Below are 47,590 nucleotides of genomic sequence, written 5' to 3'. Positions count from 1 at the left end.
CCTTTCGGATCCAGGTAAGTCATCCGGCCCAGGAACCTCCTTCCGAGTTCCTCCCGGCTGAGCCGGGGATACAAACAGAGCGCCTCGTGGCGCACTAGGTCCGCTCGACCGCCCAGCGTTTGGGGATGGGGGTGAATCCCCTGGTCCCGGGCTTGCGGGCGGTGATCTCCATGTCGATGCCGAGGGTGGCGGCGTGCTCGATGAGGTGCTGGCGGTAGCCGCCGTCGACCCAGACCTTGCGGATGCCCGGGTGTTCGGCGGCGACCTGGTCGAGCAGCGCGGTGCCGGCGACGGAGTCCTGCACGCTTGCCGCGGTGACCAGCACGGCGAGGAGGAGTCCGAGCGTGTCGGTGACGATGCTCCGCTTCCTGCCGACGATCTTCTTGCCGGCGTCGATACCCTGGCCGGCGGCGGGAACGCTGGTGGAGGTTTTCACGCTCTGGGCGTCGATCACACAGGCCGTGGGCTCTGCGTCCCGGTCTTCTTTTTCTCGTAGCAGTTGCCGCAATAGGCCGTTGAGCTGGGCGAACACGCCCTCGTCGGCCCATTTGGCGAAGTAGCCGTAGACCGTGTTCCAGTGCGGGAAGTCGTGCGGAAGGTAGCGCCACTGGACCCCGGTCCGGTCGACGTACAAGATCGCGTCCATGATGTCGCGCAGGTCATGTTCGGGCGGCCAGCCGAAGTGCAGAGCCGTGCGTCGGCGCTCGAGCCGCCAAGCGGACAGGACCGGCTCGATCAACTCCCAGCGGGCATCGGACAGGTCACTCGGATACGGACGTCGCTTCGGCATGCTTCCGGCGTACCGCCACGAGCCGAATGCGCCCAGGCGCACGGCAGCGGCAGTGGAAGCACATGACTACGAAGGCTGGGCACCCCTGGGATGAAACAGGATTACGTCGCCTTCCCTCCCATCCGCAACCCCACAAGCCCCGCAGAAACCGACGATTTCCACGGCCTCACCCGCACCACCGTCCGACACCTCAAGACTGGCTGATACGCGGGCATTGCGAGTGAAAACGACCTCTGAGGAGCTGTTGGTGAACTGGAAGCTGGTAGACGGCGATTGGGACCTGGTGGCGAACAAGAGCGGGGCGACCCGGCTCGGTCGGCTAAGTGGTCCAAGACCGGCAACTGAGCCGCTCACGGGGTGGGCTCGCGGTTGTAGAGCTTCTTGGCCCACAGGTAGCCGCCCAGGGTGATCAGGGCGCACCAGCCGATGGCGAGAAACGCGTTGTTGCCGATCGGGGTGCCCATCAGCAGCCCGCGCAGGGTCTCGATGAAGGGGGTGAACGGCTGGTAGTCGGCGAACCATTTGAGCCCGGCGGGCATCGAGTCGGTGGGGGCGAATCCGCTGCCCATCATCGGCAGGATCATCAGTGGCGTCAGCATGTTGCTCGCGGCCGCGACACTCTTGGCCTTGATGGCCAGGGCGACCGACAGCCAGGTGAGCGCGAGGATGATCATGGCGAGCACGCCGATCGCGCCGAGCCATTCGCCGAAGTCCGCGGTGGGCTCGAAGCCCACCAGCAGCGCGACGCCGAGGACGGCGGCGATGCTCAGCAGGGTCTGGATCAGGCTGCCCAGCACATGACCGGTGAGCACCGAGACCCGGGCGATGGCCATGGTGCGGAACCGGGCGACGATGCCCTCGGTCATGTCGATGGCCACCGAGATCGCGGTGCCCTGGGCCGCGGTGGCCGCCGTCATCAGGATGATGCCGGGGACTACGTAGTTCACGTAGGCATCCCGGCCGACCGACGGCCCGCCGAGGCCGCTGCCGAGGATGCCGCCGAGGACGTAGACGAACAGCAGCAGGAAGATCACCGGGACCCCGGCGGCGGTGAGGGTGAGCGTCGGGTAGCGCAGCATGTGCCGCAACTGGCGGCGAAGCATGGTCGCCGAATCGGTGAAGGCGTGGGTGGCGGTGCTCATCGGGCGGGCTCCTGTTCCGCGACGCGGTTGTCCGTCAGCGCGAAGAAGACGTCGTTGAGATCGGGGGCGTGGACCTGGAGTTCGTCCACGGCGATCGAGTGGCGGTCGAGCCAGTCGAGGAGTGCGCGCAACGACCGGACGTCGCCCTGGCTGGCGACCTGCAGAGTGAGTGCCTCATCGTCGCGGGACACCACGTCCAGGGCCCGGGCCGCATAGTCGTGGCCGCGTGCGTCGGCGAAACGCAGGGTGACGTGGCCGCCGCCGACCTGCCGCTTGAGCTCCTCCGGCGTGCCCTGGGCGACGATCTTCCCCTGGTGCAGCACCGCGATCCGGTCGGCAAGCTGGTCGGCCTCGTCGAGGTACTGGGTGGTGAGGAAGATCGTGACGCCCTCGTCGGTCACCAGCCTGCGGATGATCTCCCACATGGTCTGCCTGCTGCGCGGGTCCAGCCCGGTGGTCGGCTCGTCGAGGAAGATCACCCGGGGTCGGCCGACCAGCGTCATCGCGAGGTCCAGGCGGCGGCGCATCCCGCCGGAGTGCGTCACCGCGGGCTTGCGGGCCGCGTCCACCAGGTCGAAACGCTCCAGCAGGTCGATGGCGCACCGCCATCGTTCCCGGCGGGGCAGGTGGTTCAGGCAGGCCATCAACAGCAGGTTCTCCTCGCCGGTGAGGAAGCCGTCGACCGCGGAGAACTGGCCGGTGACGCCGATCGCGGCACGGACCGCCTCCGGATCCCGCACCACGTCGTGGCCGGCGACCCGCATCTCCCCCGGCGTCGGCGCGGATGAGCGTGGACAGGATCTGCACCATCGTGGTCTTGCCGGCGCCGTTCGGGCCGAGCAGCGCGAAGACCGATCCTGCGGGGATGTCGAGGTCGATGCCGCTCAGCACCACGTGGTCGCCGTACGCCTTGCGTACGGCGGTCGCCGTGAGCGCGAGGTGAACGAGGTCGGTAGGCATGGGATTCGCTTCCGTCGATGAGCTCCGGACCTTCACGTCTCTATGAAAATTACGTTGCATGAACCAAATCAGCAATCACGTTAACGTGAAGCAACGGGGTATTCCCAGGTAGATGAGGTAAATCGTTGCATGAGGCATGAGGGCTAATGCAACGCATTGCGTTGCATTAAGCTGGCTCCGACGGCAACAGCGGAGGACACTCGATGCCTGGTGACAGACTCACCCTCCAGGACCGGCGGCAGATCGCCGCGGGACTGCGCGAGGGACTGACCTACGCCGCCATCGGCCGCCGCATCGGGCGGCCGACCTCGACCGTCACCCGCGAGGTGGTGCGCAACGGTGGGCCGCGCGGCTACCACGCCGAGGCGGCCCACCAAGCCGCCGCACGGCACGCGCGTCAGGACAGGACCACTGCGCCGACAACCTCACCGGGAAGAGTCGACCTCGGTGGGCGCGATCCACGGCTCGTGGACGAAGTGAGCGCGCAGAGCGTGGAACTGATGGTTCAGGCCGGGCTCCCGCAGATGATGGCCAAGGTGCTCGCCGCGCTCTTCACCACCGACAGCGGCAGCCTCACCTCGGCGGAACTCGTGCGACGCCTGCACGTCAGCCCCGCCTCCATCTCCAAGGCCATCGGCTACCTGGAAAACCAGGCACTCGTCACACGCGAACGCGACCCCCACAGTCGCGCCGAACGCTACGCCATCGAAGACGACGTGGTGTTCCAATCGATCATGGCCAGCGCGCGCAACCAAACCCAGATCGCCGAGGCTTGCACGACCGGAGCCCGGAAACTCGGCGCCACCACCCCCGCCGGCGCTCGACTTCACAACACGAGCCAGTTCCTCCTCCACGTCATGGATGACCTGGTCCGCTCGGCCGAGTACTGGCACAAGATCTACTCCACCCGCCCTCGAGAGACATCCGAAACCGACTGAGCGGGTCATGCCGCCCTGCGCATGCGCGACGACGAACGCCTCTCGCTGCGCGAGATCGCCTCCCGCCTCGTCATCCGAACCGGCAAGAAGGGCGGCCAGCACCCAGCCCCGGCCACCGTCATGCGCATGCTGCGCGAACACGACGAGCCCCGCGCGGCGAGAACCTCGACATCGCGATGGCCGCCCGGGAGATCAACCCGACGATCCGGTGGTCGTGCGGCTGTACGACGACGACTTCGCCGCCACGGTCTCCGCCACGATGCGCGCCTCGTATCCCGGCGCGCTCACCCGCAGCCGCAGCGTCTCCGCCCTCGCGGCGCCGGCGTTCGCCGCCGCGATGATGGGACGCCACGTGCTGGGCGTCATGCCGGTCGAGCGCGGTTCGCTGCTCTTCACGGCCGTCGACGTGGCCGGCCACCCCGAGCTGGAGGGCCGCTCGGTCCACGAAGCGTTCCGGGGGAACGAGTGGCGGGTGCTCGCGGTAGGGGCGGGGGCCGTGCCCCGGCGCCAGCCGGGGACACCCTGGCAGGGTTCCGCCTCGACCGGATGCCCGGGTTCGACTGGCGGCCGGTGCACGGCAGGCTACTGCGTGCCGGGGACCGGGTCGTCATGGCGACGAGCCGCCAGGGGTTGGACGTGCTGATGTCCGGGGTACAGCCGCACCCTCCGGGGCGCCGGGGGGGGCGGGGGAGTGACCTGGTTCCGAGCCGGGAGCCGTGAAGCCGTAGGGGACGCGTCAAGAGCACGCTGCGGGGCGTAAGAGGGACGTTAACGAGAGCCGTTCCTTGGCTGAAACGCGGTTTTCTCGTCTCGTCCGAGAATCCGTTCTTCCTTCTTCCTGCATCCGGGAGCTCACGATGGCCGACGTGGCCTTCGTCGTCATCACGGTCGCGATCTTCGCGCTGGTGGCCTTCATCGCCAAGGGGGTGGCCAAGCTGTGAGTGCCGAAAACATCATCGGTCTGCTGGTGGCCGCCGGTCTCCTCGGCTATCTCGTCCTCGCCCTCGTCAAGCCGGAGAGGTTCTGAGGCACGACCATGAGTCCCGTTCTTGCTGGGGTTCTCCAGCTCCTCGCGCTGATCGTCGCGCTCGGCCTCTCGTACCGCCCGCTGGGTGACTACATGGCGCGGGTCTACTCCTCGGAGAAGCACTACAAGGCCGAGAAGTGGATCTACAAGTCCATCGGCGCCAACCCGGACACGGAGATGCGCTGGCCTGCTTACCTGCGCGGTGTCCTCGCGTTCTCCGCTGTGAGCGTTCTCTTCCTCTACCTGCTTCAGCGGGTGCAGGGTTCGCTGCCCGGCTCGCTCGGCTTCGTCTCGATCGACCCGGACCAGGCCTTCAACACGGCCGCGTCCTTCGTCGCCAACACCAACTGGCAGTCGTACTACGGCGAGCAGGCCATGGGCCACGTCGTGCAGACCGGCGGCCTCGCGGTGCAGAACTTCGTGTCGGCGGCGGTGGGCATCGCCGTGGCGGTCGCCCTCGTACGGGGCTTCGCCCGGTCCCGCACCGGTGAGCTGGGCAACTTCTGGTCCGACCTGGTCCGTGGTGTCGTCCGCATCCTGCTGCCGATCTCGGTGATCGGTGCGCTGGTGCTCGTCGCCTGCGGCGCGATCCAGAACTTCGCCGGCATCCACGAGGTCGGCCAGTTCATGGGGGGCAGCCAGCAGTGGAACGGCGGGGCGGTGGCCTCGCAGGAGGTCATCAAGGAGCTGGGCACGAACGGCGGCGGTTACTTCAACGCCAACTCGGCCCACCCTTTCGAGAACCCCAACGGGCTCTCCAACCTCTTCGAGATCTACCTGATCCTCGTCATCCCCTTCGCGCTCACCCGCACCTTCGGCCGCATGGTCGGTTCGCTCAAGCAGGGTTACGCGATCCTCGGCACGATAGCCACCATCTGGCTCGTCTTCACCGGCCTGATGATGTGGACCGAATTCGCCCACAACGGCCCGGCGTTCGACCTGGCCGGCGGAGCGATGGAGGGCAAGGAGACCCGGTTCGGGATCGGCGGATCGTCGATCTTCGCGGTCGCCACCACGCTCACCTCCACCGGTGCGGTGAACTCCTTCCACTCCTCGTACACGGGCTTCGGCGGCGGCATCACGATGCTGGGCATGCAGCTCGGCGAGATCGCGCCCGGCGGTGTCGGGTCCGGTCTCTACGGCATGCTGATCATGGCGATCATCGCGGTGTTCATCGCCGGTCTGATGGTCGGCCGCACCCCCGAGTACCTGGGCAAGAAGATCGGGACGCGCGAGATCAAGTTCGCGGCCTGCTACATCCTCGTCACCCCGGCGCTGGTGCTCTGTTTCACCGCCGTCGCGATGGCCCTGGACACCCCGTCGAACTCGATGACGAACTCGGGCGCACACGGCTTCTCCGAGATCCTCTACGCCTACACCTCGGGCGCCAACAACAACGGTTCGGCCTTCGCCGGTCTGAACGCGGACACGCAGTGGTTCAACTCGACGATCGGCATCGCGATGCTGCTCGGCCGGTTCCTGCCCATGGTGTTCGTGCTCGCGCTGGCCGGTTCGCTGGCCGAGCAGACGCCCGTACCGGAGACGGCGGGCACCCTGCGGACCGAGAAGCCGCTGTTCACCGGCCTCCTCGTCGGCACGATCCTCATCATCACCGGTCTCACCTACTTCCCGGCCCTCGCGCTGGGACCGCTCGCCGAAGGGCTCGCGGCATGACCAACGACGTGAAGAACATCGACGTGAAGAAGCAAGAGGACAACGTGTCCACCACGACTCCGACCCCGACGAAGGCGCCCCACGGCGACCTGGCCGCCGGACGCGTCGGCGCGGGACTGTTCGATCCCAAGCAGCTGATCAAGTCCTTCCCCGACGCGATCAAGAAGCTCGACCCGCGGGTCATGGTCAAGTCCCCGGTCATGTTCGTGGTGCTGATCGGCTCGGTCGTGACCACCATCCTCGCCGTGAAGACCCCGGGCGACTGGTTCGGCTGGGCGATCACCGCCTGGCTGTGGCTGACGACGATCTTCGCCAACCTTGCGGAGGCGGTCGCCGAAGGCCGGGGCAAGGCCCAGGCCGACACCCTGCGCAAGGCCAAGACCGACACCGTCGCCCGCCGGATCATCGGGACGAACGAGGAGCGGGTCCCCGGAACGGACCTCCGTATCGGTGACCTGGTGGTGTGCGAGGCCGGCGACGTCATCCCCGGCGACGGTGACGTCGTCGAGGGCGTGGCTTCTGTCGACGAGTCCGCGATCACCGGCGAGTCGGCCCCGGTCATCCGTGAGTCCGGCGGCGACCGGTGTGCGGTGACCGGCGGTACGAAGGTCCTCTCCGACCGGATCGTCGTGAAGATCACGACGAAGCCCGGCGAGACGTTCATCGACCGGATGATCAGCCTGGTCGAGGGCGCCGCCCGCCAGAAGACCCCCAACGAGATCGCCCTCAACATCCTCCTGGCGTCCCTCACGATCGTCTTCCTGCTCGCCGTCGTCACGCTGAAGCCCTTCGCGATCTACGCGGGCGCCGACAAGCAGACCTCCCTGATCGTCCTGACGGCCCTGCTCGTCTGCCTGATCCCGACGACGATCGGTGCCCTGCTGTCCGCGATCGGCATCGCGGGCATGGACCGGCTCGTGCAGCGCAACGTCCTGGCCATGTCGGGCCGCGCGGTCGAGGCCGCAGGCGACGTGTCGACCCTGCTGCTCGACAAGACCGGCACCATCACGCTCGGCAACCGCCAGGCCGCCGAGTTCGTCCCCGTCAAGGACACCACCGAGGCCGAACTGGCCGACGCCGCCCAGCTCTCCTCCCTCGCCGACGAGACCCCCGAAGGCCGCTCGATCGTGGTCCTCGCCAAGCAGAAGTACGGCCTGCGCGAGCGCCACCAGGGCGAGCTCTCCCACGCCACGTGGATCGAGTTCACCGCCCAGACCCGGATGTCGGGTGTCGATGTCGACGGCAGGCAGACCCGCAAGGGCGCGACCGGATCGGTCGTCGCCTGGGTGCGCGAACAGGGCGGCACGGTCGCCGACGACGCCGAGACCCTGACCGACCGGATCGCGCAGGCCGGCGGTACGCCGCTGCTCGTCGCCGTGAAGGACGACAAGGGCGCCCGCGTCCTGGGCGTCGTCCACCTCAAGGACGTCGTCAAGGAGGGCATGCGGGAGCGGTTCGACGAGCTGCGCCGCATGGGCATCAAGACGGTCATGATCACGGGCGACAACCCGCTGACCGCGAAGGCCATCGCCGAGGAGGCGGGGGTCGACGACTTCCTCGCCGAGGCCACCCCCGAGGACAAGATGGCCCTCATCAAGCGGGAGCAGGCGGGCGGCAAACTCGTCGCGATGACCGGTGACGGCACCAACGACGCCCCCGCGCTGGCCCAGGCGGACGTCGGCGTGGCGATGAACACGGGTACGTCGGCCGCGAAGGAGGCCGGCAACATGGTCGACCTCGACTCGAACCCGACGAAGCTCATCGAGATCGTCGAGATCGGCAAGCAACTCCTGATCACCCGGGGAGCGTTGACGACCTTCTCGATCGCCAACGACGTGGCGAAGTACTTCGCGATCATCCCCGCGATGTTCGCCGTCGCCTACCCGGGCCTGGACAAGCTCAACATCATGGGCCTGGCCTCGCCCGAGTCCGCGATCCTCTCGGCCGTCATCTTCAACGCGCTGATCATCATCGCCCTGGTGCCGCTCGCCCTCAAGGGCGTCCGCTACCGGCCGTCCAGCGCGGACTCGATGCTCCGGCGGAACCTCGGGATCTACGGACTCGGCGGCCTGATCGCCCCGTTCATCGGCATCAAGATCATCGACCTGCTCATCTCCCTCATCCCCGGAATCGGCTGACCACGATGAACAACTCAGCAGCGAACACCGGCCGCGTGCTCTGGGCGGGCCTGCGTGCCCTCCTCGTCCTGACCGTGATCACGGGTGTCCTCTACCCGCTGGCCGTCACCGGGATCGCCCAAGTGGCCTTCCCCGGCAAGGCGAACGGCTCCGAGGTGAAGGTGGACGGCAAGGTCGTCGGCTCCGAGCTCATCGGCCAGACCTACAACCTGCCCCTCAAGGAGGGTGAGGAGACCGCGGCCCCGGACCTGAAGTGGTTCCAGCCGCGCCCGTCGAACGGCCTGGGCTCCAACAGCGTCAACACCCAGTACTCGATCATCCTCTCCGGCGCCACCAACCGTTCCGGTGACAACGAGGACCTGATCACCTGGGTCAAGGACGCGAAGGCGGCCGTGATCAAGGACAACTCGGTGAACGGCTACACGGTGCAGCCGTCGGACGTGCCCGCCGACGCGGTCACCTCCTCCGGCTCCGGCCTGGACCCGCACATTTCCCCGGAGTACGCGAAGCTCCAGGTCCACCGGATCGCCGAGAAGAACAACCTCGACGTCAAGCAGGTAAAGAAGCTCGTCGCCGACCACACCGACGACCGCATCCTCGGCTTCATCGGCGAGCCCCGCGTCAACGTCCTCCAGCTCAACATCGCGCTCAAGGAATTGACCAAGGGCTGATGGCCTTATCGAAGCGGCATGGGAGCCGGCGGACCCGGGAGTGCCCCGGGTCCGCCGGCTCCCGCAGCACGACGAACGACACGAACCGCACGTACAAGAGGAAGGCAGCACGCCGATGACGCGGGTGCTGGTGGTCGAGGACGACGCGCAGCTCGCACGAGCGCTGGTGATCAACTTGCAGGCGCGCCGATACGTGGTGGATGCGGCACCGGACGGTGCCACGGCACTGTCCCTCGCCGCTTCCGAACCACCGGACGTGTTGATCGTCGACCTGGGACTGCCGGACATGGACGGCGTCGACGTCATCAAGGCGTTGCGGCGCTGGAGCCGTTCCCCCGTGCTCGTCCTCTCGGCGCGTAGCGGTTCCGAGGACAAGATCCGCGCCCTCGACGCCGGCGCGGACGACTACATGACCAAGCCCTTCAGCATGGACGAGCTCCTGGCCCGGCTGCGTGCCGCCACCCGGCGTACGGCCGAGGCGCCGGCGGAGTCACCGGCCACGGGCGGCGGCCGGGTCGTCACCGACGAGTTCACCGTCGACCTGGTGGCGAAGAAGGTGAAGCGTGTGGACCGGGACGTAAGGCTCACCCCGACCGAATGGCATCTGCTGGAAATACTGATCTGCAACCCGGGGCGTCTCATCAGCCAGCGCCGACTGCTCCAGGAGGTATGGGGCCCGAGTTACAGCACCAAGACGAACTACTTGCGGGTCTACATGGCCCAGCTGCGACGCAAACTGGAAGTGGACCCGTCGCACCCTCGCTATCTGATCACCGAACCCGGTATGGGCTACCGGTTCGAACCGTAGGAGAGACGCAGTACATGGGACGCGGAAAGCTGCGCATCTACCTGGGAGCGGCGCCGGGCGTCGGCAAGACGTACTCCATGCTCTCCGAGGGGCACCGGCGCGTCGAACGCGGTACGGACTGCGTCGTCGCCTTCGTGGAGCACCACAACCGGCCCCGGACCGAGGTCATGCTGCACGGCCTGGAGATGATTCCGCGCCGGACGATCGAGTACCGCGGCACCTCCTTCACGGAAATGGACGTGGACGCCGTCCTGGCCCGGCGGCCCGCCGTCGCGCTCGTCGACGAACTGCCGCACACGAACGTGCCGGGCTCGCGGAACGCCAAGCGCTGGCAGGACGTCGAGGAGCTGCTCGCGGCTGGTATCGACGTCGTGTCGACGGTCAACATCCAGCACCTGGAGTCCCTCGGGGACGTCGTCGAGGCCATCACGGGTATCCGGCAGAAGGAGACCGTCCCGGACGAGATCGTCCGGCGCGCCGACCAGATCGAGCTGGTCGACATGTCGCCCCAGGCGCTGCGCCGCCGCATGGCGCACGGCAACATCTACAAGTCGGACAAGGTCGACGCGGCCCTCTCCAACTACTTCCGCCCCGGCAACCTGACCGCCCTGCGTGAGCTGGCCCTGCTGTGGACGGCCGATCGGGTCGACGAGTACCTCCAGGAGTACCGGACCGAGCACCGCGTCTCCAAGATCTGGGGCTCCCGCGAGCGGATCGTCGTCGGCCTCACCGGCGGCCCGGAGGGACGGACCCTGATACGCCGCGCGGTGCGGCTGGCCGAGAAGGGCGCGGGTGGCGAGGTCCTCGCCGTCTACATTTCGCGCAGCGACGGTCTGACCTCAGCCTCCCCGAAGGAGCTGGCGGTCCAGCGGACCCTCGTCGAGGACCTCGGCGGCACCTTCCACCACGTCGTCGGCGACGACGTCTCCGCGGGGCTGCTCGAATTCGCGCGCGGGGTGAACGCCACCCAGATCGTGCTCGGGGTGAGCCGCCGCCGCTCCTGGCAGTACCTCTTCGGCCCCGGTGTCAGCGGGACGGTCGCCCGCGAATCCGGGCCCGACCTCGACGTCCACATCGTCACCCACGACGAGGCGGCGAAGGGCCGCCGGCTGCCCGGTCCCGGGGGCGCCCGGCTCGGCCGGTCCCGGACCATCTGGGGCTGGCTCGTGGGCCTGGCCGGCCCGGCCCTGCTCACTCTGCTCCTCAGTACCGCCGCCCCCGACGTGGGCCTGGCCAACGACGTCCTGCTCTACCTCACGCTCACCGTCGCCGCGGCGCTCCTGGGCGGACTCAAGCCGGCGCTGGCCTCCGCCGCCTTCGGCTCGCTGCTCCTGAACTGGTTCTTCACCCCGCCGATCCACCAGCTCACCATCGCCGACCCGCGCAACATCGTCGCCTTGGCGATCTTCGTGGGGGTGGCGATCTCGGTGGCCTCGGTCGTGGACCTGGCCGCGCGCCGGACGCACCAGGCCGCCCGCCTGCGGGCCGAGTCGGAGACCCTGTCCTTCCTCGCCGGGAGCGTGCTGCGGGGCGAGACGACGCTCGAAGCGCTCCTCGAACGGGTCCGGGAGACCTTTTCCATGGAGTCGGTCGCCCTCCTGGAACGCCCCGACGAGACGGAGCCGTGGTCCTGCGTCGCCGTCGTCGGCCACCGGCCGGCCGATCGCCCGGAGGACGCGGACGTGGACATGCCGGTGGGTGACCACTTGGCCCTCGCGCTGTCGGGCCGGGTGCTGCCGGCGGAGGACCGGCGCGTGCTCGGCGCCTTCGCGGCCCAGGCCGCGGTGGTTCTCGACCGGCAGCGGCTCGTGGGCGAGGCGGAGGAGGCCCGGAAGATGGCGGAGGGCAACAAGATCCGTACGTCGCTCCTCGCGGCCGTCAGCCATGACCTGCGTACGCCGCTCGCCGGCATCAAGGCATCGGTCACGTCGCTGCGCTCCGACGATGTCGAGTGGTCGGACGACGACCGGGCCGAACTCCTCGAAGGCATCGAGGACGGCGCCGACCGCCTCGACCACCTCGTCGGCAACCTGCTGGATGTCTCCCGCCTGGAGACCGGGACCGTCACCGCCGTCATCCGGGAGACCGACCTCGACGAGGTCGTCCCGATGGCCCTGCTCGGAGTCCCCGAGGACAGCGTGGAACTCGACATCCCCGAGACGCTCCCGATGGTGGCAGTCGACCGCGGCCTGCTGGAACGGGCGGTCGCCAACGTCGTCGAGAACGCCGTCAAGTACAGCCCGCCCGGGCAACCCGTCCTCGTCTCGGCGAGCGCCCTGGCCGACCGAGTTGAACTACGAGTCGTCGACCGCGGCCCCGGCGTCCCCGACGAAGCCAAGGACCGCATTTTCGGCGCTTTCCAGCGGTACGGCGACGCCCCGCGGGGTGAGGGTGTCGGTCTCGGCCTGGCGGTGGCACGGGGCTTCGTGGAGGCGATGGGCGGCACGGTGACGGCGGAGGACACCCCCGGTGGTGGGCTGACCATGACGGTCACACTGCGGATGGCCGCCGGGGCCCCGCCGTCCGTTTCGGACCTGGCGGCCGGCGCGACCACCTGATGCCGGTGGACCTGCGGGGGCCGAGGACGCGGACGGGGCGGCGTAAGCCGACGTGGTGTCGGGGGTACGCCGCCCTCGGGTGGGACGCGTTGCGAGTGGTGGCCCGCGTGTTCACGGCTCCTACTTGGGGTTGCGGTTGAACACCGCCTTGGACCAGAAGTAGCCGAGGGTGGCGAGGCCGAGACACCAGGCGACGGCGAGCCAGCCGTTGTAGCCGATCTCGGTGCCCAGGAGCAGGCCGCGGAGGGTTTCGATGGCGGGGGTGAAGGGCTGGTACTGGGCGATGGGCTGGAACCAGCCGGGCATCTGGTCGACGGGGACGAAGGTGCTGGAGATCAGCGGGAGGAAGATCAGCGGCATCGCGTTGTTGCTGGCGGCCTCGGCGTTCGGGCTGACCATGCCCATGCCGACGGCGATCCAGGTGAGCGCCAGGGCGAAGAGGGTGAGGAGTCCGAAGGCGGCGAGCCATTCCAGGGCGGTGGCGTCGGTGGAGCGGAAGCCGATGGCGGCGCCGACGGCGCCGACGAGGACGACGCTGATGACGGACTGCAGGACGCTACCGATGACGTGACCGGTGATGACGGAGCCGCGGTGGATGGCCATGGTGCGGAAGCGGGCGATGATGCCCTCGGTCATGTCGGTGGAGACGGAGACCGCGGTGCCGATCGTGGTGGAGCCGATCGTCATCAGCAGCAGACCGGGGACCAGGTAGGCGATGTAGTCGGAGCGGTCGCCGCCTCCGATGCCCGCGCTCATCGTGTCGCCGAAGATGTAGACGAACAGCAGGAGCAGCATGATCGGCGTGAGCAGCAGGTTCAGGGTGAGGGAGGGGTAGCGCCGGGCGTGCAGGAGGTTGCGGCGCAGCATCGTGGACGTGTCGCGGGCGGCGAGTGACAGAGAGCTCATCGGACGGACTCCTTCGACTGGGCGGGGACGTTGGTGGCGGTGAGGGCGAAGAACACGTCGTCGAGGTCGGGGGTGTGGACAGTGAGCTCGTCGGCCTCGATGCCGGCGGAGTCGAGTCGGTCGAGGACGGCGCGCAGTTCGCGCTGGCTGCCGTCGCTGGGGAGCTGCAGCGCGAGGGCCTCGTCGTCGCTGGTGGCGTCGTGGAGGGTGGTGGCGGCGGTGCGATAGGCGTTCGGGTCGGTGAAGCGGAGGCGTACGTGCCCGCCGGGGATGAGCCGCTTGAGTTCGTCGGCGGTGCCTTCGGCGGCGATCTTTCCGTCGTTGAGGACGGCGATGCGGTCGGCGAGCTGATCGGCTTCTTCGAGGTACTGGGTGGTGAGGAAGACGGTGACCCCGCCGGTGACCAGCTCGCGGATGATCTGCCACATGTTGTGGCGGGAGCGGGGGTCCAGGCCGGTGGTGGGCTCGTCGAGGAAGATGATCCGCGGGCTGCCGACCAGGGGCATGGCGATGTCCAGACGGCGCTTCATGCCCCCGGAGTACTGAGGTTTTCACGGTGGGGTCGGTGGGCTGATAGCCAGACCCGTGGCGGTGAGGCAGCCGTCGATCAGGTGGGGTCGGAGCTGGATCCTGCGTAACTCGTGGCGAAGGGTGCGGTCGAGGTCGTCGGATGTGTTGAAGGCGGTATTGGCCATCGCCCTGCGTACCAGCGACCAGACGGCCTCGACGGGATTGAGGTCAGGTGCATAGGGCGGGAGGCGGACGGTGGTGAGCCAGTCATGCCCGGCCTCGTACCGCTTCAGCCCGGCGGCCAGGTGAGTGTTGAGATTGTCCCAGACCACCACGATCGGCCCGCCGAGCTGGATGTGCGCGCGGACCAGCAGGTCACGGTAGTCCTTCCAGGAGAAACTCTTGCGTGCACCCTTGAGGAGGAGATGGGTGCGGGGCCGGTGGATGAGGCGGCTCTTCTCGCCGTGTTTATAGCAGCACAATGCGGCGACCGAGGTCCGGCGGCGGGACCTGCCGCGGACGCGGATGACAGGGGTGTGTCCGCGTCGGCCCCAGGTGCGGGCGCGGGGCGGAGTCATCGAGAAGCCGGCCTCGTCCTCGAAGACGATCCAGGCACCGGACGCCGCCGCGAGCCTTTTACCTGCGGCCACACCTCCCTCTTCCACAGCTCCACCGCGTGCTCGTCGCGTTCGAGTGCTCTGCGGGCGGGTGCCTGCCAGGACCAGCCGTGCCGTTTCAACAGCCGCCACACCGTCGCCACCGACAACGTCAGGCGCAGACGGCGTCGGATCACGGTCTGCACCCGGGCCAGGGTCCAGCGCTGATCGTCGAAGCCGTGCGCGGCCGGTCCCTTGCCGAGTTCCTCCTCGAGCACGGCGAACTGGGCGTCGGTGACGATCGGGGAGTTCGCCGGCCCCGCCGAGCGCAGGGCCTCCATGCCGCCCTCGCGCCAGGAACGACGCCAGCGTTCCCCCGACCGCATGCTCACCCGCAGATCCTGCGAGATCACCGCGGTCTTCTCACCTGCCGCGAACCTCTGCCCGGCCTGAAGCCGGATCCCCCCCGACGCTCAGCGGTCAGGCCCCCACCTTCCGGATACCTCATCCCACCGGCATACCGCGAGGATCATGAATCGTCACCACCCGACGACAACCCGAAAACCTCAGTAGCTGGCGAGGTTTTCGTGCGGGAGGTCTGGGAGCGCGGCGGGGTGCCGGCGGTGTGCGAGGCGAGATGGCCACGCGGCGGCTCCGGTGTGAAGGGTGCGTCGGCGGTTTGGCGGGTTCTGTGGCCTCCGCGTCAGAGGCTGTTGGGTGTGCTCAGAAGAAGCCCAGCTTCTTCGGTGAGTAGCTGACCAGCAGGTTCTTCGTGTGCTGGTGGTACACGACTCGCGCGGCCGCTGACCAGCGGAAACGGCTACAATCCGGCCAGGCTGCAGGCGGCTGGTCCGCGTATGGCTCGGATCTTGGTCGGCACGGAGGGGACCCCTGACCGTCGGCCCGTGGTCCCTTCCAGCGCACTCGGGAACGGCATACCCATCACCGACGTAGCGCAATGGATGGGGCCCAAGTCCATCGAGGAGACGTATCGAACCTCTCGGCACCTGATGCCGGGGAACATCACCAAGGCTGCCCGCATTCTGGATGCCGGCCTCGGAGAAACAGCGTGACGTGTCTCTGGAAGCCGCTCCCGACGTCGACGGAGAGGAGTCGGCCGGGGCAGGCCGGACCGGCGGCTTGCGACTTCGCGGCGGTCCAGTTTCGGCGGGCGCCAGGAACCTTGATGCGGCCGAAAGCGCGGATGGAGACGAGGCTGGCCTTTAACTCATCCGCCATGACGCTGGACTGCCGACTGCCGACTGCCGACTGGCGACTGCCGATATAAGTGCGAACCATGGCGGCACCGCAGCCCTTCAGCCGTGCGGAGCTGGCCGACGGGCCTGACCCAGCAGAGCGGCGTGTCGGTTACTCCGGGAACTGCGAGTCGCTCTGCCCGGGCCCAGTCTCGCTGTCCAGGGCCCGGCGGCGAATCGGGGCGGCACCGCTGCGGCGACTGTTCGAGGTCCTCGTTGGGCCCGTCGCCCACCTCGGGCAGGCAGGTTCCTTGCCGACCGGACGGCAAGCGCCGCCCCGTGCCGCCGAGGACATCGGTGACTGAGGTAGGTTCCGTCGGCCCTGCGGCCGCGGGACCCGATGGAAAAGCGTTTCGGTCACCAGAGGTCCGCTGAGTATTCTCCGGTCCTGCCTGCTTGCGGGCCCAGCCGCCGTACCCCTGAACGGAGGGCGCATGACCGAAGCCGACAGCACGCACGTCAACGCCGCAGAACTCCTGGCACTCTCGCTCCGTCACCTCGACGACGCCGACAGCCGTCGTCCGTTCATCGAGATCCCGACCCTCGACGATTCCACCCCTCTGCCCTTCCGGCCGTTCCCGGCCCTGTCGATCGCCATGGCCGGGCATGTCCTCTCCGCATGGGAGGTGAGGAGGTTCCAGGTCGAGCGCGCCAGGCGGGGTGAGCGCATACGGTTCTTCACCGCGGCGGGCGGCGAGCCCAGACGGGTGTTCCGTGCATGCACCGTCTTCGACCCCGAGCTGGGTACCCAGCGGGTTGTCGAGCTGTGCGGGCACTCCTTCTGCTCCAACGAGGCACCTGCGGCCCCAGGGAGCCGCTGCGCCGAGCACCTCGGCGATCCTGTACCGGACAGCTGCGGCCCGTACTTCTGGCTGCACATGGCCGGCGAAGCGGCCAGGTCGGTCGAGTACGGTCGCGGTGGTCTCACCGAGGCGGAGGCGCTGGCCGTGCACGCGGCCCGTGCCGGTGTGCCCATGGCCGAGGTGGGCCGCGCGAGCGGGATCCCTCGGTGGACGGTGCACGCCCTTAGTGGGGGATCCGCCAGGGTGCCTGAGGACGTGGACAGCTCCGACGACCCCGCGTGCTGGCCGCTTGTGCTCACTCCCGTGCGCGACATCACTGTCGCGGACGTCCGCCGTGTCTACGACTTCATGGGAGGCGACTTCGCCAAGCCCGCCCCGGATAGGGTGCTCGCCCGGAAGGACCGCTGGTACGAGTACGAGCCGCTGCGCAAGAACGGCCCGTTTCTGGTCCACGCGGAGGACGAGCACGGCTTCACGCTGGAGTGGTGGCAGATGCAGGACCATCTGCCGGAGCATCTTCTCGCCCGCTGTGGCGACGAGCGTCGTAGACGAGACATGTACGAGCCCCCCGGCGAGTGCGGCGACTGCGACTACTAGGGCCTGTCCGCAGGAGGGTGGAACCCGCAGCCATGGTGGCTTGGTGCTGCCGAATCAGGAGGAACGTAGAAGGAGCGTGTCGGGCACTGCGGACAGCACAACTGACGCAGCCCTGTGGGGCGCCCACGGTCATCTCCGGCCAAGGTCTGCTGTAACGCCGGCCCCCTATACTCGCGCCGGTCAGAGGCGCGGTTGAGGCGGGGGCGGAATGTTCGGATTCCACACGTACGGACTCGAGTTCGTCATATTTGCGGTGCTGATCATTGCCGCCTTCGCGCTGGTCGTGCGGTTGCTTTCGCTCCCGCTGCTGATCCGTTCCCAGCGAAGGGTCAGGCAGCGGGAGGCCGCGGCCTTCACGGGGGTGCCGGACGGCGACGGGAATAGGACGATTCCGCGCTTCGAGAGCGGCCTGGTCCTGGCCTGCGCAGCCGGACTGATGATCTTCCTGCCCAGCACCGACGCGCCCGTCGACTTCCGGACCCTCGCGACTGCGCCTTGGCCGAGCAGCCCTCTCAACGTGGGCGGCTGGATCTTCGAGATGCAACGGTGGGACGGCCGGCAGCCCCTCGACCTGGGCCAGGGAGAGGCCATCACCGTCTTCGTCTGCATGGCCCTGATTCTGGTGTTCTGGATTCTCACGCAGCGGAGGCTGTTGACGGCGGGTATGCCCGCCGGGCTGTGGAACTCCCGCCGCACGCGTACCCGGATCATCCGCGGCTTCATCCTGTGGGTGCTGCTGATGGTCGCGGTGATGCCCGTCGGCGTGACAGTGGCGGCCGCGGTGTTCCAGGGTGTCGCCTTCGCCGTCAGCTTCCGGCACCGTCCTCTGGCCACCACCACTCCGCCAAGCCCCACCCTCTACGTCCCCCCGACCGCCCCCGGCGCGGAAGTTCTACCCCCCGCCGGTCTCCAGTCCCCGGGATTCCCTGGGGCCTTCCCGCCGCTTCAGCCGCACGAACCCCAGGTCATCGGCGCGTACCACCTGCTGGGCAGGATCGGCGCCGGCGGCATGGGCACGGTCTACGCCGCCCGCCGTGCAGGCTCCGCGACCCAGGTGGCGCTGAAGACCATCAATCCCGAACTCCTCGGCAACGCAGACTTGCTGAGCCGCTTCGAACGCGAAGCCGAGGTCCTCGCCATGGTCTCGGGCGCGTACACAGCCCGTGTCCTCGACTCCGGAGTAGACGCCGGACGGCCCTTCCTGGCCATGGAGCTTCTCGACGGCCGCCCCCTCGACGCCCACCTGCGCGAACAAGGCCCGATCCGTGCCCCGCAGGCGCTGCGCGCCCTCGCCCTCGCACTCGCGACGGCACTGGGAGGCATCCACCGTCTGGGCCTGGTGCACCGGGACCTCAAGCCGGGCAACATCATGCTGACCAGCGACGGCCCGCGCCTCCTCGACTTCGGCATCGCCGCGATCGTGGACCGCACGAGGCTCACCCGCACCGGCGGCACACCGGGAACGCTGACCTACATGGCCCCCGAGCAGTTCGAAGAAACACAGCCCGGCCCGGCCGCAGACATCTGGGCATGGGCCTGCTGCGTGGTCGCCGCCGTCCACGGCGACAGCCCGTTCGCCGCGACCAGCATCGGCGCGGTATACCGCAGGATCACTGAGACGGGCCCGGAACCTGCGGCGCTCGACGCCCTGCAGGCGATCGACCCGGCCCTGGCCACTGTGGTCCGGCAAGCCCTGCGCACCGAACCGACAGGCCGTCCGGCCGACGGCACGGCGCTGCTCACCCTGCTGACCCACGGCCCGGGGAATACCGTGCCGGACGCCAGAGCCGTCCACGAGGAGATCACTGAGGGTTGGCGGGCCTTGGCGTGATGGCTGGTGTCCCATCCGGGCAGCGGAAGTCAAGCGAGGGGAGGTCCTCAGCCTCTTCGGACGCGGCCTGTCCAACCGCGAGCTCGCCGACGACCTCGGCATCAGCCCTGGTATCGCCAAGACCCATGTCGCGAACCTGCTCGCCAAACTCGGCGCCCGCGACCGGGTGCACCTCGACCCCCGCCAGCGCATCGCCTTGCGCGAAACGGTCGCCAAGGCCGCGCTGGGGCGCATCGTCATCATCTCGACCCACCTGGTGGAAGACATCCGCGGCCTGGCCGACCGGGTCATCGTTCTCAGCACGGGCAGCGTCGTCTTCGACGGCGACGTCCCCGCCCTGGAGGAACGCGCCCAGCCCGACGCGCCCGGTGACACCGACCTCGAGCGAGCCCTCGCCACCCTGATGGGAGAAGCAGAGTGAACGTCCACTCCCTCAGGTATGCGGTCCGCACCCTCATCGGCCCCTGGGTCGTCCTGCTCGCAACGGTGCTGGAAGTGCTCAACTTCTTCCAGCGTGGCATGCCGTGGCGCGGCGAGACTCTGTGGACGGTGGACTGGTTTCTCGGCGACGTGGAGCGCCTCAAGATCCTCGTCGACCAGCACGTGAGCTTTGCGTCTGCCGGGAGGGTCGACTTCGCGACCCGGATTGAGGACCTGGACAAGAAGGCCTCCTCGCCCAAGCGAACGATCGCCGTCACCAACACCATGCTGGTGCGCCAGGCCATTGAGTCCGGCGCCAGCGACACCGAGGCGGAGGCTGAGGTGACCGCAGCACTCCAACCCCTGCGGAAGGAGCTCGCCGAAGTCGAAGCTCTGCGTGCCGAGACGTCGGCCTGGGAGAAGGAGGCGCTGGATGCCACGGAGCGGGCGCAAGACCTCCAGTCCCTGGCGCGACATGCCCGCCGTCGGCTCACGCGGCTCAGCGCCGAGCGGCAGGTGGAGTTCTTGGAGCTGCTGGACATCGAAGCCACGATCGGGGGGAGGTGCCCGCGGCTCGGCGGGGGACCCCCTGCACCTTGACGGCGTGGTTGAGCGAGCGGGGGCGTGGGGTTCCGGTCCTGTCGGACGAAGCCTGGGGCGCGGTGTCACCGGTGATCCCCGTACGGTTCTCGGGGCGCAACCCGCGGCGGGCGCTCGACGGCGTGCTGCATAAGGTTCGCTCCGGCTGTCGCTGGAATCAGCTGCCGAGGGAGTACGGGCACTATCGCGCCGTCCAGGGGCAGCTTCATCGGTGGCGGAGGTCGGGGGCCATGGAGGAGGTGCTGGAGGCTCTGGCGAACTTCCCGAGCACGCCCCTCGTGGTGGAGGATCTGCCCCCACCCCTGAAGCTCACAGGGACGTTGATTCCAGAGCTGTTTCTCGGATTAGATCCGCACTCCGCAGAATCGTCTCGAAAGCGCCAGTACCCACAGAGAGGGTTTCGATTCTCTCTCCCAGAGGCTGACTGAACTGCATAAAGGCAGGGGCGCCCTCGGCGGCGGACCGGCCACGGCCCGGACGGCGGTCGACAACGCGACGAACCCGGACACGCGGCGCCGCCTGCTTGACGCGCACGCGGGACGGAGGGCGGCACCTCTCGCCGGCCGGCGAGCCACCCCCAGGGGCAGCCGGGGACGTGCCCGGTGCGTCCGTGCCCGGCCGCCGATGACGTGGGAGACGCCGAGGCCGCGTCATCGGTACCGACCACGTCGTCGGCGTCGCCGGTCACACGGTCGCGGGCATCGTCTTCGTCGAGGTGAAGCTGTGCGCGAGGTGCGCGGTCGACGTGGCGACGTCGACCGTGTACGCGTCGAACCCGACCGCGGTCGCCGACACCTTCATGATCATGAAGCCGCGCTGGGAGAAGTTCTGCCACCGCGCCGGGTGACTGCCGTGCTGCTGCCCGTCGCCCGCCTTGCCCGCCGCACCGCAGACGATCTGGCGCGTGCCCCGGCTGCGGGTGTTCGGCTCCAGGATCTGCTGCGTGTGGTCGTGCCCGGAGAGGATCAGGTCGGCGCGGCCGCAGATGACCTCCTCGTACAGCTCCTTGAGGTGGATTCCGCTGGTGTAGTCGCCGGTGGTGAAGCCGTCGAACGATCCCGCGCTGCCGTGGTGACCGTTGTTGATGTACGGGTGGTGGCCGAGGACGATCTTCCACGTCGCGCGCGAGGTGGTCAGCCCCTTCTCCAGCCAGGCGCGCTGCTCCCGCATGTACTGGCCGTTCCACCAGTAGTACGGGGCGATCTGCGCCGTCATCGAGGCGACGGGGTTGGTGTCCATCGCGAAGAACTCCACCAGCGGCACGGTCGGGTCCGCCCCGGACGGCAACGTGGCACCGTAATAGCGCCAGGGCATGTACCAGCGGGGCGAGGTGGCGGCGTACGCGACCTCGAAGTCCCCGCGCTCCGGCATTCCGCCGGAGCCGGGGATCAGGCCCGAGCAGTCGTGGTTGCCCAGGACCATCAGCCAGGGCACGTCGATCCCGGCGTTCGGGGTCTCGAACTTGGTCGCGAACTCCGAGTCGTCGCTGCTCTCGGGGCCGTTCTCGTAGAGGTTGTCGCCGAGGCCCACGGCCAGACCCACACCCTCCGCGGCGCAGATCTTGCGGGCCGCCGCGGCCACCGCGTACTGCTCCGCGGCGCCGGTGCCGGCGTCCCCGGTGATCAGTACGCGGTACTCGCCGGCGCTGTTCGGCCCGGAGGGGAAGGGGAACTTGGCGGCTCCGGCGGTCGTCGCCTGCTCGGCGGCCTGCGCGCGGCCCGCGGCGGGCGGGAGCACGGCGAGCGCCGCTCCGGCCGCCGCGACACCCAGTACGGCGCGTCGGCTGAATCCGGTGGTGGCTGCGGGGAGTTCGGTCGGCAGCGCGGCGGCACGCGTTACGGACGGATCCAGCTTCGTCCACTGGTCGTCGGTCAGGTCGGGGCGAGGGGGAATGAGGTCGTGATCGCACATGCCGTGATTTCTAAGGGAGTTGAGCGACATGGCGGTGACGGGGCGGTGAATCACGCATGCACATGACACGTGTAACCGATCGCTTCGGAATGAGGCTCGCAGGCGGCGGAGGCATACGAGGTCGCGGCCCCCTCGATGCGCAGCAGGTCGCAGTCCCCGATCGCCCGACGCGGCCGTGCTCGGTCCTGCCGCGCTGCGGATTTCGCGGCACCCGTTCGGCTCCGGGCGGGACCCCCGGCACTCCCGCCCGACCGGCAGGGGGCACGGCTGCGCGGGGCGGCGTCGCCACGTCGCCCGCGTGCGGAGCCGTGCCGTGCCGTGCCGGGCGGAACCGGATATGCGGAATCTATTCTCCGCTTCTGTTAGCCTCAGATGCGGAACTTAATCTCCGCTTACGTTGTTTCCGCTGGAGCCCACACCCATGGCCAGATCAAGCACCCGCCCCCACTACAACCTGACCTTCGCCGTGCTGCTGCTCGGCGTCGGCGCGTTCTCGCTGCTGCAATCGCTGGTGGTCCCGGTCCTACCGACCCTCACGGAGCAGCTGGACACCACCCAGGACACCGCGACCTGGCTGATGACCGGCTACCTGCTGTCGGCATCCGTGGCCACCCCGATCCTGGGTCGGATCGGGGACAAGGCAGGCAAGAGGCGGATGCTGATCGTCACGCTCGTCGCCCTCGCCGCCGGATCCGCACTGGCCGGCTTCTCCGACTCCATCGGACCGATGGTCGTCGCGCGGGTCATCCAGGGCGTGGGCGGTGCCGTGGTGCCGCTGGCCTTCGGCATCATCCGTGACGAGTTCCCCGCCGCGAAGGTCCGCAGCGCCGTCGGCGTCACCGCGGCCCTGACCGCGGTCGGCGCCGGGCTCGGGCTGATCCTGGCCGGGCCGATCGTGGACCACCTGGACTACCACTGGCTGTTCTGGGCGCCGATGATCCTCATCTGTGCCGCCGCCATCGCGACCTACCTGTTCGTCCCCGAGTCGCCTGTGCGCACCCCGGGACCGATCAACTGGGGTGCCGCGCTGCTGCTCTCCATCTGGCTGGTGGCCCTCCTGCTGGGCGTCAGCAAGGTGTCGAGCTGGGGCTGGGGCTCGCTGCGGACCGCGGGTCTGTTCGCGACCGCCCTGTTCTTCTTCGGCTACTGGTTCCTGGTCGAGGCGCGCTCGAAGGCTCCGCTGATCGACATGGCCATGATGCGCATCCCGGCCGTGTGGACCGCCAACCTGGTCGCACTGCTCCTGGGCATCGGGATGTACACCTCGATGACCTTCATGCCGCAGCTGGTCCAGACGCCCGAACACCTCGCTGGCTACGGCTTCAGCGCGAGCGTGACCCAGTCCGGCATCTACATGCTGCCGATGACGGCCGGCATGTTCGTCCTCGGCGTGCTGGCAGGCCCTCTGGCCGCCCGCTTCGGCTCCAAGCGCGTACTGATCACCGGCAGCCTGATCACCATCGCCCCGTTCGCGATGCTGGTCGCCGGCCACGACCACGCCTGGCAGATCTACACCGCTTCCGCCCTGATCGGCCTCGGCCTCGGCCTCGCCTTCTCCGCCATGTCCGCCATCGTCGTCGAGGCCGTCCCCCCGGCCCAGACCGGGGCCGCCAGCGGCATGAACGCCAACATCCGCACCATCGGCGGCGCCATCGGCAGCGCGATGGCGGCCAGTATCCTGTCCTCCGGGGTCACGGCCGCCCACCCGTTCCCCCAGGACTCCGGTTACACCAACACTTTCTGGTTCCTGACCGGCAGCGCCGTGCTCGCCGCCGCCGCGGCCTTCGCCATCCCGGCGGTCAAGCGCGGCCGGAGTGACCAGAGCGTGGGATCGCCCCGGCGCGCCATGGCCAGCCGGTGACCGAGCGCAAGGACCCGACCCTCGCATGACCACACCCCACCGGCCCGCATCGAACCAGCCCAGGACCATGCGCCGCGACGCGGCACAGAACCGGGAGCGGCTGCTGCGGGCCGCGTGGGAGGTCTTCGCCGAGCTCGGCCCCGACGCGGGCGTCGAGGTGATCGCTGCCCGTGCCGGCGTTGGCATGGGCACCCTCTACCGCCGCTTCCCCACCAAGGAAGACCTGCTCGCCGCACTCAGCGACGAGATCCTCGACTCGATCCTCGCCGTGGTCCGCCGCGCCGCCGCAGAGCCGCCCGCCGCCCGCGGCCTGGAACGGGCCCTGTGGGACACCGGCACGGTGCTGGCCGCCCACCACGGCTGGCTCACCCGCCTGTGGGCGGCCATCCCGCCCGAGGCGGACGAACGCCGCGCCGAACTCCTCTCCCTCCTCGACGGACTCCTCATCCGCGCCCAGGACGCCGGCGAGGTCCGCGAAGAGATCACCCTCAGCGATGTGTACGCCGGCCTTCTCGCGCTGCGCGTCCTGATCGACGACACCGAAGGCCGCACCCCCGACGTCTGGCGCCGCCACCTCGCCATCGTCCTCGCCGGCTTCCGCCCGGCCACCGAACCCCTGGCCCACCCCGCGACCGACGACACCTTGATCCGCGCCAACACGCCCAAGCGCCTTGCGGAGTGACGCAGCACCCCACCGGGTGACCTCGACGCGTCGCGAAGCTGAACCCCCCACCCGACCAGCATGCGCCGCCGGCGCTGATCGGGTGGGGGCGTCGAGGCTTCTGTCAGCCGATGCGCGGGATCTGCTGGGTGACGCAGTGCACCTGGCCGCCGTTCCAGGCGAGGGTGCGGGCCGATACGCCCACCACCTCGCGGTCGGGGTACAGGCTGCCGATGATGCTCAGGGCCGTGTTGTCCTCGGGCACTCCGGCGAGCGGGACGATCACTCCGCCGTTGACGGGGTAGTGGTTGGTGTAGCTGAAGATGACGACGTTCCTGCCCGATTCGAACCATCGGGGTTGGTCGTGGATCTCGGTGAGTTCGAATCTGCGGCCGCGGGCGTCCGTGCTTGCCTGGAGCACCGCCTTGTTGGCTGCCATGCGTTGCTCGTTCGGGCTGCCGGTGCCGGGCTGGGTGAGGATCAGCAGTTTGGCCGGTCCGACGTACGAGGCGCACAGGTCGACGTGTCCGTCGGTGTCATAGTCCCCGTCGAGGCCGTAGGGGAGCCAGATCACCTTCTGTGCTCCGTACGTGTCGAGCAGGACGTTCTCGATCTGGGCCTTGCTCATGGTGGGGTTGCGGTTGGGGTTGAGCAGGCATTCCTCGGTGACGATGAGGGTGCCTTGCCCGTCCTGGATGACCGAGCCGCCTTCCAGAACCATGTCGATCGGCTTGCGGGGGACTCCCAGGTAGTCGCAGGCACCGGTGGGCAGGTTGTCGTCGTTGCCGTAGGCGTACTTGTTGCCCCACCCGTTGAAGACGAAGTCGAGCCCGATCATCGCGGTGCGTGAGGTGTTGACGGTGAAGACCGGGCCGTTGTCCCGGGTCCAGCAGTCCCAGACGTCGTACTCGGTGACCTCGACGGTCGGCCCGCACTGTGCCCGGGCGTCGTCGGCCGTGCCGGGGTGGGCGACCATGATGACGCGTTCGAACCGGGCGATTGCCCTGGCGAGTCCGGCTATCTCGGCCTGGGCCTCGAGCATGTGCCCGCTCCAGCCGGCGCCGCCGGTCTCGTGCGGCCAGGCCATGAGGGTGCCGGCGTGCGGTTCGAACTCGCCGGGTACCGCGTAGCGTTGCGCGGCGGGCGCCGTGTCGGTCGCGGCGGCCGCGCGGCCGCCGAGCGCGACGACCGATGCGGCCATCAGGGCGGCGGCGCCGAAGCCGCGCCTGGACATCGATGATGTGGGCATCTGATCGATCCTCTTCCGAAGTGTGGACATGACGCGCGTGCTCCGTGGCCGTTACAGGTCGGATCGGGCCGCGGCAAGTTGGGTCGCGTACAGCCGCTTGAACAACACCGCGTACAGACCCGCGCCGATGACGGGACCGACGAGTGCGGACAGGTCCGCTCCCCCGAGTGCGACGGCGAGGGGTCCCTGGAAGTCCGTGGAGTTGATGAACAGCAGCGCGGTGGTGGTGCCGAGGATCTGCGCGGTGATGCCGGCCATGTTGACGCCCCCGTGGTACCAGTAGGCACTGGTGGGGGTCTCGTTGTGCAGTCCGGGGCCGCTGTAGCGGTTGCGGCGCAGGATGAGGTCCGTGACGCTGATGGCCAGGCCGGGGCCGAGTATGGCGACGGTGATCTCGAGGATCTGGCCGAGGGCGTCGATGAAGTCGGTGACGAACAGGGCGTACGCGGCGATGGCGACGCTGGCGACGCCGTCGAGCAGGACGGCGGCCCACTGCTTGATCGGCAGGCCGACGGCCTGCAGGGCCAGGCCGGAGCTGTACATGGTGAGGATGTTGCCGGCGATCGAGCCGATGACGATGGCCATCAGGAAGAGCGGGTAGAACCAGCCCGGCACGATCTCGCTCAGGGAGACCTGGGGGTCGGTCATATCGACGGCGGTGCCGGCGAGGACGCCGACCGCGCCGAGCAGGACCGAGGGGATGAAGCCGCCGAGTGCCGTCCATCCGGCCACCGCGCGAGGTGAGGAGTCGGCGGGCAGGTAGCGGGAGTAGTCGGATCCGGTGCCCCAGGACAGCGGGTTGGAGGCGATGATGGTGAAGCCGAGCAGCGCCATCGCGAGCAGGTCGTCGCCCTGCGGGGCGTCGACGGGCTGCTTTCCGGGCTCGGCGTCGGCGACGACGAATCCGGCGAGCACGGTCAGGGTGATGGTCAGCATCCAGGTGAATGCCGGGCTCAGGCGCAGGATGAGGGCGTGACCGAAGACGCTGACGACGATGGTGAGGATCGCCAGGACCAGGACGACGGCCCAGCGGGTCGCGGTGGTGACGGTGACGCCTAGCTGGTCGAGGAGCGCGAAGCTGGCGAGTGCGCCCATGGCGAGGTTGATGGCCCCGTACGCCACGCACACCGACCAGTTCGTGAGCACCGTCGATACGCGGTTTCCGCGGATGCCGAAGATGGCGCGGGTCTGAACGCTGGAGGGGGTGCCGGCGACCGGGCCGCTGACGGCAAGGATGCCGTTGAACACCCAGAACAGGTTGCCCAGGACGACGACGAGCAGTGCTTGCCAGGTGTTGAGCCCGAGGAGGACCAGGGTGCCACCCAGGACGACGGACAGGTAGTTCACGTTGGCTGCGGCCCAGACGAAGAGCAGGTCGCGGGGGCGGCCGTGGCGCTCGTCGTCGGGGATGTGATCGATGCCGCGGGTCTCGATATGCACCGCGTCGGGAGAGGCGGGGGGCAGCGCCTGGTCGGTCGCGGTTCTGGTGGGTTCAGCGGGGGTCACGGGGTTCTCCGGTTCATACGGGTCGAACGGGCCGAGAAGCGTCGCGGTCCAGGTGGGCATTGCGGTGCTGGTGGTGCGGTCGGGCCGCACCCCGGGGGCCGGCGTGGATGTGGATGCGGGAGCTGGAGGGCGGTCGCTGCCGCGGTGTGATGCCCGTGGCGGCCGCCGCGACGGCCTCGATCAAGTCGAAATCGCCCGTGGACATCTCCACGTCACCCGCGTCCCGTACACGCCATCGGGGTGAGCGTCGTGCCTCGGCGATTCATGAGTGTTGCCCTCCTTGCGCTTCCTGATGTTAAAGTCAGCGGCAGGTGGCTGACTTTAAGGTCAGCTAGAGACCGAGGACAAGAGCTGTGACAGGATCGATGCCGTGACCGAGCAGGAGATCAGGACCGACGGCGTGGCAGCGGATGCCGTCGGCGGCGCGCGGGAGAGCATCCTGCAGGCCGCCGTCGAGCTGATCGCGAGGGACGGCTTCGACGGCGTCCGCATCGCCGACATCGCCGCCCGCGCCGGTGTTTCCAGTGCGCTGGTGCACTACCACTTCACCGGCCGCGACCGGCTGCTGACCGGCGCGCTCGCGCACTCCCTCACCCGAGCCGAAGCCCGCCTCCCTGGCCGCACCCGACACGCCGACCGCGACACCCCGCCGCAGCGGTTGGCCGACCTCATCGACTTCGGACTCCCACTCACCCACGACGACGTCCTCGAATGCCGCCTGTGGGCCGAACTGGAGATCCGCTCCTCCGGATCACCCGAACTCGCGGCCACACTCACGGAGTTCCGCGCACGTATGCTGCGCCCGCTCACCGCGGTGGTCGAAGACGGGCTGCGCTCGGGAGACTTCCGCGACTGCGACCCCGCCGACGTGGCCACCGTTGCCCTCGCACTGCTCGACGGCCTCACCACCCGGCTGATCACCGAGACGTCCACGTCCACGCTCGGCCTGGCCGACGCCCGCCGCCTCGCCGCCGGCCAGATCACCCTCGCCGTCCACTACGACGACGACCTGCCCTTCCTTCCCCTGCCCGACCCCGGCACCCCATCCGTCGACCTGACGCCCCAACGCGCCACCCCCCGCCGCCGCCGCGCCCCACGCGCCCCGGCCCGCTCCTGAAGGACGCCGGACACCCGGCGTTCGCCCCGCTCCTGAAGGACGCCGGACCCCGCGCCCGCCCCGGCCCGAGCGCCGACGGCATCGGTTCGATCCGCGAAGAGACCGGCCGCACCGGGGCGGCCGGCAGGCGTACCCTGCCGAACCCGCCCTCGGCCGCGTGGCCGACGAGGCATGCGCCGGAGTCCATCCGGCGCCCTGTGATCGCCGGCGGCCTCGACCGCGGTGACGTGCCGGGACGCGCGATGTCGCCGCCGGGAAGACCCGACCCCACGAACACGCGGCGTACTTCCTTCTACCCCAACGGTGTTGACGTTTCTTCGGAACGCCGTTCGCTCTTGCCTTGACCGGCGCACCAATCGGAGGTTCCATGCGACTCACCCCGACGGAGCGCGACCGGCTGCTGATCTTCACGGCGGCCGAGCTCGCGCGTGCCCGCCGCGCCCGCGGCCTGCGGCTCAACGTCCCCGAAGCCCACGCGCTGATCGCCGACACCGTCTGTGAGGCGGCCCGCGACGGCAGGCGCCTCGTCGAGGCCATCGACCTCGCACGCAGCGTGCTCGGCCCCGACGACGTGCTGCCCGGGGTCGTCGACATCGTCGGCGACATCCAGGTCGAGGCGGTCTTCGACGACGCCACGCGGCTCGCCGTGGTCACCGACCCGTTCCGGTCCGCCGAAGGTGCGGGTGCGCCTCCCACCCCGGTCGACCGCGCCTGCCACGCCGGCGGTTCGCGTACCGGCGGCTTCGCCGCACCGCAGCCCGACGAGGCCGGACCCGGCTCACTGGGTGACGAGGCGCCCGGTGCGGTGCTGATCGGGGACGCCCCGAACGATCCGTTCGCCGACGCCGACGTGGTGACCGTCGACGTGCGCAACACCGCGGAGGTGCCGGTCAGCGTCACGTCGCACTTCCACTTCTTCGAAGCCAACCCCCGGCTGCTGTTCGACCGTTCGGCCGCCTACGGGCGTCGCGCCGCGATCCCGGCCGGCGCCACGGTGCGCTTCGACGCGGGCGCGACGGTCTCGGTCGGCCTGGTCCCGATCGGCGGGACGCGCATCGCGATCGGCTTCGCCGGACTGGTCGACGGGCCGTTGGACGCGCCCGGCGCGAAGAGCGAGGCACTGCGCCGCGCGCACGCCTGCGGCTACCTCGACACCGGCACCGACGTGACGGCAGAGCCCCGGATCTACAAGGAAGGTGCGGTCTGATGACTGCCGCGACCGGGGGATTCCTCGATCCCCGCGACTACGCCTCGACGTACGGCCCGCGCGCCGGCGACCGCATCCGGCTCGGCGACTCCGGGCTGATCATCGAGATCGAGTCGGACGCGCAACAGCACGGCGAGGAGTTCCTGGCCGGGTTCGGCAAGACCGCACGCGACGGGCTGCACTTGAAGGCGGAGACCGTCCGCGAGACGTGCGACGTCGTGATCAGCAACGTCGTCGTCATCGACGCCGTGCAGGGCATCCGCAAGGTGTCCATCGGCATCCGCGAAGGCCGCATCGCCTCGATCGGCCGGGCCGGAAACCCCGACACGCTCGACGGCGTGGACGTGGTGGTCGGCACCGGCACGACGATCGTCTCCGGCGAGGGCCTGATCGCCACCGCGGGCGCCATCGACACGCATGTCCACCTGATGAGCCCGCGGATCATGGAGGCGTCGCTCGCCGCGGGCGTGACGACGATCGTCGGGCAGGAGTTCGGGCCCGTGTGGGGCGTCGGCGTCAACTCGCCGTGGGCGCTGCGGCACGCCTTCTCCGCGTTCGACGCGTGGCCGGTCAACATCGCCTTCCTGGCCCGCGGTTCATCCTCCGGCCGCGGCCCGCTCGACGAGGCACTCGTCGAGGGCGGCGCATCCGGCTTCAAGGTCCACGAGGACATGGGCGCACACGCGAGGGCACTGGACACCGCGCTGCGCGTCGCCGAGGACCACGACGTGCAAGTCGCCCTGCACACCGACGGGTTGAACGAATGCCTGTCGGTAGAGGACACCCTCGCGGTGCTCGAAGGACGCACCATCCACGCGTACCACATCGAGGGCTGCGGTGGCGGGCACGTACCCAACGTCATGCGCATGGCCGGGGTCGCGAACGTCATCGGCTCGTCGACGAACCCGACGCTGCCGTTCGGACGCGACGCGCTCGCCGAGCACTTCGGCATGATCGTGTCCGCGCACGACCTCAAGCCGGACCTGCCCGGCGACGCCGCGATGGCGCGTGACCGCATCCGGGCCGGGACGATGGGTGCAGAGGATGTACTGCACGACCTCGGCGTCATCCCCATCACGTCGTCCGACGCCCAGGGCATGGGCCGCGCGGGCGAGACCGTCCGCCGTACGTTCGCCATGGCAGGCAAGATGAAGGCCGAACTCGGGCCCCTGGCAGGCGACCCCGCCGACGGACGGCACGACAACGCCCGGGTACTGCGCTACATCGCCAAGCTCACCATCAACCCGGCGATCGCGCACGGACTCTCGCACGAGGTCGGGTCGATCGAGCCCGGCAAGATGGCCGACCTCGTGCTGTGGCGGCCGGACCACTTCGGAGCCAAGCCGGAGCTCGTACTCAAGGCCGGGTTCCCCGCGTACGGCGTCGTCGGCGACCCCAACGCCTCCACCGACACATGTGAACCACTGGTACTCGGACCGCAGTTCGGCGCACACGGCGGAGCCCCGGCGGAACTGTCGGTCGCGTTCACCAGCCAGGCAGCCGCCGAGACCGGCGGCGACCTGATGCCCACCAAGCGGCGCCGCGTCGGAGTACGCGGCACGCGCGGGATCGGACCTGCGGCGATGCACTTCAACAACCGCACCGCCGAGGTCCGGGTCGCCGCCGACACCGGGCTGGTCACCCTCGACGGCGACCCGGTCATGTCGGAGCCGGCCGACTCCGTCTCCCTCAACCGCCTCTACTTCCTCTGACCCACGACCCTTCACCCTCACCGAGCACCGGACAAGGAATTCCGACATGACGAACACCCCGGCCGCAGACGGCTTCTCGATGCCCGCCGAGTGGGTCGAGCACGAACGGACCTGGATGGCGTGGCCCACGTCCAACGCGACGTTCGACGGCCCTGACCACGACCTGCACCACGCCCGCGTCGCCTGGGGCAAGGTCGCCGAGACCATAGCCCGCTACGAACCGGTCACCATGATCGCCAACGTCGGCGAGGCCGACAGCATCGCGCCGTACGTCGCCACGCCGCTCACCGTCGTCGAACGCCCGCTCGACGACGCCTGGATCCGCGACAGCGGCCCGACCTTCCTCACCGACGGCGCGGGCAACCTGGCCGCCGCGGACTGGATCTTCAACGGCTGGGGCGCCCAGGAATGGGCCACGTGGGAACGCGACCAGCACACCGCCGAGCAGGTCATCGAACTGTCCGGCGCCAAGCGGTACGTGTCGCGCATGGTCAACGAGGGCGGCGGTATCCACGTCGACGGCGAGGGCACCGTCATGATCACCGAGACCGTGCAGCTCGACAAGGGACGCAACCCCGGCTGGACCAAGGATGACGTAGAGGCCGAACTGCGCGCGTACCTCGGAATCGAGAAGGTCATCTGGCTGCCTCGCGGCCTCACCCGCGACTACGACGTCAACGGGACCCGCGGCCACGTCGACATCATCGCCTCCTTCGCCCGCCCCGGCGTGGTCCTGTGCCACACCCAGCCCGACCCGGCGCACCCGGACCACGAGGTCGGCAAGGAGAACCTCAAGCTGCTGCGCTCCGCCACCGACGCACGTGGACGCGCCCTCGAGGTCGTCGAGATCCCGGCGCCGACCGTGCTGGAGGACGACGGCCACGGCTGGGTCGACTACAGCTACATCAACCACTACGTCGCCAACGGCGCGGTCGTGCTGTGCGGCTTCGACGACCCGCGCGACGAGGAGAACGCCGCGACCTTCGCGAAGCTCTACCCCGGGCGCGAAATCGAACTCGTCGACGCCCGCGAGATCTTCGCGAACGGCGGCGGGATCCACTGCATCACGCAGCAGCAGCCGCGCGTCTGACGACACGAGCGCCTGATCGCGGGGAGCGGCCGCGAAGTGTGCTTCTGGCTGAAGGGCTACCCGGCCGAGAAGTTCTGGATCGTCTGGCCGATCCTCGCCCTGATCATCGCGGCCGTCGCCCTCGTTGCCGCAGTCCTGCAAAAGCTGCTCGGAGCTGCCGGAACGCTCCTGACCGTCCTCGTGGTCATGCTCTTCGGCAACCCCTCGTCCGGCGGGGGTTCTCGGCGGTGCTGAAACGCGCTGCCGTGGGGTGCCCACTGGAGTGTCCGGGACAGGGGTGCCCCTATGTGTTTGGTCAAGGTCCAGGGCCAGTAGGTTCGGCGGTCAGGGGTGGGCCGAGCCGTAGGGGTGTGCATGAGCGATAGGCAGGTGACGATCAAGCTCACGAGTGACGAGGCACTGGTGCTGTCGCACTGGCTGGAGAAGCTCCAGATGACGGACCTCAGCCGCGTTGTCGACGATCAGGCGGTCTGGGCGCCGATCCACCGGATCGCCGGAACGCTCGACAAGGCACTTCCTGAGCTGTTCGCATCCGACTATCACCAGCAGCTTGAGGCGGCTCGTCAGCGGCTTCGATCGGAGGACTGATCGAGCAGTCCGGACTCCCCACTGACGCGCCCCCTGGGACAGGAACCGGAGCTGACGATACGGCGGATCGCCGACCCAGGCAGGTTCCCGAGGTACGACCGCAGTACCTGTGCGGCCGGACCTCCCGGTGTAGCGGGGCGACGATAGAGTCTCAGGTCCGTGGCCTGGGGCTCTGCCGTCGCGCCTACTTTCACACCAGATCCGCTGCTGCCTCCGTCGAGCCCGGGACGCCGGCTCCGGTATTGGCTGTCTGCCCTTCACGCGGAGCTGGAATCAGAGCGTCTGGAAGGTACGGGAGATGGGAGTGACGCAGGTAGTCGATTGCCTGCTCGACCGACGGGTCATGGTCGAAATGCTCCTTGAAGTACTGCAGGCGGCCCTTGCTCTCGTCGATCAGCTCCGACCATGTCTTGACCCAGACGCGGACGGTGTATTCGTTCTCCTTCAGATCCCAGATGCACCCCCGGGGCCTTCCTGCCTGCCTGGCTTCCGCTCTCAGGACCTTGCTCATCTCTGAAGTGACGAGCCAGAAGTCCCACTCGGCCCTGACGTCCGCGAACTGGGCGTCCTCGACCACGGCGAGCGCATAGCTCTTGATCTGCTGGAGCTCCTTGTCACCTACCCTGACCTTGGGTGCCTTCAACTCCACGACCAGATGCTGCTGCCGATCGTGCTCGCGCCTGGACCTCGACAGCATGAGGTCGACGATCCCCACCGATCCGTCTTCCCGGTACACGGGCTGAGGACTCCGGTTGTCCCGCCCGAGAAGGTCGAGGTGGCGATCGAGCACCTGGTCGAGGGAGCGATCGCTCACGAGCAACTGGTAGTGTTCGCCGAACACCCACGTCTCGTTCTCAAGGATCTTGTGGAGCTGCGACCTCTCCTTGACGAGCTTCTTGACCTCCGGATCGAAGACCATGTGCGAGAGGGCCGCGAGGAAATCCAACCTGTCCGCAACGCTCGTGGACGCCCTGATGATGCTCGACAGACTCGTACGATTCAGCAGGCGATCGAGCTCCGATTTGTCGTCGCTCGTGAGGCGGAAGACCTCGTCGAGGATCCGGTTCACGTTGCTCGGCTGGTGCTTGACCGATTCGCGCAGCAGGGCGAGCGTGGCCTTCTGATGCTTCGCCGGCCGAGGCATATGGCGGTGAATGGTAGATGCCACGATGTCGAACGTCTCCCGCTCGACCTTCTCGGCCTCGCTCGTCGGCTCGGCGTCGTACGGGTAGAGGCCGGCGTCCTTCCACTGGTCGACCACCTCCTTGCGGCGCTCCACGGCCCGCTTCCGGAAGTACGACCTCAGGTGTTCCCGCGTGGCGGCCAGAAGCGATGCCACCGGGCCGTCGGACGCTTCGCCCAGCAGGAAGTCACCCCGGTGCTCCGTCATCCGGCCCCAGAGGACGTAGGTGGTGAAATCGAAACCGGGCGCCTGGATCCTCGTCTCCGTGATGTCGACGGGGACACCGAGGGCATCGCACAGGTGGAGCTCGCGTTCCACCCGCATGTCCCATTCGATGATCCGGACGACAGCGGTTTCCATAGCGCCGTCGTGCTCGAACTCGATGCGTTCCTCGGACTGTTTCTGGATGACCGCAGTGGGGTCGATCTTCTCCCCGTCGAAGACGATCTCGACCTTGGGATACCTGGCCAGGTACGGAGCGAACTCCGTCGTCAGCAGACTCCGTGCGCGATCGGCGGTGAGGCGGTCCAGAACCACCGACTGCCGGCCCCAAGCCTCGACCAGCGTTCCCGTCGGTTCCTCCGTGGGCGTGGAGTCGCCGATCTGGAAGTCGTTGCGCGAGGCGTTGTGTGCCGTCACCGTTGTCTTCCGCAGGCTGTGAATTCCCTTGGCGACGGTCGTCCACCTGATGAAAGCGCCGAGGGCGAACGCGCGCAGACGGCCTTGGCCGGCACGGCCGTGCAAGGGGCGGCCGCCGACCGTGGTGTGGCTGTGCTTCTTCCACGAACCACCGATCTTCTCGAAAGCTGTCGTGCAGCCCTCAGGGGTGATGCCCTCCCCGTCGTCCGCAATCATGACCTTGTCCACCGCACCAGTGGCCGACCGCTCGATGGTCACCGTGACCTTGGTGGCGTCCGCGTCCAGCGCGTTCCAGATGAGCTCCTTCACGGCTCCCACGGGATCGTGTTCTCTCGCCAGGCGCTCGACATGGTCTTCGGCCGCTTCCAGGTGCACACGTCTCATCGCGCCAGTTTTACAGGGCTTGATCACTCTGGGTAGAGGGCCCGTCAGCTCTTTGTCAGGTCCTCTGCGTCAATGCTGACTTTTGCTGACTTCTACGGAATCGAACGCCTCTGACCTGCGGAAACGTCGACGGATCAAGTGGTGGTGGAACTTCGTGGGCCGCACGGACGAGGAGATCCGCAAGGCGCGCGAGGGGGTGGATGACGAGCGACCGCTTCGGCGAGGTCAAGGGCGACGACGGCGGACGCCTGCCCACCCCAGGGGTCCCGGTGACACAGCTGAAGGCGCGGGGGCGGGTGCGCTGAGCTGGGGGTTTTCTCCTCACGGCCGATGTCCGAAGAAATTTCGCTCGGCCGTGCCTCCGGCTTTCGGCGTGCCACTGGGAGGGATGGTTTCGTACCCTCTCTCGGTGGCGCAGCCGGTGCGGTGCGCTTCTACGGTGTGCTCGTGTGGGAGCAGGTCTGGTCAGTTGAATGCTGACCTTTTGCTGACTTTGCTGACGAGTCATCAGGTGTGTCGCCGGGGTCAGTGACTTCCTCGCCTGGGGGTCGTACAGGCGATCTGGCATGCCTGACCTGCGCCCCGAGGCAGTGCCGATCATCGGACCGTCGTGTCCTCAGAGTCGCTGCTTGTGCATCATGAGCGGATGGAGAGCCCAGACGAGTTGCCCATCGTGATGATCACAGCCGATCGTGGTTCGGACGCCCTCGTATTGGTCAGGTCCGATGGCAAGGAGGCGCGGCTGCCGCTGCCTGGTCCCTTGTTCGAGCCGACAAGTCTGCTGTCTCAGGTCTCCTACCCGCCGACCTTCGAGGGCTTGGTTGTGGAGACTCTCAAGGGCGACAGCATCGTGTTCGAGCTCCCCCGGCTTGACCGAGCCGATCAGTTGGCCGGACGGCTCGTCGTCTATCTGGATCAGAACAAATGGCGCCTCGTAAGCGATGCGATGAGGGGGCAGCGGAGCGGAACGGCGGATGATCGAGTCGCGGCTCTTCGACTTGCACAGTGGTCAGCGGAGCGCAAGATCATCCTTCCCGCTTCGTCGGGGCACTATTACGAGACGACCAAGTGGTCGAACGCGGAGGGGCGCTACCGTCTAGGCCTGTCCATTCTTCAATTCAGCAGGGGCTGGCAGTTGCGGGATCCGCTGGAGGTGTGGAGGGATGAACTCCGTCTGATGTTCCGTGCGGAGATCGGGCAGGCCGAGGCGATGACGCCGGTCGTGACGCTGGAGCCGAACTCGGCTCATTCCGCCGCCAGAGGCTTCGTTCCCGCTCCGGCGCCGGCGGACTTTCCACCGCGGGCAGCGTTCCAGCACAAGGCGCTTGTTTCTGCCTTGAGCCTGATCGACACCATGCTGGACTCGGAAGCTGGGGAGCGTGGTCCTGAGCTCGGCTGGACGGAGGCGAACCAGGAATTCAGTGACTGGCTGGACACCCACAGCGGCGATGCTCAGCAGAAGCGCAAGGCGATCGACGCATGGCTTCTCAGCGACCTGCGGAACAAGGTGGCCGAGGAATCCTTTGCTGCGGGGATGACGCCGGAGCAATTGAAGGACTGGGGCACAAGCTCTCAGCCCGTTCAGAAGATGAGCTCCCTTCCGGCCCTGGGCCTCTTCCGGGAGATGCTCCATGAACGTCACCTCAACCGCGGCACCACGTGGAAGCCGAATGACGTGATCGACATGGTCTATCTCTCCTGCGCGGCCGGCTACGCCGACTTCGTCGTCTGCGAGCGGCAGATGCGTGAGCCTCTGGCGCGGGGGACGAAACGGCTTGGGCGCAGCACTCAGGTCTTCCGGAGCCTGGCCGAGGCGGTATCGGCTGTCGAAATGGCACTTGAAACGCAACTCGAAGCCGGCGACGACGGGTCAGCTTGAGGCGGCCTACGTGCGTCCATCGACCAGGGCTGGTGCGCCTCGCAAGCGGCGTTGCAGCCGTCGAACCGCGTGGGAAGGTCTCGCCTCGGCCTGCGGTGGACACCTTTGTGGTCGACTACGTTCGAGGGGCAACCTCTCACTGCCGAGCTTTCCTCTCGCCTGGCCGTTCCCGTGCCTGCCTGGTGCGGTCTTCCTCCAGGTGCGGGGCCACCGCCAGATGGAGCGTACGGATACCGGTTGCGCGTAGCATGAGTATCCATGGATCTCATTGCACGCGTGCGCCGGGCGATGGATGAACAGGCTATCCATCCAACGGAGTTTGAACGTTGCGCCTGTGCGCTCCTGCAATCACAGTATCCGGGCCTGTCCGCGGTTGAGGGTGGGCATGACTTCGGTCGCGACGCCGACATCTACTTCCCGTGGGGCCCTCAGGACGCAGATGCTCGTGGCGTCTGCTCGTCACTACGGGTGATCCTGTGGCGAACCTGCGCACGGGCCTTCGTCGGATGCGTGAAGAGGGTGTGCAAGCCGATCTGATTGTGATGGCCTGCTCCCAGCCTGTCGACGCTACCAGGCGCGCTTCCATGGATCGGCTGTGTGTAGATCGTGGTCTCCCAGCGCCGCACATCTATGCCCGGGACTGGTTCGCTTCCCGTCTTGCCAAGGAGCCGTTGTGGAGGTTGAACCTCCTCGGCATCAAAGGAGAACTGGAGGCTCTGCTTGACCGGCCGCTGGACCTGGCGGACGACGACGTTGAGCACACCGATCTCCTTGGACGAGAGACTGATCTGGCCAATCTCAACGAGACCGTCGCCTGCGGCCGGGATGTCGTGTTGGCTGGCGTGCCCGGTGTGGGGAAAACCCGGCTCACCGTCGAACTGATAGGCAAGGTTGCTTACCTGGAGCAGGCGCAAGCAGACCGAATCCTAGACGAACTGCTGACGTCTCGCCCTGCCGCCGTTGTCGTGGACGATGCCCACGCTCGTATCGACGAGATGCGTGTGCTGCGGCGGGCGCGTCACAGTGCGGAACATGCTTTCGCCATCGTCGCGACCACCTGGCCCGACAGGGCAGACGAGGTGGCAGGCGCCCTGCCCGGCGCTGTCCGCTTCGACATCGACCTGTTGGAGCGATCCGACATGAACGCACTGGTCACCTCTCTGGGTGTCACTGGGCACCGGGCCCGGGCGGCAGTTCTCGACCAGGCGGCTGGACGACCGGGCTGGGCCGTCACCTTGTGCCAGCTGTTCACGACGGGAGAGGGAGGACGGGTAGCCAACGGCGCAGCACACCTGGCCAACGTAGAGCGTCATCTCCGCCGTATCACAGAGACCGAGACAGCCGTCGATGCTCTGGCTTGTGTAGCGGCACTGGGAGGGGCGTCAAGCGACACGCTTTACGCGCTCGCGCCTCTCGTCGGCGAGCCGCCGGCCAGGATGTCCGGCCTGATGGAGCGCCTTGCGCGCCACGGCCTCGTAGAGACGGTTCACGACGTCTGGCGGCTGCAACCAGCGCTGCGCGCACCACTGATTGCCCGGTGGTTCTTCACGCGTCCGGCAGGCAGGCCGTGGTCCACTCTCTGTGACGCCTTCCCGACCAGGAGCCGTGACCTCGTCTCCGCCGCCATATCCGTAGCCCAGGTCTCGGTCTCCTCGGACGCTCGGACGGCAGTCGAGAACTGGGTTGGAGCCTTGCCCGCACCGACCGAGTGGGACACCGGCACCTTCTCGTTGGTGTCCGAATACGCCCGCCTGGACCGAGAGGCTGCACAGTTCGCGGTCGCCCAGGCTCGTACGGTCCTCGCCGTCCCGCGTGATTCCAAGCAAATGGGCGGCACCACCGTGGACCGGCAAGGTGACGCAGCTGCTCGCCAACTTGCACAGTCGGCGACCCAGTACCTACTGCCTGAAGCGATAACCGCTCTGCTCGACCTTGCCGTGGGTGACGAGCGTTCACGCCACGCCACCCCGCAGCACCCACTGCGTGTGCTCGACGACTTGGCCAAATCGATCGATCCGGACTTCGGAACCGTGTTCGAGATTCGAGGGCTGTTGTTGAAGCCCGTCCTGGAGTGGCTGAGTACTCACCGCTCTCCGGCTGAATGGGGTGTAGCCACTGAGGTGCTCGCGAGCGTCTTCTCTGCCGAAACGTCTGGGACCTGGACTGACCCGGGTAGCCCCAACACGGTCACACTTGCCCGGGGCGTCGAAAGTGCTGAGAACCTGGCTCGGCTCATCTCCTTGTGGGACCAGGTTGCGCCTGTGATCGAGGAGACCGATCGACCGGACGGCCTGAACAACGCCCCCGCCGCGGTTGTTCCCCTGCTGGACCTGGCCGGCTCATGGGTACGGCTCGGTGAAGGGTTCGTTCCGCACAACAACGAACCGAGCAAGGAACAGAAGGACCAGGGAACGAAGGGAGGGGCTCGCATGCTGGCTACCCTGCATCATCTGCTCCAGACCTTTCCCGGTCTTGCTCTCCGTGCTCGGCGCATGCTCAACGCCGCAGATGCGCGGGCTGGCGACGAAGGACGCAACCTTCCGGCACTGGACGTCGATCCTGATGTGGAGTCCTTCACCGGCTGGAGTCGTCGGGACGCCATGGGCCACCAGAACGACACCGTCCCAGGCGGCGTCAGCACAGTGGAATCTCTCGCCCAAGGGATCGCTGCGCTCGGCCCGACTGCCGGAGTCGCGCGATTCGTCGCCTTGGCCGAGCAATCCGAGCTCGCGGGAGACCACGCAGGCGGCACCTGGGTCGCCGATCAAATGGTGCCGCACCTCACCGATCCCGCCGCCTGGCACGCAGCAGCAACGGCAGCTGGCAGCCCGGCGATTCAGCGAGCCGTACTGAGCAGATGGCTCACGACTTCCCCCGACACATTGTCTGTTGAGGTCCTCGCCTCTGTGCTGGATGATCCCCGCTTCAGAGCTGGCGTCATCTCCACCATCCTCGGACGAGGTGCAGACGACACGGCTGCCCAGCTCGTGGTCGCGAAGATGCGCGCTGAAGACGCCTGGCTGCTCGACTCGATCTTCCTCCGTGACGAGCCGCACGAGGTACTACACCGTTTGCTGCGCCACCCGGACGCTGTCGTTGCCGGCAGCACGGCGGTGATCTTCGCCATCGGACAACCCCACGGACCCTCACTCCCGGACACATGGCGAGCAACCTGGTGTGACGCCGTACGCCACATTCGCCCCGAGGATCTGCCTCAGCACGACCAGTGGCGTGCCGGACAGCTCCTTACCCACCTTGCCGAGCACGACCCCGATCTGCTGGAAGCGTGGTACACGGAGCGCCTCGACGAAATGGCCGAGCAGGGTTACTTTGCCGCACCCGAGCCCCACGGGTGCGACCTGCACTTGGGCCGCCTCCCACAGAGCCACCGCTACCGCCTTACCGTCCGCTGTGCCGACCTTCCACGTATCGGCCACAGCCCACTTGTCCAGCTTGTAGGCGCTGACCGCAACCTGGCAGAGCAGTTGATCAGTGACAGCATTGTCACCCCAGACAAGCTTCTCGAAGCCCTCGTGGGCCAGCGGAACGAAACACTGGAAAATCTCGGTCCACTTCTCCTCGACCACGGCGTACCCGCCGCGCACATCGCGGCCGGCGTCGCATGGGTCGACTCATGGTGGGGAGAGGAGTCGACCAGGCACCAACACCTCATCGACTACTTCACCGACCTCTCCATCCGAGTCCCGGCTCTCGCTGCCGTCGCCGAAGCGGGTCTTGCTCAGCAGAGGGAGCTGCTGCGAAACGCGGAAGCGAAAGAGCGCGCTGCGCGAGTGCGGGGGCATTGAGTGAGGCGCGTACAGGGACGTCGGGGTTCGACTCCACCGTCATTGAGCGGCATATGCGACGGCCAGGGACGCTCTAGCGCTCGCCGGCCGTGCCGGGTCCGGGCGTTGGTGTGCCAGAGGCAGTGGTGGCGGCCCGGTTCCTCATGCTCAGAGAATGAGGAGATCTTCAAGGACACCTCCGGCGGCGCCTACTTCTACCTCGACAACCAGGACCGGGTCGTCCTCGCCGACTCCCGCCAGCACGTCCTGCGCATCGCCCACCGCCAGAAGGCCGACGGTGCCTGGGAGTTCGTCGTCGAGAACGACTGGGACCTCACCTCCCTCGTCCCGCACGACTGCGTGACCTGGACCAATCTCTTCCCGAGCGGCGTCTGCGACCCCGTCACCTCCGTCATGCCCGACTGGGACGGCCGCATCTGGTGGGTCACCCGGCTCGGCCGCGTCGGCACCGTCGACCCGGCGACGGGCGCGCTCCGCGCGATCAGGCTCGACGGCGAGGAGATCCAGAACTCCTTCTCCGTCGCCGAGGACGGCGTCTCCATCGTCACCGACCACGCCCTGTACGGCTTCCGCGCCGACGGCGACGGCACCCCGCGCGTCGAGTGGCGCGAGACGTACGACCGGGGGACCGGCACCAAGCCCGGCTCCGTGAACCAGGGTTCGGGCACGACCCCCGACCTGTTCGGCGACCGGGACCAGTACGTCGCCATCACCGACAACGCCGACGACCGGATGAACGTCATCGTCTACCGGCGCGGCGCCGACGTCCCCGCCGCCGAGCGGGTCGTCTGCAAGATCCCGGTCTTCCGCTCCGGGGCCTCCACCACCGACAACTCCCTCATCAGCTGGGGCAATAGCCTCGTCGTCGAGAACAACTACGGCTACGAGAACCCGAGTACGCTCACCCTCGGCCGCAGCGTCGTCGGTGGCGCGACGAGGATCGACGTCCGCGCCGACGGCAGCGGCTGCGACACCGTCTGGGAGAGCGACGTCCGCTCGCCCTCCACCGTCCCGAAGCTCTCCACCGCCAACGGGCTGCTCTACTTCTACGAGAAGCGCCCGAACTCCTTCGGCATCGACGCCTGGTACCTCACGGCCGTCGACTTCCGCACCGGACAGCGGGCCTTCTCGCGCTTCACCGGCACAGGCCTCGCCTACGACAACAACTGGGCGCCGATCACCATCGGCCCGGACGGCACCGCGTACGTGGGTGTCTTCAACGGCATCGTCGCCGTCCGTGACAGGGCCTGACGGGTGTCACATGGAACCGCCCCGCAGGCCGTGAGGCTCCGGGGCGGTTCCGGGTGCTACGGGTGGGGTCAGACCATCTCGGGCATGTCGCCGACGGTGGTCTTGAGGTCGATGACCGCGAAGGTGGCGCCCTGCGGGTCGATGATCGCCGCGAACCGGCCGAACGGGCTGTCCATCGGCCCGAAGAGCTTCCGCCCCTTGAGACGTTCGGCCGCCTCGACGGCCTTGTCGCAGTTGTCGACGGCGAAGTAGATCTGGATGTAGGGGGCGAATTCCGGGGGGAAGTCCTCCGGGGTCATCTTCATCCGCCCCAGGACCGGCATCTCCCCTCCCAGGTCGAAGACCCGGTAGTCGACGTGCTCGTCCTTCATCTTCTTGGAGGCGTAGCCGAAGACGGCGGTGAAGAAGGCGTCGGACGTCGCCGGCTCGCGGGTGAACACCTCCGCCCAGGCGTACGAGCCGGTCTCACCCTCCAGTTCGAAGCCCTCGTGGACGCCCGACTGCCAGATGCCGAACGCCGCACCCGTCGGGTCCTGCGCGATGCACATCGACCCGAAGTCGCCGACCTGCATCGGCTCCATGAGGACGGTGCCGCCCGCCGACCGGATCTTCGCCGCCGTGACGGTGACGTCCGGCGAGGCGAAGTACAGACACCAGGCAGACTTCGGTTCGCCGTCCTGCCCGGGCATCGGCGGCACGACGGCCGCGACCGCCTTGCCGTTCTTGTACGCCTGCGTGTAGTTGCCGTATTCCGTGGAGGACTCGCCGAAGGTCCAGCCGAGCACGTCGCCGTAGAACGTCTTGGCGCCCTCGACATCGGTGAACATCGCGTCGGTCCAGACCGGCGTGCCTTCAGGTCGTGCGGCCATGACGGTGACTCTCTCTCTTGCGATCGATGTCGTGTTCCTGTGAGCCACGCTAGCCACGCCCGCCGCACACCGCTCGGTGACGCGACGTGGCAGTCCACCGCTGCTGCGATCATGCACCCATGAAGACGAGCGCGGAGCACGGGATCATCGCCGTCCCGGCGGGCCGGGTCACGCTGTCCGACCGGCGCACCGAGCGACGCTGGACGGTCGACCTCCCGGCGTACGGTCTGGCCGCCCACCCGGTCACCCAGGAGCTCTACGAGCGGGTCACGGGGGAGCGGCCGAGCACCGCGCACGGTGACCGGCTCCCGGTGGAGGGGGTGTCCTGGGGGGACGCGGTCCGCTTCTGCAACGCCCTCTCCGACCGTGAGGGGCTCACCCCCGCGTACCGGATCACGGACGGCGACCCGGACGGCGACCCGGACGGTGCCGCGTGGGACCTGGACGCCGACGGCTACCGGCTGCCCACCGAGGCCGAATGGGAGCACGCCTGCCGCGCCGGCACCACGGAGGCGCGGTACGGGCCGCTCGACGAGATCGCCTGGCACCGGGGGAACTCCGCGGAGCGACTCCACGAGACCGGCGGACGCCGCCCCAACGACTGGGGGCTCCACGACATGCTCGGAAACGTCTGGGAGTGGTGCTGGGACGTCTACGACGCCGAGGTCTACGGCGGCTACCGGGTGCTGCGCGGCGGCGGCTGGTTCGACGAGCACTGGAGCTGCCGCGCCTCCGTACGCCGCCGCAGCCACCCCACGCTCCGCATCGACGACGTGGGGTTCCGGCTCGCCCGCACCCTCACCGGCTGAGCGCGGCGCCGCGTCACCGGGACAGGCGGCTCATCGCATAGCGGTGGAACGGGCCGTCGGGCACCGGGAGTCCGGGACGCCACATCTTCAGGACCTGGCCCGAGGGTACGAACAGCGCCGTCGGCAGGTCGTCCGGATCCGTCCACGCCCAGCGCTCGATGTTGTCCGGCTCGGTGACGGCCGGCGCGCCGCGGAAGCCGCGTACCACCGTGGCCACGGTCATCCGGGTCAGCGCCGCCGAGGTGACCGAGTCCAGGATCAGCCCCAGCACCTCCACGTCGGCGGCGTCCGCGACGAGCGACGTCTCCTCGGCGAGCTCGCGCACCGCCGCGTCCTCCACGGACTCGCCCGGCTCGACCTTGCCGCCGGGCAGCTCCCACACACCGGACCGGTGCAGCCCGAGGAGGACCCGGCCGGACGCGTCGGTCACGACGACGCCCGCGCCGAGCGAGGCCTGGGCCGGGGGCGGCTGGACGTTGCGGCGCGCCGCGGCGGTCTGATCGCGGGTGGCCTGATCCGGGGTGGGCATGACCCCCTTCTACCAGCAGGCGTCTCCGCGCGACAAAGAGTCGTAAAAAAAGTTTCAGAACCCCTTGAATCGGGCGAAAAAAGGAGGAAACTCTTCTTTACACCGGATTACCGGAAAGAGCCGCACCCGCCGACGGAGACGTCCGAAGGCCCGCGTGACCCTTGACTCGGCTCTGGCCAGGCCCCCGGCGGGGCCGGTCGGGCACGGAGCCGTCGGCGACGGCCGACGACCGCGCGAACCGACCCGGACCGCCGGGGACTGTCATGTCCCGAGGGCACCGGTGGTCCCCCCGCCCGGCGGAGGGACCACCGCGACCGGACAGTGCGCGTGGTGCAGCACCGCATGGGCGACCGAACCGATGAGCAGCGAGCCGATCCGGTGCCGGTGGTGCCGTCCCACGACCACCAGACCAGCATCTCGCGAACCCTCCACGAGCCGCCCCGCAGCATCCCCCGGCACGACGGACGGAACCAGCCGGACACCCGGCCACCGCTCCGCGAAGGGCCGCAACCGCTCCTCCTGCTCCCGCCCCGCCTCCCGCAGCATCTCCGCCGAGTCGTCGGCCTCCGGCAGCGGCGGCGGCACCTGGAGCGCCGGCGACGGGGCCGCGAGCAGCGCCCCCGGCTGCGGGGGCAGCCGGAAGGCGGTCACGGCCTCCAGCGGTACGCCCCGCCCCTGCGCCGTCTCGAAGGCGAAGGCCAGCACCTCGTCCGGCGTCTCCTCGGTCTGCAGGCCCAACAGGACCCGCCCCTTGTCCGCGGCGCCCGGCTCGACCGTGCGCGCCTCGTGCGGCACGACCACGAGCGGGCAGGGCGCCGTCATCGCCAGCGTGCGACTGGTCGAGCCGAGCAGCAGCGTCACGAAGCCACCGTGCCCGCGGGAGCCGGTCACCAGGAGCCGCCCGCCCCGCGCGGCCGACGGCAGCGCGTCGGCGACGGTCCCGTCGAGGGAGACGTACCGGACGGGAACGGTGTGCCCGCGCTCCTCCACGACGGTCCTGACCGCGTTCAGCACGGTGTCGGGCAGCTCCGGTTCCTTGCCCAGGGAGGCGATCCGGGCGGACCCGAGCTGGAGCGCGTCGGAGCGGACATGGGCCACCACGACGGGCGCGCCGAGGCGCTCCCCGGCGTCCAGGGCCCAGTCCAGGGCGCGGAGGCTGTGCTCGGAGCCGTCCACGCCGACGACGACCGGGGGCTCGGAGGCGGTGCTCGTGTCACTCATGGGGACATGACTCCCGCACCCGCCCGCACGCCACACCGGCCCGTACCGAATCGCTTCGGTACGGGCCGGTGGAGAGGAGTACGGGGGGTGTCAGGCGCTCTGGTCGCGGCGCGCCCGCTCCGCGTCCCGCTCCTTGATGCGGACGGTCTCCGCGCGGACCTCCGACTGCGTGGCCCGCTCCTTCCGCAGCCACGCGGGGAGCTCGTCCTTGATCGCGTCGATCTGCTCGGTGGTCAGCGGCTCGGTGATGCCGCCGCGCGCGAGCCCGGCGATGGAGACGCCGAGCTTGTTGGCGACGACCGGGCGGGGGTGCGGGCCGTTCTTGCGCAGCTCCTGGAGCCAGGCCGGCGGGTCGGCCTGGAGCTGGGTCAGCTCGGCGCGCGAGACGACCCCCTCCTGGAACTCGGCGGGGGTGGCTTCGAGGTACACACCCAGCTTCTTCGCCGCGGTCGCGGGCTTCATCGTCTGGGCGTTCTGGTGCGACGTCATGGTGCCAAGGGTATCGAGCATGCGGGCGACCTCCGACCACGTCCGCTACCGGTAGCCTTGCGGGGTGACAGGCTCGGACGTTTCCCCCGCGGAATCCCCTACGGATTCCCCCGCCGCTTCCCCCGCTTCCTCTTCCGCTTCCCCTGCCTTCCGGCTCGCGTACGTCCCGGGAGTGACGCCCGCGAAGTGGGTGCGGATCTGGAACGAGCGCCTGCCCGACGTGCCGCTGACCCTCGTCGCCCTGGACCCGGCCGAGGCCTTCGGCGCGCTCCGGGACGGGGCCGCGGACGCGGGTCTCGTCCGGCTGCCCGTCGACCGGGACGACCTCAGCGCCATCCCGCTCTACACGGAGACCACGGTCGTCGTCGTCCCCAAGGACCACCTGTTCGCGGAGGTCGAGGAGATCTGGGCGTCGGACCTCGCCGACGAGCTCGTGCTGCACCCCCTCGACGACACCCTCGGCTGGGAGCAGCCGCCGGGCCGCCCCGCGAACGAGCGCCCCGAGACGACGGCCGACGCGGTCGAGCTCGTCGCGGCGGGCGTCGGCGTGCTCGCCGTCCCGCAGTCCCTCGCCCGGCTCCACCACCGCAAGGACCTCACGTACCGGACGCTCAACGACGTCCCGCAGTCGCGCGTGGCCCTGTCGTGGGCGGCGGCCGACGAGGCGCCCGACCTGGTGGAGGAGTTCATCGGGATCGTGCGCGGCCGGACCGTGAACAGCACCCGGGGCCGTCGTGCCGAGGCCCAGAAGGGGCAGAAGCAGCCGAAGAAGGAGCAGAAGCCCGGCAGGTCCGCGAAGCCGGGCGGCGGCGGTGGCGCGCGCGGCGGCGGCAAGCCCGCGGCGGCCCGCAAGGGCGGTGCCAAGAGCGGCGGCAAGGGTGGCGCCAAGAGCGGTGGAGCGGGTGGCGCCAAGAGCGGCGGCGCGAGCGGAGCCAGGGGCGGCGGCGCGAGCGGTTCCGGCCGCGGCAAGGGCGGAAAGACCCGCGGCCGGTCCTGAGCCCTGCCTGTTGTCCGCACGGCGGACGGCCCCCACCGGGGCGGGGGCGCCTCGGCATACTGACCCCTCCTGATCATCGAGATCATGCAGGAGGAGCTTTGGCCGCCAGTTTCAGGACCGTCGTCGAGGTGGGACCGGACCATCTCGAACGGGCCCGGTCCATCGACCGGGTGTTCCAGGAGGCGATCGCGCCCGCGACCGTCAACTTCGACTTCGAGGCGATACGGGCGGCCGCCGCGGCAGTCCCCGACACCACCGTCGTGCGGCAGGTCCGGGGCTGGGGGCTCCAGGAGCACGCCCCCGTCCTGGTCATGGTCCTCTCGCTCAAGGAGGCCGTCCGGCAGGCCCTTCCCCCGGAGTACGCGGAGGCGGGGTTCTGGGGGACCGTCGAGCGTGAGCTCGTCGAG

39 protein-coding genes and 5 pseudogenes (1 of these 44 running past the window's edge) are annotated in these 47,590 nt (G+C 68.8%); 29 read left to right on the top strand and 15 right to left on the bottom strand.

What is annotated here, in order from left to right; genetic code table 11:
- Nucleotides 1-97 precede the first annotated feature (97 nt).
- From ACIBG6_RS09230 to ACIBG6_RS09220, 3 genes and pseudogenes are all read right to left on the bottom strand, one after another.
- Nucleotides 98-790 (bottom strand): annotated as a pseudogene (locus tag ACIBG6_RS09230) (IS5 family transposase); the annotation flags it as partial.
- A gap of 350 nt (nt 791-1,140) precedes the next feature.
- Nucleotides 1,141-1,932 (bottom strand): ABC transporter permease, encoded by a 792-nt coding sequence (locus ACIBG6_RS09225; RefSeq protein ID WP_399221934.1) that lies wholly within the window; start codon nt 1,930-1,932, stop codon nt 1,141-1,143.
- A pseudogene (locus tag ACIBG6_RS09220) lies at nt 1,929-2,892 on the bottom strand (ATP-binding cassette domain-containing protein). Before ACIBG6_RS09220 ends, ACIBG6_RS09225 begins: the two are co-directional and overlap by 4 nt.
- 203 nt (nt 2,893-3,095) lie before the next feature.
- Between ACIBG6_RS09220 and ACIBG6_RS09215 the strand changes: the two are divergent.
- From ACIBG6_RS09215 to ACIBG6_RS09175, 9 genes are all read left to right on the top strand, one after another.
- On the top strand, nt 3,096-3,830 hold the full coding sequence (locus tag ACIBG6_RS09215) for a helix-turn-helix domain-containing protein (protein WP_399221933.1): 735 nt from the start codon (nt 3,096-3,098) through the stop codon (nt 3,828-3,830).
- 214 nt (nt 3,831-4,044) lie between these two features.
- Nucleotides 4,045-4,473, top strand: coding sequence for a hypothetical protein (locus ACIBG6_RS09210; RefSeq protein WP_399221932.1), 429 nt, complete (start codon nt 4,045-4,047; stop codon nt 4,471-4,473).
- Nucleotides 4,474-4,615: 142 nt separating this feature from the next.
- Complete coding sequence (locus tag ACIBG6_RS09205) at nt 4,616-4,771, top strand: hypothetical protein (RefSeq protein ID WP_231076036.1); 156 nt, start codon at nt 4,616-4,618, stop codon at nt 4,769-4,771.
- Entirely contained in the window at nt 4,768-4,857 is a 90-nt protein-coding gene (gene kdpF / locus ACIBG6_RS09200; protein ID WP_056647661.1) for a K(+)-transporting ATPase subunit F, read from the top strand. The genes ACIBG6_RS09205 and kdpF overlap by 4 nt, the downstream gene beginning before the upstream one ends.
- 9 nt (nt 4,858-4,866) lie before the next feature.
- Nucleotides 4,867-6,531: a potassium-transporting ATPase subunit KdpA gene (gene kdpA / locus ACIBG6_RS09195; RefSeq protein ID WP_399221931.1), complete on the top strand. Its 1,665-nt coding sequence runs from the start codon at nt 4,867-4,869 to the stop codon at nt 6,529-6,531.
- Nucleotides 6,528-8,669 carry a potassium-transporting ATPase subunit KdpB gene (gene kdpB / locus ACIBG6_RS09190; RefSeq protein WP_399221930.1) on the top strand — a complete coding sequence of 714 codons (2,142 nt, stop codon included), beginning with the start codon at nt 6,528-6,530 and terminating at the stop codon, nt 8,667-8,669. Before kdpA ends, kdpB begins: the two co-directional genes overlap by 4 nt.
- A gap of 5 nt (nt 8,670-8,674) precedes the next feature.
- Nucleotides 8,675-9,340, top strand: coding sequence for a potassium-transporting ATPase subunit C (locus ACIBG6_RS09185; RefSeq protein ID WP_399221929.1), 666 nt, complete (start codon nt 8,675-8,677; stop codon nt 9,338-9,340).
- Nucleotides 9,341-9,455: 115 nt separating this feature from the next.
- Nucleotides 9,456-10,148 carry a response regulator gene (locus tag ACIBG6_RS09180; protein WP_399221928.1) on the top strand — a complete coding sequence of 231 codons (693 nt, stop codon included), beginning with the start codon at nt 9,456-9,458 and terminating at the stop codon, nt 10,146-10,148.
- A gap of 14 nt (nt 10,149-10,162) precedes the next feature.
- Nucleotides 10,163-12,706, top strand: a complete 2,544-nt coding sequence (locus ACIBG6_RS09175) for a sensor histidine kinase KdpD (RefSeq protein WP_231076041.1) — start codon at nt 10,163-10,165, stop codon at nt 12,704-12,706.
- 120 nt (nt 12,707-12,826) lie between these two features.
- On the opposite strand, the gene ACIBG6_RS09170 is transcribed toward ACIBG6_RS09175, so the two are convergent.
- The 4 genes and pseudogenes from ACIBG6_RS09170 to ACIBG6_RS09155 form a co-directional block, all read right to left on the bottom strand.
- Entirely contained in the window at nt 12,827-13,612 is a 786-nt protein-coding gene (locus ACIBG6_RS09170; RefSeq protein ID WP_399221927.1) for an ABC transporter permease, read from the bottom strand.
- Nucleotides 13,609-14,154 (bottom strand): annotated as a pseudogene (locus ACIBG6_RS09165) (ABC transporter); the annotation flags it as partial. The pseudogene ACIBG6_RS09165 and the gene ACIBG6_RS09170, both read right to left, overlap by 4 nt.
- 9 nt (nt 14,155-14,163) lie before the next feature.
- A complete protein-coding gene (locus tag ACIBG6_RS09160) occupies nt 14,164-14,730 on the bottom strand; it encodes a transposase (RefSeq protein WP_399221969.1) in 567 nt (188 codons plus the stop codon).
- Complete coding sequence (locus ACIBG6_RS09155) at nt 14,697-15,131, bottom strand: winged helix-turn-helix domain-containing protein (protein WP_399221926.1); 435 nt, start codon at nt 15,129-15,131, stop codon at nt 14,697-14,699. The genes ACIBG6_RS09160 and ACIBG6_RS09155 overlap by 34 nt, the downstream gene beginning before the upstream one ends.
- 1,277 nt (nt 15,132-16,408) lie before the next feature.
- Here ACIBG6_RS09155 and ACIBG6_RS09150 point away from each other — a divergent pair.
- From ACIBG6_RS09150 to ACIBG6_RS09125, 6 genes and pseudogenes are all read left to right on the top strand, one after another.
- A complete protein-coding gene (locus ACIBG6_RS09150; RefSeq protein ID WP_399221925.1) occupies nt 16,409-17,374 on the top strand; it encodes a hypothetical protein in 966 nt (321 codons plus the stop codon).
- Between the two features lie 208 nt (nt 17,375-17,582).
- Nucleotides 17,583-19,205, top strand: a complete 1,623-nt coding sequence (locus tag ACIBG6_RS09145) for a serine/threonine-protein kinase (protein ID WP_399221924.1) — start codon at nt 17,583-17,585, stop codon at nt 19,203-19,205.
- A pseudogene (locus ACIBG6_RS09140) lies at nt 19,141-19,368 on the top strand (response regulator transcription factor); the annotation flags it as partial. The gene ACIBG6_RS09145 and the pseudogene ACIBG6_RS09140, both read left to right, overlap by 65 nt.
- Nucleotides 19,369-19,371: 3 nt before the next feature.
- Nucleotides 19,372-19,626 carry a hypothetical protein gene (locus ACIBG6_RS09135; protein ID WP_399221923.1) on the top strand — a complete coding sequence of 85 codons (255 nt, stop codon included), beginning with the start codon at nt 19,372-19,374 and terminating at the stop codon, nt 19,624-19,626.
- Nucleotides 19,623-20,225, top strand: a complete 603-nt coding sequence (locus ACIBG6_RS09130) for a hypothetical protein (RefSeq protein ID WP_399221922.1) — start codon at nt 19,623-19,625, stop codon at nt 20,223-20,225. Before ACIBG6_RS09135 ends, ACIBG6_RS09130 begins: the two co-directional genes overlap by 4 nt.
- Entirely contained in the window at nt 20,189-20,653 is a 465-nt protein-coding gene (locus ACIBG6_RS09125; protein WP_399221921.1) for a transposase, read from the top strand. The genes ACIBG6_RS09130 and ACIBG6_RS09125 overlap by 37 nt, the downstream gene beginning before the upstream one ends.
- Before the next feature lie 256 nt (nt 20,654-20,909).
- Here the strand turns inward: ACIBG6_RS09125 and ACIBG6_RS09120 are convergent, their stop codons facing one another.
- Nucleotides 20,910-22,136 (bottom strand): metallophosphoesterase, encoded by a 1,227-nt coding sequence (locus tag ACIBG6_RS09120; protein WP_399221920.1) that lies wholly within the window; start codon nt 22,134-22,136, stop codon nt 20,910-20,912.
- A gap of 421 nt (nt 22,137-22,557) precedes the next feature.
- Between ACIBG6_RS09120 and ACIBG6_RS09115 the strand changes: the two genes are divergently transcribed.
- Entirely contained in the window at nt 22,558-23,997 is a 1,440-nt protein-coding gene (locus ACIBG6_RS09115; protein ID WP_399221919.1) for an MFS transporter, read from the top strand.
- A gap of 25 nt (nt 23,998-24,022) precedes the next feature.
- Nucleotides 24,023-24,679 (top strand): TetR/AcrR family transcriptional regulator, encoded by a 657-nt coding sequence (locus ACIBG6_RS09110; RefSeq protein ID WP_399221918.1) that lies wholly within the window; start codon nt 24,023-24,025, stop codon nt 24,677-24,679.
- A gap of 103 nt (nt 24,680-24,782) precedes the next feature.
- Here ACIBG6_RS09110 and ACIBG6_RS09105 read toward each other — a convergent pair whose 3' ends face one another.
- Nucleotides 24,783-25,907, bottom strand: coding sequence for an agmatine deiminase family protein (locus ACIBG6_RS09105; protein WP_399221917.1), 1,125 nt, complete (start codon nt 25,905-25,907; stop codon nt 24,783-24,785).
- A gap of 51 nt (nt 25,908-25,958) precedes the next feature.
- Nucleotides 25,959-27,413, bottom strand: coding sequence for a purine-cytosine permease family protein (locus ACIBG6_RS09100; RefSeq protein WP_399221916.1), 1,455 nt, complete (start codon nt 27,411-27,413; stop codon nt 25,959-25,961).
- 370 nt (nt 27,414-27,783) lie between these two features.
- On the opposite strand from ACIBG6_RS09100, the gene ACIBG6_RS09095 reads away from it, so the two are divergent.
- The 6 genes from ACIBG6_RS09095 (at nt 27,784) to ACIBG6_RS09070 (ending at nt 33,127) form a co-directional block, all read left to right on the top strand.
- Nucleotides 27,784-28,530 carry a TetR/AcrR family transcriptional regulator gene (locus ACIBG6_RS09095; RefSeq protein WP_399221915.1) on the top strand — a complete coding sequence of 249 codons (747 nt, stop codon included), beginning with the start codon at nt 27,784-27,786 and terminating at the stop codon, nt 28,528-28,530.
- 367 nt (nt 28,531-28,897) lie between these two features.
- Nucleotides 28,898-29,737 carry an urease subunit gamma gene (gene ureA, locus ACIBG6_RS09090; RefSeq protein ID WP_399221914.1) on the top strand — a complete coding sequence of 280 codons (840 nt, stop codon included), beginning with the start codon at nt 28,898-28,900 and terminating at the stop codon, nt 29,735-29,737.
- Entirely contained in the window at nt 29,737-31,449 is a 1,713-nt protein-coding gene (locus ACIBG6_RS09085; protein WP_399221913.1) for an urease subunit alpha, read from the top strand. Before ureA ends, ACIBG6_RS09085 begins: the two co-directional genes overlap by 1 nt.
- Nucleotides 31,450-31,495: 46 nt before the next feature.
- Nucleotides 31,496-32,539 (top strand): agmatine/peptidylarginine deiminase, encoded by a 1,044-nt coding sequence (locus tag ACIBG6_RS09080; RefSeq protein WP_399221912.1) that lies wholly within the window; start codon nt 31,496-31,498, stop codon nt 32,537-32,539.
- 36 nt (nt 32,540-32,575) lie between these two features.
- The gene (locus tag ACIBG6_RS09075) at nt 32,576-32,773 is read left to right on the top strand and encodes a hypothetical protein (protein WP_399221911.1); all 198 of its coding nucleotides are present in this window, start codon (nt 32,576-32,578) and stop codon (nt 32,771-32,773) included.
- 120 nt (nt 32,774-32,893) lie between these two features.
- On the top strand, nt 32,894-33,127 hold the full coding sequence (locus ACIBG6_RS09070) for a hypothetical protein (protein ID WP_399221910.1): 234 nt from the start codon (nt 32,894-32,896) through the stop codon (nt 33,125-33,127).
- A gap of 190 nt (nt 33,128-33,317) precedes the next feature.
- Here the strand turns inward: ACIBG6_RS09070 and ACIBG6_RS09065 are convergent, their stop codons facing one another.
- Nucleotides 33,318-35,333 (bottom strand): ATP-binding protein, encoded by a 2,016-nt coding sequence (locus ACIBG6_RS09065; RefSeq protein WP_399221909.1) that lies wholly within the window; start codon nt 35,331-35,333, stop codon nt 33,318-33,320.
- Between the two features lie 646 nt (nt 35,334-35,979).
- Here ACIBG6_RS09065 and ACIBG6_RS09060 point away from each other — a divergent pair.
- The 3 genes and pseudogenes from ACIBG6_RS09060 to ACIBG6_RS09050 form a co-directional block, all read left to right on the top strand.
- A complete protein-coding gene (locus tag ACIBG6_RS09060; RefSeq protein ID WP_399221908.1) occupies nt 35,980-37,212 on the top strand; it encodes a hypothetical protein in 1,233 nt (410 codons plus the stop codon).
- A 476-nt stretch (nt 37,213-37,688) separates the two neighbouring features.
- Nucleotides 37,689-41,018, top strand: a complete 3,330-nt coding sequence (locus ACIBG6_RS09055; protein WP_399221907.1) for a hypothetical protein — start codon at nt 37,689-37,691, stop codon at nt 41,016-41,018.
- Nucleotides 41,019-41,177: 159 nt separating this feature from the next.
- Nucleotides 41,178-42,269, top strand: a pseudogene (locus ACIBG6_RS09050) (hypothetical protein); the annotation flags it as partial.
- Nucleotides 42,270-42,337: 68 nt separating this feature from the next.
- Here the strand turns inward: ACIBG6_RS09050 and ACIBG6_RS09045 are convergent.
- On the bottom strand, nt 42,338-43,138 hold the full coding sequence (locus ACIBG6_RS09045; RefSeq protein ID WP_399221906.1) for a VOC family protein: 801 nt from the start codon (nt 43,136-43,138) through the stop codon (nt 42,338-42,340).
- 119 nt (nt 43,139-43,257) lie between these two features.
- On the opposite strand from ACIBG6_RS09045, the gene ACIBG6_RS09040 reads away from it, so the two are divergent.
- A complete protein-coding gene (locus ACIBG6_RS09040) occupies nt 43,258-43,947 on the top strand; it encodes a formylglycine-generating enzyme family protein (RefSeq protein ID WP_399221905.1) in 690 nt (229 codons plus the stop codon).
- 13 nt (nt 43,948-43,960) lie between these two features.
- Here the strand turns inward: ACIBG6_RS09040 and ACIBG6_RS09035 are convergent, their stop codons facing one another.
- From ACIBG6_RS09035 to ACIBG6_RS09025, 3 genes are all read right to left on the bottom strand, one after another.
- Nucleotides 43,961-44,476, bottom strand: a complete 516-nt coding sequence (locus tag ACIBG6_RS09035; protein WP_399221904.1) for an NUDIX hydrolase — start codon at nt 44,474-44,476, stop codon at nt 43,961-43,963.
- 261 nt (nt 44,477-44,737) lie between these two features.
- Nucleotides 44,738-45,697: a universal stress protein gene (locus ACIBG6_RS09030; protein WP_399221903.1), complete on the bottom strand. Its 960-nt coding sequence runs from the start codon at nt 45,695-45,697 to the stop codon at nt 44,738-44,740.
- Between the two features lie 90 nt (nt 45,698-45,787).
- The gene (locus tag ACIBG6_RS09025) at nt 45,788-46,186 is read right to left on the bottom strand and encodes a DUF5997 family protein (protein ID WP_399221902.1); all 399 of its coding nucleotides are present in this window, start codon (nt 46,184-46,186) and stop codon (nt 45,788-45,790) included.
- A gap of 172 nt (nt 46,187-46,358) precedes the next feature.
- Between ACIBG6_RS09025 and ACIBG6_RS09020 the strand changes: the two genes are divergently transcribed.
- Nucleotides 46,359-47,183 carry a LysR family substrate-binding domain-containing protein gene (locus tag ACIBG6_RS09020; RefSeq protein ID WP_399221901.1) on the top strand — a complete coding sequence of 275 codons (825 nt, stop codon included), beginning with the start codon at nt 46,359-46,361 and terminating at the stop codon, nt 47,181-47,183.
- A 98-nt stretch (nt 47,184-47,281) separates the two neighbouring features.
- Nucleotides 47,282-47,590, top strand: partial view of a Type-2Aa cytolytic delta-endotoxin gene (locus tag ACIBG6_RS09015; RefSeq protein WP_399221900.1) — the 5' portion only. 270 nt of this gene lie beyond the right edge of the window; only the first 309 of its 579 coding nucleotides appear in the window; it begins with the start codon at nt 47,282-47,284; the stop codon falls past the right edge of the window.

The organism is Streptomyces sp. NPDC050842, assembly GCF_044456565.1.
Classification (GTDB): Bacteria; Actinomycetota; Actinomycetes; order Streptomycetales; family Streptomycetaceae; genus Streptomyces.
Note: the sequence above shows the minus strand (reverse complement) of the source record. Positions and strands in the feature narration are given on the sequence as shown.

What these genes read in the sequence shown, in the direction of transcription:
- ACIBG6_RS09225 (WP_399221934.1), bottom strand. Translation starts at nt 1,932, where the DNA reads ATGAGCACCGCCACCCACGCCTTCACCGATTCGGCGACCATGCTTCGC.
- ACIBG6_RS09215 (WP_399221933.1), top strand. Translation starts at nt 3,096, where the DNA reads ATGCCTGGTGACAGACTCACCCTCCAGGACCGGCGGCAGATCGCCGCG.
- kdpA (WP_399221931.1), top strand. Translation starts at nt 4,867, where the DNA reads ATGAGTCCCGTTCTTGCTGGGGTTCTCCAGCTCCTCGCGCTGATCGTC.
- kdpB (WP_399221930.1), top strand. Translation starts at nt 6,528, where the DNA reads ATGACCAACGACGTGAAGAACATCGACGTGAAGAAGCAAGAGGACAAC.
- ACIBG6_RS09185 (WP_399221929.1), top strand. Translation starts at nt 8,675, where the DNA reads ATGAACAACTCAGCAGCGAACACCGGCCGCGTGCTCTGGGCGGGCCTG.
- ACIBG6_RS09180 (WP_399221928.1), top strand. Translation starts at nt 9,456, where the DNA reads ATGACGCGGGTGCTGGTGGTCGAGGACGACGCGCAGCTCGCACGAGCG.
- ACIBG6_RS09175 (WP_231076041.1), top strand. Translation starts at nt 10,163, where the DNA reads ATGGGACGCGGAAAGCTGCGCATCTACCTGGGAGCGGCGCCGGGCGTC.
- ACIBG6_RS09170 (WP_399221927.1), bottom strand. Translation starts at nt 13,612, where the DNA reads ATGAGCTCTCTGTCACTCGCCGCCCGCGACACGTCCACGATGCTGCGC.
- ACIBG6_RS09150 (WP_399221925.1), top strand. Translation starts at nt 16,409, where the DNA reads ATGACCGAAGCCGACAGCACGCACGTCAACGCCGCAGAACTCCTGGCA.
- ACIBG6_RS09145 (WP_399221924.1), top strand. Translation starts at nt 17,583, where the DNA reads ATGTTCGGATTCCACACGTACGGACTCGAGTTCGTCATATTTGCGGTG.
- ACIBG6_RS09120 (WP_399221920.1), bottom strand. Translation starts at nt 22,136, where the DNA reads ATGTGCGATCACGACCTCATTCCCCCTCGCCCCGACCTGACCGACGAC.
- ACIBG6_RS09115 (WP_399221919.1), top strand. Translation starts at nt 22,558, where the DNA reads ATGGCCAGATCAAGCACCCGCCCCCACTACAACCTGACCTTCGCCGTG.
- ACIBG6_RS09110 (WP_399221918.1), top strand. Translation starts at nt 24,023, where the DNA reads ATGACCACACCCCACCGGCCCGCATCGAACCAGCCCAGGACCATGCGC.
- ACIBG6_RS09105 (WP_399221917.1), bottom strand. Translation starts at nt 25,907, where the DNA reads ATGCCCACATCATCGATGTCCAGGCGCGGCTTCGGCGCCGCCGCCCTG.
- ureA (WP_399221914.1), top strand. Translation starts at nt 28,898, where the DNA reads ATGCGACTCACCCCGACGGAGCGCGACCGGCTGCTGATCTTCACGGCG.
- ACIBG6_RS09085 (WP_399221913.1), top strand. Translation starts at nt 29,737, where the DNA reads ATGACTGCCGCGACCGGGGGATTCCTCGATCCCCGCGACTACGCCTCG.
- ACIBG6_RS09080 (WP_399221912.1), top strand. Translation starts at nt 31,496, where the DNA reads ATGACGAACACCCCGGCCGCAGACGGCTTCTCGATGCCCGCCGAGTGG.
- ACIBG6_RS09070 (WP_399221910.1), top strand. Translation starts at nt 32,894, where the DNA reads ATGAGCGATAGGCAGGTGACGATCAAGCTCACGAGTGACGAGGCACTG.
- ACIBG6_RS09065 (WP_399221909.1), bottom strand. Translation starts at nt 35,333, where the DNA reads ATGAGACGTGTGCACCTGGAAGCGGCCGAAGACCATGTCGAGCGCCTG.
- ACIBG6_RS09060 (WP_399221908.1), top strand. Translation starts at nt 35,980, where the DNA reads ATGGAGAGCCCAGACGAGTTGCCCATCGTGATGATCACAGCCGATCGT.
- ACIBG6_RS09045 (WP_399221906.1), bottom strand. Translation starts at nt 43,138, where the DNA reads ATGGCCGCACGACCTGAAGGCACGCCGGTCTGGACCGACGCGATGTTC.
- ACIBG6_RS09040 (WP_399221905.1), top strand. Translation starts at nt 43,258, where the DNA reads ATGAAGACGAGCGCGGAGCACGGGATCATCGCCGTCCCGGCGGGCCGG.
- ACIBG6_RS09035 (WP_399221904.1), bottom strand. Translation starts at nt 44,476, where the DNA reads ATGCCCACCCCGGATCAGGCCACCCGCGATCAGACCGCCGCGGCGCGC.
- ACIBG6_RS09030 (WP_399221903.1), bottom strand. Translation starts at nt 45,697, where the DNA reads ATGAGTGACACGAGCACCGCCTCCGAGCCCCCGGTCGTCGTCGGCGTG.
- ACIBG6_RS09025 (WP_399221902.1), bottom strand. Translation starts at nt 46,186, where the DNA reads ATGACGTCGCACCAGAACGCCCAGACGATGAAGCCCGCGACCGCGGCG.